A 57,671-nucleotide genomic window follows, 5' to 3' on the forward strand; every position below is an offset into this window, starting at 1 on the left:
ACTATACCCATCTTCTTGGGACTCTGGCATGGGATAATGTTCAACAATAGTGGCAGTATCGCCTTGTTTTAGGTGATATTGGGGCAAGTCTTCAGTGAGAGCAACTTGGGAAAAGAAAGGATGTTGAGTTTTAATTGATTTTCTCCTTTTTCCTAATCAGATATTTCAGCTAACCAAAGAACCGTTCATAATTATCATGGTTGCCGATCCAAAACCAGGTTACTGTGTCTTGGTCTTTGAATCCCAAGGCTCGATAATTGCGCGTTACTCGCACTGACCAAATCTCCTCTTCTGGGTTAATACACTTAAAATGAAGAGAGAGATGAAAGGGATTTTCTGACCATAATCGATAGGCCTTGCGGGCACGTTCGCGAACCTCCTGATTAAGCTGACGATACTGCTGCCAGAATGACGGCAGCACTTCAGATTTCATAGCTCGTCATAATCCATTTTTGTTGCATTTCCCGCAGCACGTTCTTGTTTCGCTTTTCGTGCGGCTGCAACTAAGGCTGATTGAGTGCGACGAAAGGACTCATCCCACCGTTGTTCATTCTGTAAATCGGCAATATACTCGCGCACATGAGCGACGATTTGCTGTTGGATTTCATCGGGTAAAGGTTCTACCATCTCTAGCAAATCTTTGATGGCTAATGACATGATATGCTCCTATTAGGGTTTAGTTTGATGATTTAGAAGGTTGCTTATCTGGATTTTGGCGATCGCCATTTCTAGGGTGAGGATAATCAGAGCATTTTCAGGAAAATGGAGTTAACGAGGTTGCTTCTGGCGCTCTTCAATGTCCTCTAATGTCCCTGTGGGAATGGCGGCAATCAGTTGACGGGTGTATTCTTGGGTGGGATGGTTGTAAATCTGCTCAGAGGGGCCAATTTCTTCTACTTTACCGCGATTCATGACCATGATGCGATCGCTCATAAACTTGACGACGCTCAAATCATGGGAAATGAAAATATAGGTCAGCTTAAACTCGTCTTGCAGCTCTTTCAATAGGTTCAACACTTGAGCTTGCACGGACACATCCAACGCAGACACGGACTCATCACAAATAATAAACTTAGGATTCAGAGCCAGAGCGCGGGCAATACAGACCCGTTGGCGCTGTCCTCCAGAAAACTCGTGGGGATAGCGACCCATCCAACTCGGATCGAGACCGACTCTTTCTAAAAGATAGCGCACGCGATCGCGTCGTTTAGACCCAGATTCTAACTCCTGATGAATGACCAACGGTTCCATCACCGCATCCCCGATGGACATTCTCGGATCTAAAGAACTATAGGGGTCTTGAAACACAATCTGCATCTGGCGGCGAAAGTAGCGCAAAGCCTTGACACTTAAGGATTGTAGTTGTTCGCCTTCAAAGGCCATCATCCCACCCATAGAAGGAACTAATTGCAGGAGCGTTCGCGCTAGGGTGGTTTTACCACAGCCTGATTCTCCCACTAATCCTAATGTTTCCCCTGGATAGACTTCAAAGGATACTCCATTCACAGCCATGGTGTAGCGCTGGGTTTGTCCCCAGATGCCTTTACTGGGAAAACCTACTTTCAGGTCTTTCACCACCATCAGCGGAGATTGTTCATAGAGCTTTTCTAGACGCTGCTCCACTTCCTGGGGATCGACTTCAGCGATTTTGGTCAGAGGAACAGCAGGCTCTTGCTCCAAAAAATCGGCCACTGTAGGCAAATATTTTAAGTGTAAATCGGGTTGGGGACGACAGGCTAACAGACCTTGGGTGTAGGGATGTTGGGGACGGGAAAAGATATCGAGAACGGAGCCAGATTCAACGATTTTACCTTGATACATGACCACAACGCTATCGGCAATTTCAGCAATCACGCCCAAGTCATGAGTAATAAAAATCAGGGACATGCCCCTGGCTTTTTGCAAATCGCGCAACAGATTGAGGATGGTCGCTTGCACGGTCACATCTAAGGCTGTGGTGGGTTCATCGGCAATCAGGAGGGTAGGATTGCAAGAAATGGCCATGGCAATCATGACCCGTTGAAGTTGGCCGCCAGAGAGTTCATGGGGATAGCGATCGAGGATGGCTTGTTTTTGACGATTGATCGAAGATTGCTGTTGGCGATCGCTCGTTACTTCCGGAAATTCCTGTGAGATCTGTTGTTGTAAAATTTCATCCTTGGGCAGTAATTGTACCTCTTGCAAGAGGGCGATCGCCTGTCGTCTGGCTTCTGACGGGGAAATCGATTGATGAAATCGTAGCGCTTCAACCAATTGAAAGCCAATGGTATACACCGGATTTAAGGAACTCATCGGTTCCTGAAAAATCATCGAGATTTGACTCCCCCGATACTGTTGCATCTGTTGCGGGGAAACTTGACGCAAATTAACCCGATCGCCTTCAGGGGGATGAAACCAAATTTCTCCACTGGCTATATTTCCTGGAGGTTGAGGAACCAGATCCATAATGGCCAGGGAAGTCACCGATTTTCCTGAGCCAGATTCTCCCACAATGCCTAGGGTTTGTCCTCGTTTCACCGAGAAAGTGATCCGATCAACCGCTTGAATCACTTTCTCATCCGTTTGGAATTGAACAGTGAGGTTACAAACATCTAATACCGAGTCATTCATGGAGATGGCGCTAAGAGGTAAGGGTGATTTTCCAGTAAAACCGTAAATTTACTGGCAAATACGGGCATTTTACCAAAATCCACAGAGATTAGCTGGGATGTATGGCCCGTTGATTGGCTTCGATCGCCTCTGCATAGCGACCTAATTTTTGCAGAGCGACCCCTTTGTTAATCCAAGCATCCTGAAAATCTGGTTGCAGATCGGTGACTTGGTTCCAACTCTCTAGAGCATCTTCCCATCGATTTAAGGCGGCTAAGACAATACCTCGATGAAACCAGGCTTGTACATCATCAGCTTGCAGTGCCAGGGTTTGGTCAAAACAAGTGAGCGCCTCTTCAAACCGATTGAGTTTGACCCCTAGAACGATGCCTTTATTATGCCAAGTTTCGAGATCTTTTGGATTGAGTTCTATTGCTCTGTCCCAATTGGCGATCGCTTGTTCATAGTCTTCGAGATCAAAGAATACATTACCGCGATTGGCCCAAGCTAGATCGGCATTCGGGTTTAATTCTAGGGCATGGTCATAGGCTAAAATTGCCTCTTGATGTTGACCCAGGTTCATCAATGCATTTCCGCGATTAATGGCAGCGCGATAATGATTAGGGTCAAGTTCCAAAGTGCGATCGAAAGCTTCTAAGGCTTTTTGATCCTCTTCATCGAGTAATTGTTTACCGCGATCGAACCAAACTTGAGGATTATCCTCATCTAAAGAAATGGGTGGGTGTAACTGTTCGCCAATCTCTTTCGCCACTTCTCCCAATTGACCACAACCGACTTCCCCTAACCGGATCAGGCGCTGTGCCAATTTTTCATTGGGTTCTGAATTTTGGGTGACCTTCTGGCCAAAGCGTTTTAACCAGGCTATCCATTGATCTTCTGAATATTCCTGTTGTAGGTTTTCCCAGTCTTTGAGCACCTGGGTTTTTCCCCGATCCACTCCCTCTAGAAAGGACATAAACCGCATTTCATAGTCGGTATCTGTTGGCCAAGTCGTCGCAGTATCCGCTGAGGAGCTAGGGGAGGAAGAGAATAGATCCTTGAACCATTGCCAAAATTGCTCCAACCAGCGCCGAAGTTTTCTGAACATATCCCCATACTCTCATCTTGTTGCTTTTGTCATGAATAATTATTCATTCTTCATTGTTAATTATTCATCAAAAAATGAATCTTCTAATCTAACCATATCCCACCTCAGAATTTGTTTAACTAGATTGGTATCCCAAGGGTTGTCAATTGCGATCGCTAAATTGCTCCAGTAACTCTTGCTGTGACTTTTGCAAAATCAAGGAAAACACTTCTTCAGTTGGCAAAGCTATCAATTTGGGTACGATCGCCTCTAATTCAGGGTCAATGGTCTGAAAACGTAACCTCATCAAGTTTTCCACCGTTTTTCGGCGCTCTTGTTCAATACCTTGTTCAATACCTTGTTGTAAAACGGTTTTTCTGGCCTGTTCGAGCATTTCTCGGTATAAAGGTGATGCTTCTAGTACCGACATATCCCACCTCAGAATTTGTTTAACTAGATTGGTGTCCAATACAAAATTAGCAAAAAAACCGAGCAACGTCTCGAAGTCTTGCAACTGTTCATCAGCTCTCAACCTTCGCACTGCTTCTTGCACCACGAGTTCTTGGTCGCCATTTTTGAGCAAAGGGACAAAGGGAATTAGGGGGCGAATGGGGGGATCGAGAATAGTTCGCGCTTCAATTTCCCAGAGATTGATAACTTTGTATTCTCGTAGTGCCTTCAGACCCCCAAATTCCGATTCGTAACGAGTGGGAATGGGTTGCTTTCCGTCGGGTTTGAGCAGATTGACTAATACAGGGTATACGGGAAGTTGGTATTTCTCTTCGGCAAGGGCGGCATAGGCTTGCATCCGCCTGGGCATTTGAGCGTTATAGTACAGTTGCAACTCGTTAACGACCAGAAATTCTCCCTGTTGAGGAGACCGGACTCTCAATAAAACATCGGTCTGGCGGCTCACCCATTCAAAACTGGTGGACTCCATGCCAATGTACTGGAGGTCGGGCATTTTAGTTACCCATTCTACCCAGCGATCGGGGTTTAATCCAATCAAACGTTTGCTGCCAATATCTGCGGGCTTGGCCATTTTTCTAACTAAATTAATTAATAATTGAATAACGTAAGCACCGGCAAAGGAGCTAAAGATCGGGCGATCGCCAGTTCCCTTACCGGTGCTTAGAAAATTATGATTCTAATCTGCTCTATAGCAATGCTGTTTGGGTCTTAACAGGGGTTGAACTTCCGATTACCCATTACCAGCGCTATTTAGAATAATCCCAAGGTCAGAGATTTATCGATGGGTAAAGCCGCTCCAATACCTAACCAGAGAGTAACCAGGGTTCCAAACAAGAAAACCGCAGTCGCGACGGGACGGCGGAAAGGATTTTGGAATTTGTTCACATTTTCGATAAAAGGAACCAGGATTAAGCCTAGGGGAATGGAAGCCATCATCAGAACGCCCAACAGTTTATTGGGAACTGTTCTCAGAATTTGGAATACAGGATAAAAGTACCACTCTGGCAGAATTTCCAGGGGAGTGGCAAAGGGATCGGCAGGTTCGCCAATAAAGGCAGGATCGAGTACCGCTAGGGCAACGATGCAGCCGAGGGTTCCCACAATTACGACTGGGAAAGTATACAACAGGTCATTGGGCCAGGCAGGTTCACCATAGTAATTATGGCCCATGCCTTGGGCGAGTTTTTCCCGGAGTTTGGGATCGGATAAGGCCGGTGGCTTTTGAATGGACATGGTTCAATCAATATAATGAATGGAACAATTATATAGAGGGAGTCGGCAGTGAAGCAGTCGGGATTTATCTCCCTATTCCCTAGCACTACGTGCTTTACAAGGGGCCAGAGATCCCTTGCTTACGAATCATTAAGAAGTGAGCCAACATGAAGACGGCGATCGACCAAGGAAGGACGAAGATGTGTAGGCTATAGAAGCGGGTTAAGGTGGCTTGACCTACACTTTCACCGCCTCGCATTAGTTCAACGACAAGGTCTCCAACCACAGGAACAGCAGCAGGAACGCCACTTACAATTTTAACGGCCCAATATCCGACCTGATCCCAAGGCAGAGAATACCCGGTAACTCCGAAGGTTACAGTGATGACCGCTAGAACAACTCCGGTAACCCAAGTTAGCTCGCGGGGTTTTTTGAAGCCTCCGGTAAGGTACACTCGGAAGATGTGCAGAATCATCATCAGCACCATCATACTGGCAGACCAACGGTGGATGGAGCGGATTAACCATCCAAAGCTGACTTCATTCATGATGTATTGAATAGAGGTGAAGGCTTCAGCTACCGTGGGTTTGTAGTAGAAGGTCATGGCGAATCCAGTCGCAAACTGGATGAGGAAGCACACGAGGGTAATTCCACCGAGACAGTAGAAGATATTAACGTGAGGAGGGACGTATTTACTGGTGATGTCGTCGGAGATGCCTTGGATCTCCAGACGTTCTTGAAACCATTGAAAGGTTTTTGACTCTCTTACCTGCTTGGTAAACATGCGGTTAACGATCCTATGAAAGATTAATGCGCTCTTATAGAAATGTAACATAGCCAAAGTAATGATAAAACAGGTGATGGTAAAGCGAATTTTTTGGGTGGCGTGTTTTTTGGTGTTGTATGTGGCGATCGCCCTTGGGGTTTGGATCTCTCCAGCCTATGCTCTGACACAAGAACAGAAGCTCTACAACGAGGTGTGGCGCATTGTGAATCGGTCCTATTTAGATGAGACCTTTAATCATCAAAATTGGTGGTTTGTGCGCCAGAAAGCCCTAAAAAAGCCGCTCAGGAGTCGTGAAGAGACCTATATGGCCATTGACCAAATGCTGAAGAGTTTGGGCGATCCTTTTACCCGATTTTTACCCCCTCAGTCCTATCGCAGCTTGCAGGTGACAACTTCAGGAGAATTGAGTGGGGTGGGGTTGCAGATTGCTTTAGATGCTCAAACCGGTCTGCTGACGGTGATTGCACCGATCGCCGGATCGCCAGCAGAAACCGCAGGACTTCAACCACGCGATCGCATTATGGCTATTGATGGTATTCCGACTCGCGAGTTAACCATTGAAGAGGCAGCTAACCGGATGCGGGGACCGACTGGAACAGTAGTCACCTTAACCATTGAACGAGACCGCACAGAACAGCACAGGGTGGAGATTACCCGCGATCATATTACGCTCAATCCTGTGATTTCGGATCTGCGATCGCTTGAATCTGACTCTGGCTCGGTTCCGATTGGCTATCTGCGGTTAACCCAATTTAATGCCTATGCCTCCCAAGAACTGAGCCAGGCGATCGCCCGTTTAGAAGAGCAAGGAGCCGCAGCATATATCCTCGATTTACGCAATAACCCAGGCGGATTATTAACCGCTGGCATTGAAATTGCTCGTCAATGGATTGATCGGGGTACGATTGTTTATGTGGTCAACCGTCAAGGGGTTTTGGAGAGCTTTGAGGCGACTGGAGCAGCACTAACCAACGATCCGCTGGTGGTTTTGGTCAATCATGGAACCGCCAGTGCTAGTGAAATTCTAGCGGGGGCACTCCAGGATAACGATCGCGCTCAATTACTGGGAGAAAGGACGTTTGGTAAGGGATTAATTCAATCCCTATTTGATTTATCGGATGGCTCTGGGCTAGCCGTAACCATTGCCAAGTATGAAACCCCCGATCATCATGATATTAATCAGTTAGGCATTGAACCCGATCGAGTCGTTCCTGCCCAGGCGATCTCCCGTAATCAAATCGCCACCGCTTCTGACTCCCAATATCAAGCTGCGCTAGAAGTGCTAGCCCAACAAACCCAAAGTTCAACTCTAAACTAGAGTTGATCGTGCGTACATCATCTGAAAAGTTCGGGTGCTTATCCATGGATAAACAAACCCTTTTAGACCTTTATCGTGGCGGGCAACGGGATTTTCGGGGTCTTGATTTAGCTGGGATTGATCTCAGTTACACCGATTTAAGTGGCATTGATTTAAGTCAGAGTAATCTGACCCGTGCGAATTTGTTTTATGTGAATCTTTCCCATGCTAATCTTAGCCAGACTAATCTTTCCTATGCGGATTTAAGTTGCGCTAATTTGTTTTTGGCGTTGCTCAGTGGCTCGAATTTAACGTTAGCTAATCTGAGTAGCGCTTCTTTATTTAATATTAATCTGAGCCATGCGGATTTAAGTGGGGCAAATCTGATTTTTGCTAATTTAGTGCAAGCAGATTTGAATGGAACATGTTTGCTTCAAGCTTCTTTAGCTCAGGCAAATTTAAGTGGGGCAAATTTAAGTGGCGCAGATTTAAGTCGAGCCAATGTGAGTGGGGCTAATCTCATTAAAGCCGATTTAAGTGACACGAACTTAAATCAGACCAATTTAGGGCGTTGTAATGCTGCCTATGCTATTTTTCGGGGTTCAGATTTGAGTGAAACGAATTTAACCGATACCCATTTGGTTCATGCAGAAGGTTTAGAGCAATCCTTGAATGAATCAGAAATCGGCCCCTATCAGTGGCAAGGATTACAGTTTTTTTCCCAAGTTGAATTAGACATTGCTCAAGCCCTACATCAACAAAATGCCTTATTTTATCCCCATGTGCGAACGATTTTAGAGGGAAAACTAGAGTCTCAACCTTATTTTCTGATCATTGATGGCGGTAAATGTGGCATTCTTCAAATTGAAGAACAATCGTGCACTCTCGATCTTAAGCGCGATCGCCTGCTACAGCAATCTGGGATTGTTCTCATTGACTCCTACGTTATCGAGCAATGCCAAAGTAACCCCCAAGAAGTTGTCCAAGACTTTCTTGAGCGTCTCAGAACTCTAGATTAACGGTGAGTCAGATCAGACCCCGATTAGAGTCTCAAGGTTCTATTGTGGTGACCCAAGTTCAGAGGTATGATTGACTCTTCAATCTGCTTTTTAATATGAACTTAACCTATGAAACGCCGTAAATTGTTAGCCTATACCACAACAGGAGCAGCTACTACCTTAGCCCTAGCAGCCTGTAGTGCCCAAACCACCACTTCACAAAACACTAGCACCAGTTCCACCAATAGTGCCCTCCCTAATATCCGCTGGAAAATGGCCACCAGTTGGCCAACCTCCCTCGATACCCTCTATGGGTCAGCGAAAATGGTTGCCGATAAAGTCGAATCCATGACCGATGGGCGATTTGTTATCGAAGTCTTTGCTGGTGGAGAAATTGTTCCTGGACTACAAGTCTTGGATGCCGTGCAAGCGGGAACCGTTGAATGTGGCCATAGTGCCAGTTATTACTACATCGGTAAAAATCCCGCCCTCGTATTTGGAACCACCGTTCCCTTTGGCCTCAATGCCCAACAGCAAAATGCTTGGCTCTACTATGGTGGTGGCCAAGAAATGATGAATCAGCTCTATGCCGATTTTAATGTCATTGCCTTTCCTGCGGGCAATAGTGGCGTACAAATGGGTGGCTGGTTTAAGCGTCAGGTGAATACCGTCGCCGACTTAAACGGTTTGAAAATGAGAATCCCTGGATTTGGGGGTAAAGTCCTAGCCAGTTTAGGCGTTAATGTACAGGTATTACCTGGAGGAGAAATCTTCCTCGCTTTAGAGCGAGGGGCTATTGATGCAGCCGAATGGGTTGGCCCCTATGATGATGAAAAATTGGGCTTGAATAAGGCTGCCCAATATTATTATTATCCCGGTTGGTGGGAACCCGGCTCGACCTTTGAGTTACAGGTGAATGTAGACCAGTGGAATCAATTGCCCAAAGAATATCAGGATGTTCTTAGGAGTGCGGCGGCTGATGCCAATATTCATTGTTTAGCTCGCTATGATACACTCAATCCCCAAGCTCTCAAACGGCTTAAAGATGGGGGAACCCAATTACAGCCCTTCAGCCCAGAAATTTTAACCGCTTGTCGCCAAGCAACCCAGGAGTTACTAGCACAACAAGCCAGTGAAGAGCCTTCTTTTAAGGAAATTTATGACTCTTGGAAACAGTTCCAAGCAGATATTTTTAGTTGGCACGCAGTGAGTGAGTTAGGTTACTCGAGTTTTGCCATTGGTCAGTCCTAATGAATAGACTTCTTGCATAAGTCAGGCAATAGGAAATAGACATGAGAATCCAGGATTTTTGGATTACAATTCATTGTCTACCCAACTATGCAAGAGTTCTAATACTTAGAGTAGATTTAAATCACCGTGAGAAAGGCGTTGTAGGGGCAAAAAAAATCACCCCTACAACAGACTCATTAGTCCTTACTCATATAATGTTGCCAGGCTAGTTTAGCTGCACCCACCATTCCCGCTTGATTACCTAATTCAGCGACTAAAACCTGGAGTCCTTCGCGAGACGTTGGTAGAACGCGCTGTTCAATTTCTGCTAGGGTAGCAGGGAGGAAGTAAGGGGCGCTTTGACTAATGCCACCCCCAAGAATAATTGCTTCTGGGGTTAAAATATAGATTAAATTGGCGATTCCTGCCCCTAAACGATGACCGTAGTTTTCCCAAAAATCTAAGGCTTGTCGGTTGCCACTTTCTGCGAGGTGGCCGAGTTCTTGGGGGTCGAGATGACCTTGACGGCGGATAGCAGGAATAGAAACCTGTTGTTCTAGGGAGCCTCGGTTGCCACTGTTGCAGGGATGACCGTAGAGGTCGATGGTGATCAGGCCGAGTTCTCCGGCTGCACCATGGCGACCAGTAAATAACTTGCCATTTATGATGATAGCTCCACCGACTCCGGTTCCGAGGGTGAGCAGGATCAGGTCTTGGAAGTTGCGGCCGGCTCCAATCCAGGATTCACCTAATCCAGCACAGTTTGCATCATTAGCGAGGACAGTGGGTTTACCCGTTTTGCCTTCTAACCACAAGGCTAAAGTTACATCTTGCCAGTCACATAGGTTTATGGCAACCCGCGAAATTTTACCACTTTCGTCTACGGGACCGGGGACTCCAACTCCCAGGGCTAAGGCGGTTTGCTCTGGATCAAGTTCGGCAAGAGTTGAGAGTAGGGCAGCAAGGACGGCTTCTGGCGTTGCGGGTTGGGGGGTAGCAATGGTAAGGGTGTTTTGGCAACTGCCATCTTTACGAAACCGGCCCAGTTTTATGCCGGTTCCGCCGATATCAATGCCGATGACTGTGGGTTGGTTCATAGTGGGGAATGGGGGGATGGGGGAATGGGGAGACGGGCACACACGGAGACGCGGGTAAATTGTCTCTTGCCTATTCCCTATTACCTGCCAGGATAGCGGAAGCCTCGGTTACGAAGTTGTTGCTGGACGTTGGGGCTAGGAGCGTAGCCATATCCCCAGTTTGCATCTTCTACATCTTGGATGATGTTGGGAGTAACCACAATCACCACTTCTGCACGCTCAGATCGGTTGTCAGTTCGGCGGAACATGCGGCCGATAATGGGTAGATCTCCAAGAATGGGTAGTTTAGAAACCGTTTCCCGTTCTTGGTCTTGAATGACTCCAGCAATCAAAAGCGTTTGACCATCACGCAGGCGAATTTTACCCGAACTTAACTCCCGTCTCGAAACCAATGCTACCTGTTGTTGCAGTCCATCTATAACGATATTAAAGGTACCTGTTGGGGTAGAGATACGAGGATTAATAGTCATGGTAATAAAGCCATTATCATCAATTCGATCTACGACAATTGGCATTAATAGACCTACATCTTCAAATTCAGTGTTAACTGTGGTGGTGGTAGTATTGGCATTAATAGTCGTTTCTTGTTCCACATTAACAGGGATGCGGTCTGTGAGGTTAATCGTTGAAGTTTCCCCTTCTTGAATGGTAAGAGTTGGGTCAGTAAGGATCTTAGCCGTTCCTTCTTCAATATTTGCTTCCAGTTGCGCTAGGAATTGGTTGGGATATTGGAAAACTTGCGGCAGTTGGTAGGTGAGTTGGGCGGCTTGGCCAATAATAGCAGGTAAGCCATTAAGAGCAGCACCTGTAGCAGCAGAAATAAGTTCTCCAGTGGGGTTAGTTAAGGCAGGAATGTTTCCGCCACCTGGGACAAGTTGACTCAATAAGCGGGGAACGCCATTAGCATCAAAGAATTGAGGAGCAATGGCTTGAGTCGCAGGGACTAAATCTTGGCCATTAATGAGGGGTTGAAATGTACCATCTAGAATTTGACTTAATAAGCGGGGGGTTCCTGCTGCATCAAAGAATTGAGGGGCAGATGCACCTTGGGTAACTTCGACTAAATCACTTTCTGGATCGAGAAGAGGTTGAAAGACTCCTCCTCCAATTGTCAGTTGATTAAAGTTCCTGGGAACACCATTCACATCAAAAAAGACTGGCGATTGGTCTCCTGCTAGAGTTAAGTTACCTGAAGCATCTCGCAACGGTTGTAAGGGGCCATTGGAAACACCAGGGACATTTAATTCACTCAACAGGCGAGGTGTACCTGTGGAATCTAAGAAGAACTGTGCCCCAACACCAGCCGTGACTACATTTCCGTCAGGACTGCGTAAGGGCTGAAATTGCCCTCCACCAATGGTCAGGTCATTAAAGAGTCTCGGTTGACCCGTGGCATCAAAGAACCGAGGTGCGGGATCTGCTCCGGTTCCAGCAGAAATGAGAGAACCGTTAGGAGTGGTGAGGGCTGGAATTTGCCCTCCACCAAGTTGCAGCTCGCTTAACAGCCTAGGTTGACCAGTATTATCAAAAAATCGAGGGGCTTGAGTGCCAGCAGTGGGAGCAGTAACCAGATTATTCGTTTGATCGACTAAGGGTTGAAAGCTTCCGCCGCCAACGGTGAGTTCGTTCAAACTGCGGGGAATACCATTGCGGTCATAGAAGAGAGGTGGGGTTCCCGAAGCAGGGGATACCTGACGACCAGCAGCACCAGGAATACCGGGGGCAGCCGCGTCAAATCCCGTAACTCCAGGAGTTGTGGGCGAGCCACCAGGGGAGAAAACAGAACCCGGTCGGTTTTGCCCTGAGGGAACCAGTTGGCCAGTGGCGGGGTCGCGCACCAGTTGGGTTCCATTGGGGTTAATAAAGGGAGTGTTGCCAGCAAGGGGGTTGTTGACAACGGGACGACCAAACTGATTAGCGCGGGCTTGATCGGCTGTAGGTGGTCTTAAGCGTCCAAAGTTGGCGATGCCTTGCCCCCCATCGACCACGAAGAAGGAATCCCCGGAACCAAAGGAAAAACTACTGTTAGAAAATTCTTCAGCATTGAGGTTAATGTCAATGACTTTGACATTGACCGATACTTGACGGCGGCGTAGGTCTTGTTGAGAGAGCAAGCCGGTGGCAATTTCTACTTTGCGAGGGTCCCCGACGAGGGTGATGGAGTTGAGGCGCTCGTCGGCAATGATGGATAGGCCGCGCAGTAGGAGGGGACCGTTTGCTTCTTGGACGGTGAAGTTTTCAATGCTAGTCGTTGTTTCTTCTGTTTCCCGTCGGTCTACCCCTTCACCTTCGACTACGCGTGTAGTATTGGTAACGACTCGTTGATAGTCGGCTCCTTGGGAAGCGAGTAGGGTGGCGGAGGCTTCAGCTTCAGCTTGGTTGAGGCGGAGGGTGCGGGTGATGACGGGACTTGATTCGAGAGGCAGGTTTGTACCGACAAAGATGGTGCGGCCAACGCGGTTGGCTTGCAAGCCGCTCAGTTGCAGGACGCTGTTAAAGACGTTTTGCACGGGTTCATTTTCGATGTCGAGAGAAATAGTTGACCCGGCAACGGCAGTAGAGGCTCCGGCTTGGCCTTCAGGAATAGATCCTGCACTGTCGGTAAAGGCGAGGTTCATACCGGCTACCCGTGCAAGGAGGGCGAGAACATCGCGCACTGGGGCATCCCGGAGAACGAGACGGGGGACGTTTTCGGAGGAGCCGAGGTTAATGGTGCGGCCGGATGCGTCGATGGTGGAGACGGAGATTTCACCGAGCGGTGGGGCGATCGCTCTTTGCCGGAAGGGAGGCGCGACACCGGTTCCGGGGGGTAGGCTGGGGATGCCGTTTTGCAAGCTCGGTAGCGGTACACCGTTGTTGGGAGCGCCCTGAGCGGTGGTTTGGGGCGGAGTTTGAGCCACAGGCTGGGGGGCAGGGGGTTGGGGTGCAGTGTTGGCGGTGGGTTTAGGGTCGTCTTGCTTGAGGGAGAGAATGAAGTTAGAGCCGTCTTGGATACTGATGCGGCCGCTGAGGCTGCCTTGGTTGCCGGTGACGGTAACGCGAACGCTGTTGCCATCTATGGAGTTGATACGAACGGCGGCAATGCCTGGAGCGGGGTTGGCTTGCATGAATTCGCCGCTGGGAATGTTGAGCTGCATGTTGGAGATGTTGGCAACCCATTCGTTGCCGTTGGGCACGGCAAATATTTGGGGGCGATCGCCTTCTTGAGTATCTAGGATGACTTCAATGCCGTCATTCTTAGGGTTTAGGGAGACGTTGGTGATTCGGGTCGGAGCCGCCCAAGCCGAAGCATTGGCTACCATCACGGCGGCACTACCGAGCAGCGCCCCACTTAGTCCAAATTGATACTTTTTCATTGCTCTCCTCACGCGATCGCTTTAGACACTGATAATTTGAAGATAAACTGTATGCAAACCCCGTTTAAATGAGGGTCTGGTTACTTAAGCATAGATTCTGGTTACTTATCATTCCCTAAGTGACCCTCAATCGTCAATAGTGTAAAGCAAATTTGTCAAGTGTGGGGGAATGGGGAGATGGGGGAGTGGGCAGATGAGGCAATAGGGGGATTTTCTATTCCCTATTGCCCTCAATTTATTGGATTACTATATATATCCGGACTTATACTATTTTTTTATTATCCCTAAATGTTATGCCTGGAAAATCATATCGTCGGTTGTTTTCGTCCAGTGTGTTGTTGGCGATCGCGGTGGGCTTGATGAGCTGTCGGTCTAATTTAGACTTAACTCAAGATACGCTAGTGCGTTCCGCCCATAGTAGTTGGGTTGAGGAGAGCTTTCAAACGGAAGTGGTTAATATTGGTTTAGCCGAATTGGGTTACCCCATTGAGAGTCCGAAAACGTTAGATTATCCAGCCATTTATCTATCTTTGGCGACTCAATCTCTCGATTATAGTGTGGTATCTTACGATGCGGGTCATGAATCTTTATTTAATCAGGCTAATGGCAATAATGAGTTAGAGAAAGTTGGCAAAGTAATACCGCCCGGTTCTCAAGGCTATCACATGGATAAAAAAACGGCTGATGAATATGGAATTTCTAATCTTGAACAGTTGAAAGATCCCCAAATTGCCAATCTCTTTGATACGGATGCCAATGGCAAAGCAAACTTAGTTGGATGTAATCCGGGTTGGGTTTGTGAATCGGTGATTAATCATCATCTCAAAGTTTATGGACTTGAGGATACGGTAGAACAAGAGCAGGGAAATTATACTTCCCTTTTGGCAGATACCATAGATCGTTACGAGCAAGGAAAGCCTATTTTCTATTACGCTTATAATCCACATTGGATATTTGCTGTTTTGAAACCTGATCGAGAGGTGATGGCTTTAGAAGTTCCTTTTACATCTTTACCTGAGCATATGGTAGGGATAACGGAAACGGATACGACGTTTGAGGGTAAAAATTTGGGATGGCCGGCTGTGGGACAACGTTTTGTGGTGAACCGAACGTTTGCATCCAGAAATTCGAGGGCTAAACGGTGGTTTGAATTGGTGAGTATTCCAGTAGCCGATATGAATGAAGTGAGCTTACAAATTAAAGAGGGAACTGATACTCCAGAGGATATTCGACGTTTGGCTCAGGAATGGGTGAGTGAGAATCAAGCACAGTTTGACGCTTGGTTGGCAGAAGCGAAAGAGGAATAGGAAATGGGAGAGGCAAAGACACAAAGATAGACTATGACCTGTTCGCTGTTCCCTATTTCCTTGACTATAATGATGAGAGAAATGAGGAAAACCTTCATTATTAATTGTTAATTGTGATCATGAGTCAAGTAAGTTTGGTGCGGGCGAATTCCTATGATCGAGAGGCGCTCAGAGCTTCTTTGGTGGAAGTTTTGGCTCCTTTGGGAGGTATGGAATCCATCGTTAAACGGGGCGATCGCGTCTTACTTAAACCTAATCTATTAACGGGGTCTCGACCAACTCATGAGTGTGTGACTCGTCCGGAGTTGGTGGTTGAGGTTGCACGGTTGGTTAAAGAAGCAGGAGGTGTGCCATTTTTGGGCGATAGTCCGGCGTTTGGGACTGTGGAAGGGGTTGCTCAGGCGAATGGGTATTTACCGTTTTTGCAGCAGGTGAATTTACCGATCGTAGAATTTCGGGGAAAACGATATCAAACGGAAGGCGATCGCTTTGGGCATTTGTTGCTGTCTAAGGAAGCAATGGATGCGGATGCAGTGATTAATTTACCGAAGATTAAGGCTCACCAGCAGTTGACGATGACGTTGGGAGTGAAAAATCTATTTGGCTGTGTGCCTGGAAAAATGAAGGCTTGGTGGCATATGCAAGCGGGGAAAAGTTCCCAGGAGTTTGGAGCGATGTTGGTGGAAACCGCTCGGACTATTGCGCCAAATTTAACGATTCTTGATGGTATTATTGCCCATGAAGGAAATGGGCCAATGAGGGGTAGTCCCCGGTTCCTGGGTATTTTAGGAGCATCTGAGGATGTGTTTGCTCTGGACTTAAGCGTTTTGGAACTATTGGGGGTTGATCCGATGGAGGTTCCCACCCATGTTGCAGCTTTGGCTGCGGGCTGTTATGCTCAGAAGCAGGTAGAGTTTCCGTTGTGTAATCCGCAGGAATTGGCGATCGCCAACTGGAAGTTACCGGATAAGATGCAACCCATTGATTTTGGGATGCCCAGGGTCATTAGATCTACGTTTAAACATCTATATATTCGGTTAATCAAAGAGCCGATGAGCGCCTATCAAACGGAGTAGGTAATGGATAATGAACAATAGAACCGCTATTCCCTATTCCCTTAAGCCAAAGCTTGCCGTTGCTCTCGGTATTGCTCAACTTTAAGTAAGTCACCGAGGGCACTACAGGCTACAATTAAATTCCCTAAGGTTTGGCCAGTTAAGCGTTTGTCTTTGAGGTGTAGGGCAATTTGTAGGCGCTGTTCATAATAGCGAGTCGCTTCGTGATAGTTTCCTAAAGCATCGTGAGCTACCCCTAAACTGCCTAGGGTTTGTTCTTTCATACGTTGGTCTTTCACTTTTTCAGCAAGCTGTAGTCGTTCTTCGTAATACGTAATGGCTTGGCTATAATCTCCCAGGGTGTGGAAGGTATTGCCTAAATTTCTCAATACTTTGGCAGTTAAACGTTGATTTTGGGTTTTACGAGCTAAGTCTAATAATTGTTGATAATAGTGAATGGTTTGCTCAGAGTTGCCTAGGGAATGGTGGGCATTAGCCAGGTTTCGTAGGATTTGGCTTTGCATCAGGGGGTTGTCTTGTTCCCGAATCAAGGTTAAACTTCGAGCTTGATATGCGATCGCTTTGGGTAAGTCGTTGAGAGCTTTGTAGACTAAGCCCAAATTGTTTAAGCCCACGGCTAATAAGCGGTTGTCTCCCATCTCTTGCGCCAGTTCAATACTGCGACTTTCAGCAGTAATGGCTTCTGTGTAGCTTCCTTGATGACGGTAAGCATTGCCCAAATTTCCCCAAGTTTGGGCTTCTAGGCGCACATTGCCCAATTGTTGGGCTAATTTTAATCGTTGTTTTTGATATTCGATAGCCTGATTATAGTCCCCTTGGGCATAATAGGAATGACTTAAATGGCCCAAAACTTGACTAATCTGTTGATGGTTTTCCAAGCTTTCGTAGAGGGGTAAACACTCTTGCCAGTAGGTTTGAGCCGCTTTAATGTTTCCTTGTTGCTGACAGGTACTGGCTTGTTCAAAGAGGCGATCGGCTTGATCCCCCAAAGTGATCGACGATAAACTCTCTACATTAAGCGCTCCTTCGTCACGGGGAATTAATGTATCTCGATGTACCCCTTCTCGATGAATACTAACCACGGTTTGCGCTTTTCCCTGTAAATGGGTTAATCTGGATTTCATTATTTTAGCTACTCCCTTCTAACTGGTTCACCCGGTTTACCCCCTTAGAATGCACCCGATTAATATAAAGAAGGGTATTCTTTCAGGATAACTGATGAGAGTGGACAAAAAATCAGTATCTTCACTTATTTTTCACCTATTCTTTAAAAAAGTGAGACTTATATCAATTAAAAGTTTTGCTATTGCTCATGAGAACTTAACCCGATTTTTGAGGCAATTTCTATCAATTTGACAAAAGTCCGATTTTTTTGTATTGTCATAGGGTAAATTGCCCTATTTGCGATCAAAATTAAACTAACCGCATTTTTCCTTGTCTATCCCCCTACATGAAGAACAGCTTTTATTCGACCCGGTATCCCCTGAAAGCACTGCTATTCCGGTAATTTTTGCCTTTCCTAACACCTACAGTATTGGTATCACCAGTTTAGGCTATCAAGTGATTTGGTCGCAGTTGCGTGAGCGATCGCAGGTGGCAGTGAGCCGTCTATTTACGGATGGACAGGAAAAACTCCCCAGACAGGTTGAACTGGTTGGTTTCTCGTTATCCTGGGAATTGGACTATGGCAATATTTTGGTGTTACTTGACCAACTCGGTATACCCAGGCGAAGTGAGCAGCGCCAACAGCATCATCCCCTAATTTTTGGGGGTGGGCCAGTATTAACAGCCAATCCTGAACCCTTTGCTGACTTTTTTGATGTGATTTTATTGGGGGATGGGGAACAGTTATTAGGCGAATTTATTGACCGATATCAAGAGGTTCGGGCGGCATCCAGGGGCGAGCAATTGAGATATCTGGCTCAGGGAGAAGGAATTTATGTACCCAGTTTATATGAGGTGACCTACGACAGTCCAACGGGAGCGATCGCTGCAATTACGCCCCTTGAAGATAGTATTCCTGAACGGCCAACGAAACAAACCTATCGCGGTAAAACCCTCCTCGCCTCTAGAGTCGTTACCCCACAAGCCGCGTGGGAAAACATTTATATGGTGGAAGTTGTGCGATCGTGTCCAGAACTCTGTCGATTTTGCCTTGCTAGTTATCTCACTTTACCCTTTCGCACCGCTAATCTTCAAGAAGGATTAATTCCTGCCATTGAACAAGGGTTAAAATTGACCAACCGACTCGGATTATTAGGCGCTTCAGTCACCCAACATCCTGAATTTAATGCCCTGCTCGATTATCTAAGCCAACCGCAATATGACCAGGTGCGTCTGAGTCTAGCTTCTGTTCGCACGAATACGGTTACCGAAAAACTCGCTCGTATTCTTAGTCAACGGGATAGCCGCTCCATTACCATTGCCATCGAAAGCGGATCGGAAAGGCTGCGGGCGATCGTCAATAAGAAACTGCAACAAGAGGAAATTATCCAAGCTGCGATTAATGCCAAAGCAGGAGGACTGAAAGGGATTAAATTTTATGGCATGGTGGGTATTCCTGGAGAAGAAATTGAGGATTTAGAACCCACTTTAGAGTTAATGCAAGAATTGAAAAAAGCCGCGCCCGGATTGCGATTAACCTTCGGATGTAGCACCTTTGTTCCTAAAGCCCATACTCCCTTTCAATGGTATGGAGTCAACCCACAAGCAAAGAAGCGATTAAAGCTCTTGCAAAAAGGTTTAGGAAAAATTGGTGTGGAGTTTCGCCCCGAGAGTTACAATTGGTCGGCGATCCAAGCCCTAATTTCCAGAGGCGATCGCCGTCTATCTCACATCCTAGAATTCACGCAAAATTCAGGGGATTCTCTAGGGAGTTATCGGCAAGCATTTAAGCATTTTCAAGGACAACTGCCCCCGCTAGAAGATTATGTGTATCAAAATTGGTCAACCGAAAAAGTTTTACCCTGGCAACATATCCAAGGGACTTTATCTGTAGAAACTCTCAAACAACATTTAGCCACCAGTCAGAAGATACAGCGAGAGGAGTAAACTTGATGTTCAATATCCCAATGTTGATAAATTATTTTGCCTAAATGTTGAGCATCTGCGCGTAAGTAAAACAAGTCATCCGTTCTACTTCCTCAACTTAAGAGTGGCGCTCTGCCAACCAAGACACTAAATCCTCAACTCCAGTAAAATCGATCAGTGCTTCCCCCAAATCTTCCAACACTTCCACAGACAAAGACTGAATCTGCGCTTCCAATTCTGGAGAGAGCGCCCCCACTCGTCGCGTCAATTGGCGAGTGATTAAAGAGACAGCTTCACCTTGCCGTCCTTCTAGAAGACCTTCTTCATGAATTTCTTGATAAATCACTGACTCGCGCATCGTCTCTTTCCTCAATAATTGTCTAATTAACTTTTTCTCAAATCTCAAACCCGCCAGCACTTGACTACAAGCCAGGACATCTGCTTGTTGTTTAGTCTCCTCGATTGTAGCAACCTGATTCGCCACTTGCTGGAGTAACTGGCGCGGTTCAGTAGTTTTTGATAAAGTCGCAAAGGGCAGTAAACCGGGAGAAGAGAGCAGTAAATTAGGGTCTTGTTCCCAAAGTCGAATCACTTGGTATCGGTGCTGGGTATTCGTATCCTCATGCTTGGAGACCAAAACTTCCTCGGAAGTAGTTTCTCGCAAGAACATGACCACTTGATGTACGGAGCAACCATATTGCCGTTTTAACCTCACATAGTAGTCGAGCATTCGGAAGGGTAGGGGTGGTTCAGAGTAGGGACGGGTTTCAAACTCGATGTGCAGAATTTGATTCCCCGCTTTTAAGAAGGTAACCGAATCAGCGCGAATGGGTTCTTGTATCAGTTCGGTTTTGAGGACTTCAACGGGGGTGGGTGGCACTAGGGGAAGCAACCACTCGATGAAGGACTCTGGAAATTTTTCCGCGAGGTATTTGCAGGTGTTGTCGTAGGCCAAGGGAGTTAGGGGAATCGGAAGGTATCGTTTATGTTAGAGGAAGTCTGATTAATTGGGGCGATCGCGCAGCGATGCCCAGCATTATCACCTCAGCGATGCCCAGCATTATCGCCCAACCAAGACACTAAATCCTCAACTGCCGTAAAATCGAGCAGAGCTTCTCCCAGATCTTCCAATGTTTCCACAGACAAAGACTGAATCTGTGCTTGCAATTCTGGAGAGAGTTTCCCCACTCGTCGCGTCAAGAGACGAATGACTAAAGATGCCTCCCGTTGTACACCTCGCTGAATTCCTTGCTGAATTCCTCGCTGAATTCCTTCTAGCAGACCTTCTTCATGAATTTCTTGATAAATCACTGACTCGCGCATCGTCTCTTTCCTCAATAGTTGTTTGATTAACGTTTTGTCAAATCTCAAACCTGCCAGTACTTGACTACAAGCGAGAATATTCACTTGTTGCTTCCTCTCCTCGATTGTAGCAACCCGATCGGCTACTTGCTGTAGTAACTGGCGCGGTTCGGTGGTTTTCGATAAGGTGGCCAAGGGTAATAAACCAGGAGACGATAGGAGTAAATTTGGGTCTTGTTCCCAAAGTCGAATCACCTGGTAGGGATGTTGGGTTTCTCCGTCCTCATACTGAGAGACCAAAACTTGTTCGGAAGTGGTTTCTCGTAAGAAAATCACCACTTGATGAACAGAGCCACCATATTGCCGTTTTAACCTCACATAGTAGTCGAGCATTCGGAAGGGTAGGGGAGGTTGAGAGTAGGGACGGGTTTCAAACTCGATGTGCAGAATTTGATTACCTGCTTTCAAGAAGGTAACCGAATCTGCACGGATGGGTTCTTGTATCAGTTCGGTTTTGAGGACTTCAACGGGGGTGGGTGGCACTAGGGGAAGCAACCATTGGATGAAGGACTCTGGAAATTTTTCGGCGAGGTATTTGCAGGTGTTGTCGTAGGCCAAGGCAGGGAGCTTAAAACATCAGTATTACGAGTTAATGCATGTATCCTAATTCAGGATTAGGTCAGTAGCCAAAATTTCTGTGGAAATTTCCCGGAAATTGAGTCACAAGAGCTGACGATCTGTTAAGGTCTATTAAGATTTTCGATAACGTCCAAATTCTTTAACGACTCCCACTAAGGATTAATTTTCTATGGCTTCTGTGTTCAGTATTTTCTTCATTCCCTTTAAGTCCCTATGGAAACCCCTGAAACCCCATTGGTGGCTGACGGCTGTGTTGTGGATGGTGATGGCTTCGTTGGCCAGTGCGGCGGCAGTGGAATTGCGGGTAGCCATTCAGGAAGATACGGATGAAGTAAAAATTGGTAGTTCTACAGCCGCTATTGTTAAGGATGCTAATGGTCAGGTGATTGGGGAGTTAAACCCGATGGATGGGTTTACAGCTCAGTCTGATTATTATGGGGTTTCTCTGGCCCAGTGGCGAGCGGGACAGTTGTGGATAGAGCCGGAAAATGATGGGTTGGTGTGGATTGGCGATCGCTGGTATCGAGGTAGACTATTAATTATGCCCACCGATGAAGGGATTACCGCGATTAATTATGTCGATATCGAACACTATCTCTACAGTGTGGTCGGCGGTGAAATGATTCCTTCTTGGCCCCTCGAAGCGCTGAAGGCTCAAGCGGTCTCTGCCCGCAGTTATGCCCTCTATCATCGGGAAAAGACAGCCGATAAAATTTATGATGTTGGCAATGATACCTTTTGGCAAGTCTATGGTGGGGTGCAAGATGAATATGTCAGCACTCAGCAAGCGGTAGATGCAACCGAAGGACAAATTTTGGCCTATGACGGTTCGATTATTGAAGCTGTCTTTCATTCCTCTTCTGGCGGTCATACGGAGAATGTAGAAGATATTTGGTCAGAGCCGCGTCCCTATCTTCGTGCTGTACCTGATTACGATCAGCAAGCTCCAGTTTATCAATGGACAGAAGTCTTTACCTTGGCTGATATTAGGGATTTAACGGAAGGAGTGGGCAATGTTTTGTCCATTGTACCTCAAGAAAAAACACCCCAAGGCCGGGTTCGGACACTGAAAATTACCGGCGATCGCGGAGAAAAGATGATTACAGGGAGGCAGTTGAGAAAAGCCTTAAGTTTGAGAAGTACCCTGTTTAGCCTTCAACCTCTAACCGCAGGGGATAAGGCAACAGGAGCAACGAGTTTCCAAGTTCAAGGCCGGGGATTTGGCCATGGTTTGGGAATGAGCCAGTATGGAGCCTATGCCATGGCTTCTCAAGGATCAACCTATCAGGATATTCTCCGCCATTATTATACAGATGCTTATCTAGCTAGGGTGCGGGTGGCTGAATAGGGCATGGAGAATGGGGAATAGGAAACCTCCATTCCCCCATTCCCTCACTCCCAAGAAATTCCTCGCCCATTTTGGTTGAATTCAACGACAGTTTGCTCGGAAAGGAGATGGGTGGTCATTTGTTGTAGAAGGTTGAGGGGTACCGTGATTACGTCTGCGCCTGCTTGTAGAGCAGATGCGGCTTCATCGGGGGATTTGAGGCTGGCGGCAAGGATTTGAGTGTTCGTACCTTGTAAGATTTTAGCCATGGATTGGACGAGAGCGAGACCATCCCCTAGGAGTCGGGTGGCGCGGTTGACGTAGGCGATCGCATATTTAGCTCCGGCTTCTTGGGCGATCGCCGCCTGCGCTGCACTATAGATCGCTGTAACCGAACAGTCCATCAGGCGCGATAAGTGGGCAGTAGCTTGAAATCCAATCGCCGTTGCTGGTATTTTTAAAACGGTTTTCTCCCCAATGATCTCATAAGCCCGTTCTGCTTCCGCAATCATGCCCTCATAGGTAGAGGCTGTGAGTTGATAGAATAATTCGTCGGGAGCGATCGCTGCTAGTTGCCTCAATGTTTCTTCTGGAGATTGATCGCTTTTAGACAACAGGGTTGGATTAGTCGTAATTCCTTTCACCCATCCCCATTCAATAGCAGTTTGTGCTTCAGAAATTAACGCAGAATCGAGATAAATTGCCATGGGTACTCTTTTCTTCTTGGCTCTATATTAATCCATATAGCACGTAAAGGCGATCGCCTAACAATCCAATCATCATTTCTGCGCTCTTCAAGCCTCTAAATCTTCCGAAATTTTCCAACAAGGAACAGTCGCTAATAAAGATCCCATAGTGACCCCATCTAAAGGTTTAGAAATAAAATATCCTTGTACTTCTTCGCATCCCATTTTAGACAACTGGGCTAATTGAAAATCTGTTTCCACCCCTTCAGCCGTTACCGAAATATTTAAATGGTGCGCCAAAGTAATAATTGCTTCTACGATCTCAGCATTTTCCCCGTCCTCTCCAATACGACTAATAAATGAGCGATCGATTTTCAATGTATCAATCGGAAAACGATGCAAATAACTCAAGGAAGAATAGCCTGTGCCAAAATCATCGATACTGAGTTGAATTTCCCGTTGCTTCAGCTTCTCCAGAGCATTCGTTGCCAATTCTGGATTATCCATAATGGCACTTTCAGTAATCTCTAATTTTATATTTTTACTATCACAATTAGTCTTTATTAATATGCAATCAATTTGATCGATTAAAGTAGATTGATTAAATTGCTTGACTGACAAATTAACACTCATTTTAATCTGATGATTAATCCAGCCTTGTTTACACCAATACTGAAATTGAGTACAAGCTTCTTGCAGTACCCATAAACCAATAGGGACAATTAATCCCGTTTCTTCAGCAATGGGAATAAATGCACCTGGTGAAATAAAGCCTTGTTGGGGATGTTGCCAACGAATCAAAGCTTCAAAACCAGAAATATAGCCAGTTTCTAGGGAAATGATGGGCTGATAATAAAGCACAAATTCTTTATTTTCAACCGCCAATCTTAAATCCGTTTCAATCTGAAATCTTTTTTGCGTGTTTTGACGCATAAAAGCATCAAAAATTTGATAGCTTTTATGGCTCCCTTTTGCCCGATACATAGCAATATCTGCATCCCGGAGCAGTTGCTCTGGTTCTTGATAGTCAGGTGTACTAAAAACAATACCAATACTAGCATTTAAGAAAATTTCTTGTCGATCCCAATGGAAGGGCCAAGTTAAAGAATTTTTGATTTTTTGAGCTAGATTAATGGCAATACTAACATCGTCCATTCGATCGATGAGAATTGCAAATTCATCGCCTCCAAACCGGGCTAAAACTTCACTCGATCGCAAGCAAGATTGTAAGCGACGGGCTACAGAAATTAGCACATGATCGCCAACCAAATGTCCTAAAGAATCATTGACCATTTTAAAGCGATCGCAATCCATGAACAGCACGGCAAATTTATATTTATCATTAGATTTAAAGCGTTCTAATGCCTGAATCAAGCAATCCATAAACCAGACTCGATTAGGCAAACCAGTTAGAGCATCATGGGAAGCCATATGCAACAACTTTTTCTGGATTTTTTGGCGCTCTAAAATCTCAGATTCTAGCCTTTTATTCGTACTCATGAGTTGTTGATTCATGTTTTGCAGTTGCTGTGTTCGCACCTGCACACGGTGTTCTAACTCGCTATTAAGTTTGGTTATTTCTGCCTTAGCTTGGGTGAGTGCTAACTGATTTTCTATGCGGGCAATTACTTCTTCCAAATGAAAGGGTTTAGTAATATAATCTATACCCCCCACTTGAAAAGCTTTAACCTTATCAAGGACATCATCTAAAGCACTCAAGAAAATAACGGGAATATCTTTAGTCTGAGTATTCAACTTGAGGTGCTTACAGACTTCATAGCCATCCATATCCGGCATTTTGATATCTAACAAAATCAAATCTGGGGGAATGGTCTTAGCCGCAGTGATTGCCATTGGACCATTGGTCACCCCTCGCACCTTATAGCCTTCTTCTATCAAGCTATTGGATAACAGCCGTAAATTATTCAAAGTATCATCAACAATTAATAAATTTCCCTTAGAGGACATTTGACCCGGGTTATTCATGATTCAAATCACACTGAGCTATTTTCATAATTCGATCAAAACAAAATTGATCCACTAAACTAGCGATCGCCTTCTTTGCATTCCCATAGTCTTCTGACAATTGCTCTAAGAGTTTATAAATCCCATCTGCATCGGCTCCCGCAGCACAATGATACAGTTTGATGACCCAATCTTCAGCAATTCCCTCAAGATCGCTGGCCTCCAACCAATCATCCAGTACAGTTGGGGTACCATCAAGAATTGTGGTTAAACTGTCCATTGGCCCATAAAGATAACGAACTCCGAGATACTTCGCTATTGTCTCAAAAATTGCGCTCTCTTGGAATGGCTTGATCATACAATCATCACATTCGCAACAGCGATCGCAAATTGGCTCACTGAGGGGATGGTCAGTTAAGCCAATAATTATAGTGGCCTGGCCCTGCAAAGACTTACGGATTGTTTGGGTGGCTGCATATCCATTCATCACTGGCATTTGCATATCCATCCAAATCAAATGAGGTTGCCAAGACTTCCACACTTCGATGGTCTCTTGACCGTTACTCGCCTCGCGCACCTCAAAGCCAACAGCACGGAGTAACTTCACTAATAATTGCCGAATTTCCCACACATCCTCAGCGACCAAAATACGATAAGTCGGTTGACCAGGAGCTAGGCTAATGACGCGTAACGGCTTATGGGATAGGGGGACTTGCGTCGGATCGGCTTGCTCAAACGGTATATCAAACCAAAAGCAAGTACCGCCAGCAGCCGGACAAGTGAAGTGAACTTCTCCCCCCATCAATTGAACAAATCTCTGAGTAATGGATAATCCCAAGCCTGTTCCTTCTCCTGACTGACGACCTACACTCGTCTGTACAAAGGGTTCAAAAATCCTGTCTTGTTCTAGCATGGGAATCCCCGGGCCGGTATCTTGAACTTCAAACTGTAATCGATCAGGGTTTGAGGGTTTACTGACGTTCAAGATTACTTCACCTTGGGATGTAAACTTAATGGCATTACTTAAGAGATTAATTAAAATTTGACGTAATTTACTTTCATCTCCTTTCACCCATTGAGGGACATTGTCTTCACATTTTATCTGGAAATGCAAACTTTTTTTATAGGCTTTAAGGATAAACATATCTTTAGTTTTATCCAGCATTTTATACAGATCAAATCCAGAAATGTTCAGAGACAATTTACCCGATTCTATTTTTGATAAATCCAGAATATCATTAATCAATGACAATAGATGATAAGCTGAATTGTTAATGATCTTTAAAAAATCTTTCTGCTCGGTCACTACAACAGATCTGGACAGCAACTGAGTAAAGCCTAAAATAGCATTGAGGGGCGTGCGTAGTTCATGACTCATGTTTGCTAAAAACTCACTTTTGGCCTGATTTGCTGCATCGGCTGCTTCTTTGGCTTGTTTCATCTGAGACTTGGCTTTTAAGGCTTGAATGATCTGTTGGGATTTTTTCTCGATTTCTTTAACTGATTCCGCTTGTTTTATGGCAATCCCCAGTTGTTTTCCGAAGCGTACCATTGCCTTGATTTCCCAAGGCTTCCACGAGCGAGGATTTCCTGTCTGATAGGCAGCTAATAATCCCCAAAATTGCTCTCCCTGTAAAATGGGGGCAATTAAATAGGCTCGAATCTGTTGTTGCTGGAAGAATTCCAAATAGCAAGCAGGGAATCCGCGAGTGAAAACATCATTCGCTACATAACTCTCTGATACCTTACCTTGGGAAACCTGGGCTTGAAAAAAGCAATGGCTCAGTTGTTCGGTTAACTTTTGATAGGTATGGGGTAGTTTAACCAAAGATCGCTGATTTGGGCCTAAAGATTCTGCTACAAATTGACCCGTCCAATCCGGATTAAAACGATAGACGAGAGTGCGATCGCACTTCAACAACTGTCTGGCCTCATAGGTTACCGTCGTAAAAATCGTCTCTACATCTAAAAATGCCCGGGTTTTATCGACCACCATATCTACAGCCCGCTCAGTCTCTGCTTGCTGCTGCAACTGTCGTTGAATTTCCTTTTCCCTTTCTTGGGTTGCCTGTTGCAGCGCCACTTCCATCTGCTTGCGCTCATGGATATCCGAAACCACCCCAATTAACCGAGTGGGTTCCCCTATCCAATCCCGTACAATTGACACAGCGATATACACCCATTGCACCTTTCCATCTTTGCGGAGATAACGCTTTTCTAGGCTATAGGTCTGACCAATACCACTTAAGAGGTCTTCAACATAGGCTTCCTCAACCTTACGATCCTCTGGATGAGTCAATTGACGAAAGGTCATGTTAAGTAGCTCGGCCTCGCTATATCCCAACAATTGACAAAATCGTTGATTGACCTGTACTAATTGTCCACAAGGAAGAGTCAATGCAATCCCTACTGCTGCTTGATCGAAAATGGCCTGTAATCGTTCTTCTCGCTCCCATAAACTTAACTGAGCCTGTCGCCGCTCACTAATATCACGCAAACAGACAACTAAGGCTTCTTCCCGATCCCATTGCACTGGAGCTACACTAATTTCGCTCACGCCTAATACTTCTCCCTCACGAGTAATTTCAATCTCTGCGGTTTGTCCAACGACCATGGGCAATCCCAAAGGATAATCGATTAATTCAGAGAGGGGTTTATGGAGAATGTTCTTGGCTGCTGGGTTCGCAAATAAGACGGTTCCTTGCTGGTCTATAATCATTATTCCATCGGAGGTACTGTTAACCAGCGTTTGCCATCGAGCTTCAACTTTCCGTAGTTGCTCAGTCGTCTTTTGGTAGGGAGTCAGCACTTGAGCCAACATGATAAGGCCACCGACTTTTCGAGCATCAGTATACCAAGGGTAAATTTGCCAACTGATCCAGTCAACAGAACCATCGGCCTGATAAAAAGGATCTTCATTACACTGTTTAACCTCACCTGCTAAACAGTGTTGATGAATCTCTTTGCAGCTTTGAGGAAGGTCTGGAAAGACTTCATAGTGAGATTTGCCGATGATGTTCACTTCTTGTAAGTTATACATATTCAGCCATTGCTCGGAGACATACAGATAGCACATCTGACGATCAAAAATGGCGATCGCCCCTGGAGAATGCAATACGGATAACTTTAATAACTCCTCTTGTACCTTTAACTTCTGCTGTTGCCGTCGTACATAGCTATACCCAATCAGGAAATTGGCCCCAATTGCCCCAATTCCAGCAATCCAAGTCAGGGCGAACAATGTTTCGCTCCTACTTGAAGGGGCAGACTTAACCCGATCTCTTGAATCTAGAGAAGATGGATTAATCGCTAACCCTGATACTGGAACTCCAATTGCTAATATCAACAGGAGTCCAAGTAATATCCAATCCTTAGATGTTTGCCACAGATGATGGACGCGGGGACGCGGAGATAGCCTCTTGCCTATAGCCTCTTGCCTATAGCCTCTTGTCTTTTGCCTTTTGCCTAGCGCAAAGCGCTCTCTTCCCCACTCCATCATCCCCTACCTAAGTTCTCGATACTTGATTATTGAGCCTCAAGGCTTCTTGAGAGACTGCTACCAGGTCTTCAAACTGAAACCGATTGACCCAAGTGGCGATTGTCTGACGTAACTGAACCTGTTCTTCCGACAGATGCTCAAGAAGCTGTACAATTTGCTCACCATCGGCTCCTGTGGCAAAATACTCTAATTGTTCAAGCCATTCACGGGGCATCATGGCTAACTGGAAAGGATAAATTTCTCCTAGATCTCCAGAACTATGGCTTAAATCTTCAAGAATCTCATAGACATAATCAATCCCAAGATAGTACTTCATTTTCTCCAAGATCGCTGACTCTCGGAAAGGTTTACGCACAAAATCATCACATCCAGAAGAGAGAACTAAAACTTTTTCTTCCTCGAATACGCTCGCAGTCAAGGCAATAATGACCGTGGCTTGGCCGTGAAGATGTTGTTTAATGTACTCAGTAGCAGTATAACCATCCATGACTGGCATTCGCATATCCATCCAAATTAAATGCGGTTGCCAGTCTTCCCACACTTCAATAGCCTGTTGACCATTTTCGGCTTCTTGCACCTCAAATCCCAAGGGTCCCAGGAGTTGCAGCAAAAGTTGCCGATTGCTCCAGCGATCGTCAACCACTAAAATACGATAGGTTGGTTGACCTGGAACTAAACCGATCACCCTCTGATTGTGGGCAGACTGAAGACTGAGACTCTCTGCTAATTCTATGGTAATCTCAAATTCAAATCGGCTGCCCAGGGGAGAGTAAGCCACAGCAACCCGTTCAGAAGTGAGGTCTTTGGTCATGGTATCCGAGGAAGTCGGAGTAAATTGATATCCACGACTGATCGCCCGAATCTCTCCCCCCATCAATTCTATAAATTTGTGGGTCACACTTAGACCCAATCCAGTCCCCTGTTGGGAAATCTGTCCAGAACGGCTTTGGATAAACGGGATAAAGAGGCTAGAGAGTTCTTCTGGCTCAATGCCGATACCGGTATCTTCAACTTCAAAGTGGAGGTGATGGGGAGAAGTTCCCCGACTGACTCGTAAAACTACCCTCCCTTCAAAAGTGAATTTAAGGGCATTGCTCAGGAGATTAACCAGGACTTGGCGTAGCTTACCTTCATCGGTGCGGATATAGGCAGGCAGATCTCGATCGAGGTTGACTTCTAGGGTAATGCCTTTAACTTGGGCTTTGAAGGCAAATAATTCTTGTACAGTTTCGAGCAGATGTTTGAGGTCAAAGGTATTGCTATTCAGATGTAGATGACCGGCTTCTATTTTAGACATTTCCAGGACTTCGTTAATCAGTCCGAGGAGGTATTCGCTAGCTCGATGAATGATGTTGAGATGTTCGCGTTGTTGGGAGTTTTGCCCACAATGACGCAACATCAGTTGGGTAAAGCCAAGAATAGCATTGAGGGGAGTTCTGAGTTCATGACTCATGTTAGCTAGGAATTGACTTTTGGCTTGATTGGCTTCTTCGGCTGCTTGTTTGGCGTTTTCCAGTTCTAAGGTGCGCTCTTTTACTCGGTCTTCTAGACTATTGAAGGAATCTTGGAGTTGTCGAGCCATTTGGTTAAAGGAGTGGGAGAGCCATTCTAGTTCTCGAATCCCTGCCATTTTAATGGCGGATACTCCAATGGAGTTCAGTTTTCCTGGGGGGTTTGCGTCAGTAGTGCGGAGCGTTATTGCCTCACTGGCTGCGGCTAGGCTTAAAATGGGGCGGGTAATCCAATGGGCAGTGATAATACCCATACCAATGGCTACGATCAGAGAAATGACACATAAGACTATGGTATTGCGGGCATTCGTTTCTATCGCTTCCATAAAGTCGGCTTCAGAAACCACCACCACGATTAACCAATCGAGACCATAGCGATCTTGATAGGGCATCACTTGTACGAAGTGATGTTCTTTCTGGAGATAAAAGTCGAGGTGTTGGATGTTTTGAATTTGATCGAGCGATCCTAGAGATTTTAATAAGTGAGAAGTGGTTGCTTGAATGATTGGATCTTGGCTTTCGCTGGCATGAATGCGTTGGGCAACTCCGTTTTCAATAACAAAGGGTTGAGGCAAGCTGGAACTGGCGACTAAGTTCCCGGAGCGCTCCAAAATAAAGGTTTGCCCCGATTTCCCGATTTTGAGGGTAGCCAGAAATTCACTAATTTGGGTGAGAAAAAAGTTATTGCCTAAGACTCCAATCAAGTTCCCGGCTTCGTCACGAATGGCGACACTGGCAGGGATAGCCATACGAGGATAGGCATGGTAAGTAAAGATGGGTCCCCAAACTTCTTGTTCGCTTTCGACGGCAACTTTATACCAGGGGCGATCGCGGATCGGAAAATTGGGGGCTTCGTTAATGAGTTCAATCGGACGATTGTGCTCATTGAGCCAATGAAATTGAATGCTGCCTCCCGTTGCTTTACCTGCTCTCATCAGTTGCAGTCGATCGTCGCGTCCATGGGCAATACCGATAAACTCGTTTGTCTCACTGCCAAAGAATACGGAGTCAATGCGATCGAAGCGTTTTATTTGTTTAATAAAATGGTTTTGCAATTTGGGAAAATCTTCTATTTGCAAATATCCTAATTCCAAAGTATCTAGAGTGACCTGATTAACTTGATGGGGAATACTCAGGTATTCCGAGAGTTTTTGATCGATCCGTTGACTAACTTCATAGCGCAATTGCGTCGCCACTTCATTGACTGCTTTTTTTCCATAGCGGACAGAAAACCATCCGGTTAAACCAACTGCTATCACGATCTGGAGAACAAACGGGATAATCAGCAATAATTTCAAGGGGATCTTGGCACTCAGATTCCAGCTATTTTGATGATTTAAAACAGCCATATAGGTTGGTCAACCATTTAAAAATAGAACTTTTTTTTAAGTTATCTTAAAAAAAATTTTCGGGAAACCCACAAGGGATCGATTGAGATTGAGGGGAAAGGGATTGAGATCTGAGTTTATTGACCTAAGAGCCAATAGGTAAACATTTCTCCTTTACCCTTAACGTCTATTTTACCCCGTTCGTGAAAATGATAGTTATTTCTTAACAATTCATAAGTTTGATGGGTAACCTGAATCTGGCCCGGTTTCCCTTGGGACTCCATCCGAGAAGCGACATTAACCGCATCTCCCCAGAGATCGTAAATGAATTTGCGCGTCCCAATTACTCCAGCAACAACGGGGCCAGTATTAATACCAATACGAATTTGGAAGGGTTGATTAAAGGGGGTTTGAAACTGACGGATAATATTTTGCATCTCTAGGGCCATATTGGCGATCGCCTCGGCATGATCTCGACGAGGTAGGGGGAGTCCTCCCGCCACCATATAGGCATCACCAATGGTTTTAATTTTCTCTAAATTATATTTTTCACAAAGATGGTCAAATTGAGAAAAGATGCGATTGAGTAATTCAACCAATTCATGAGCCTGTAGATTGCTCGATAGGGGAGTAAATCCGACGAGATCGGCAAATAAGATGGTGACGGACTGAAATTGTTCGGCAATGACGACCCCAACTTGGCGATCGCTCAGGTCGTTCTGTTTGAGTTTGTCGGCGATCGGTTGAGGTAAAATATTTAAGAGTAATTTCTCTGATTTAGCTTGTTCAAGTCGGAGCGCATCTTCTGCATTTTTGCGTAAGGTAATATCATCAATTACGCCTAATAAGCCAATGACTTTCTGATTGGCATCATGAATGGGAATCTTACTAATGTCAAGCCAAATGGGTTCACCATCTTTTCCGGGTTTAACTTTTTTGGCAATCATGTGCAATTGAGGGGTATCGGTTGCCATAATTTCCTGGTCTTTGGCTCGAAATTGATCGGCCAAATGACGCGGTAATAGGTCATAGTCTGTTTTGCCGATGACGATTTCTGGACTCTCTAATCCGGCGGCTTCTGACCAATTGGAATTACAGCCTAAAAAGACGCAATCGGTATCTTTCCAAAAGACTTGTTGGGGAATATTATCTAAAATCAGGCGTAAATAGTGTTGTTGTTCGCGCAGAGCGGCTTCACTATGCTGTAGGGCTAACCATGCTTTGTGGCGATCGCTAATATCATAGGCAGCATAGAGCAGACAAGGATGCCGATTCCATTGAATTTTTTCAGCAGATAATAAGAGGGTTTTGATCTCTCCAGAGGCGCTTTGTAGTTCGACTTGTTGATGGCGTAAGGTTCCTTCGTTTTCTACAGCTTCGACTAAGCGCTGGTGTTCTTGAGGATTAACCCAGAATTGAAGTTCGGTTTCTTGATGGTGAATGAGGGTTTCTGGGGAATATCCCAAGATTTCACAAAAGCTATCATTAACTTCTAATAAGCGACCATCGGCGATCGCACTAATAAAAAGCGGATGGGGACTTAAGCGAAAGGCGGTTTGAAAATGCTCTTGGGCTTCTTTTAAGGCTTGGGTGCGTTCATGAACCTGAGTTTCTAAGTTTTGATTCATTTCTTCCCAAGCTTGGAAGGAGATATTGAGTTGATAGACCATCTGATTAAATCCTTGGGCAAGTAGATTTAATTCCTCAATCCGTCCCCCATAGATTTTGGGAGCAATTTCTCCTTTGGCAATTGCCTTTACCCCGTCGCTGAGTTGGGAAATGGGACGAGAAAGCCAGCGACAGATGAGTAAACCCAATCCTAAAGCACCGATTAAGGCTATTGCACAGAGGGCGATCGTTGTCCGGGTATTGGCATGAATCTGAGCCATAAAATCGGCTTCGGGAATAATCACCACAACGACCCAATCAAGCCCCTTTAAATACTCTTCTGAGGAGTCTAGATTATGGCCGACGGTAGTCACATCAAGAAAATAGCGTTTTCGTTGCCAAGTCATCATCAGGTCTTGATGATCTTGGAGGGAAGCTAAGGCGGTGATATGGCTGGCAGCGTTCTGAATTAAAGGATTTTGACTTTGAGAAGCTTTAATTCGTTGACGACCTTCTGGAGTGTCAATAAAGGGCAATTCCGGGGCAGAACTAGCCACCAGTTTACCGGAGCGTTCCATAATAAAGGCTTCTCCAGTGGCGCTAATCTCTAAACTGGCTAAAAAGTCACTAATTTGGGTGAGAGTATAGTCTACACCTAGGACTCCTTGGAGATTTCCTTGGTTGTCATAGAGGGGTAAAACGGGGGTAATTCCTAAATCCTCGGAAGCAGCAAAGAGGTAAATGGGTGACCAAGTGGCGGTTTTCGCTTGGACTGCGGCTCGGTACCAGGGACGGGTACGCGGATCGTATTGGGTGCTGCGGATAAGGTCATCGGTGGGATTTCCTTGCTCGTCTAAGGGATAGATGTTGCGGAATGGGGCACTATTGCGATCAAGGCGATAAACGCGGGGGGCGGGGTCGCGGTTGACCATGATAAAGTCGCCTTGGGTGTTGCTATAGTAGAGCGATCGCACCCAGGGATGGATTTGCACTTGTTGCCAAAAGTAGGGTAGAGCCAGATCGAAGTTGTCGGGGTCAAAGTGTTCAGTGGCGATCGCCGCTTCATTCATCTTCAGAAATAAATGGGGCGTATCGGCAAACCGTTTCAGATGTTCTTGAATGCGATAGGTGACTTCCCAACTCAAACGAGTCGCCAACTGATTGACCGATTGTTGACCATTGTGAAACGACAGATAGCCAATCAATCCCACCACTAAACATAATTCCAATACAAAGGGAACCACCAACAGGAAGCGCAATGACAAGGTTGAATTACCTTTTAAGGAAAGAGAAATCGGTTGTTTGGTGGACATTATTGATCGGCCCAAGGACTATTGATCATGATACTCATCCTTTTGGGAGACTCCACTGACTTCTATCACTGGCTCAAAAAGGGTCTAAGACAGTTCAATTTCGAGCTTCCGTAAAATCCCGTAATCAGCTTCTCGCTAATTCAGTAATTCTACAGAACTCTATTCCCAGTGTATCGAACAATCTTCATGGAAGGTTTACAATATAAATCCTTAAATTGCCCTAGCCTATATAGAGAGCTTCTAAAAAATAGCAGTATCTCCAATCATGCTTACGTCTTCCTCAACTTCTCCCGAATTTAATTCCTCCGCCGAAGAATTTTCATTCCTGGAGCGTTGCCGAGATTTGATGGCGCTTCTTGAACTAGACGAGACCGATAAACTCGAAGGGAATTATTCCCTTGAGGATTTCTTGTATCTACAACAAGCTATTCGTGAAAAGTTGGCTCAATAGAGATAGCGCAGCGCTTCGCGCTAGGCAATAGGCAATAGGCAGTAGGGACAAGTTGGCTACGTCTTAATTTTTAAATTTATAGGGCTGCGCGCTGTTGATTGCTGGTTCGATATCAAAGGTGTAGCAAAGTGCTTTACGGATTTTCCTCAATGATTCCCTATTCCCCATTCCCCATTCCCTATTCCCTATTCCCTATCCCTTATCCCCTACTTTTGCCAATAAAGGGCTGCGGCATAAGCTAAGGTAACCACACCAACAGCAATAGCGCTTTCATCGACTTCAAATTTAGGATGATGAAGGGGATAATTGGTCTTATGAGCATGGCCAACTCCCAAACGGAACATACTACCAGGAGCATGATCTAAATAGAGGGAGAAATCTTCAGCACCGAGAGACGGTTCAAGCAGATTAATGACGCGATCGCCCCCCAACGCTTCTTTCGCAGCCGTTTCGATTAATTGAGTCACGTTTCCATCATTTTGTACCGAAGGAACCAGGCGACGATAGCGAAACTCATAGGTCGCACCATAACACTCGCAAACACTCTTAACAATCCCTTCAATCCACTGGGGTAACTGGGCGCTGGTTTCTGGATGGAGCGATCGCACTGTTCCCGTTAACTGCACCTGATCGGCAATCACATTATGGGCCCGACCCCCACTAATTTGGCCAAACGACAATACCACCGGACGCAAGGGATTTTGAGTGCGACTAATAGCCTGTTGCAAGCTAGTAATAATCTGAGCCGCAATCCAAATTGCGTCTTTAGCCTCATGGGGCCTAGCCCCATGGCCCGATTCCCCCATAATTACCAATTCCAGCTCATCAGCCGCCGCCGTCAGTGCGCCATAGCGCACGCCAACTGAGCCAGCAGGAATGGTTGGATAGACATGAACCCCTAAAATGGCCTCCACATCTTCCATTGCCCCTCCCTCGACCATCCAGCCCGCTCCTTGGGCGACTTCTTCCGCTGGTTGAAAAATAAACCGTACCGTACCGGGTAGGGATAGGCCCAACTCAGATAAAACCATAGCTGTGCCTAACCCTAACGTAGTATGCACATCATGGCCACAGGCGTGCATAACCCCAGTTTGGCGAGAGGCAAATTCTAAATTCGTACATTCATTAATCGGCAGCGCATCCATGTCAGTACGAATGGCTAAACATCTAGCCCCCGTTTCTACCCCTGGCAATTCACCAATCACTCCCGTTTTGCCCACATCCTCTTTAACATGCAATCCAGCCGAAGATAGTACCCCCGCAACGTAGGCAGCGGTTTGCCGTTCTTGGCCGCTCAGTTCAGGATGAGCATGGATATGGCGACGAATTTCAATCAGTCGGGGGGCGATGCGAGCAGTGAGGTCTTGGATTTCAGAGAGCATGGTCAAAGACAAACGGGCGTTAGACAATTTGCTTAAACTATAACAAGATGTTAGAGATTAGAGTATCCGGATAACGTTTCGACATAACAGGATTTCCTGACTTTATAAATACCCTCTTAGGGATGAGAGTGAAGTTGGAGGCGATCGCCCTGAAATTGAACCCTTTGCTCACCCACTCGCACGACTGAATTTAAGCCACGTCCCTCAACTTTAATTGGTGGTGCATTCCCCTTCTGCACCGTCATCACGACAAAAAACTGGTTATACCCCGATGCTTTAATTTTACCCCCCGTTTCCGTGGTTTCATAGGTTAACTTCACCGCTTCCGGCAGAATAAACCGACCGTTTAGAGTGGCTCCCGAATCGGATGTAATCGTAAATCCCTGGCTTTCTAGGGTTACCTTTCCTGCGGTATGCATCACCCAGAGCGTCGGGACTAAACTCTGTTCAAACCGGTCTACCACTGCAAATAATCCAGGGACACCCGATCGCCCCGTATAATCAACCGCAAAAGACCTAAGCCAGTTTTTATAGCCCAAAGTCACTATCCCCGATCCACTGCGATCGGACTCAAAAAAGAGGAGTTTCGAGCCATGATTTCCCTTAACATTGGGCACAACTACCACATTTTCATCTTCTCTTCGTCCTTCACTAGGGCCGGCGATCGCCCATTGTTCTCCTAATCCCCAAATCCGAAAACTCCCGGCATCTGGAAATGACCAAGACCCCGTGTTTCTCGATTCACCTTTTAAATAAATACTGGTAATAAAATCATTTTTATCTTGCCATTGATTCCGAAACACATAAAACTGCTTTTGCTCATCCACAAACACTCGGTCAAAAATCTCTACAGGGTTCTGCTCTGCCACATCATCTGGATATCCCACTAAGGCATAAATCGCATCATGGGGAGTATGCTCATGAATGCCAAAAGTGCGATCGCCCTCCAACCCCCAATGACGATCAAAAAACCAGACCAGCGCCGGAAGGAAGCGATCGGAAGTCACCGGAAAACCCAAAGTAAACAATGACCCATCTGGCCCTAATCGGTGTCGGCCATATGTCGGAACTTTAACCCCATTGTCCTGATTAACCATCCGCATTAGATAATGAGGTAAAATCCATTTCATCTTTCCTTCACTGACCCAATCTTTACCCAAAACTCTCTCATAGGCTTGCAGGGCTGGCAAGAGCTGATACAACGATTCACGAGTATACAAATCTCCTTCTGTACCAAAAGTGCGATCTCCCAGAGCAAATTGTATATAGCGCTCGATATTTCGCTCGGCAACCTTTAACCAATACCATAAATCTTCAGAATCCTGATAAAACTGATTATTGGGAAAAAATTCCTGGGGTTCTTGCCAAATTGCTAAAGCGGCCAACAGCGCTGCCGAACGCGCTCTAGCATTCCAATTACTCGCAGCATTGCTATTCCATCCCTTACTCGGTGAATCTCCATTCACCAAATGAACAATCTGCATCGCTAACCAATGGGTTACTTGCTGACGCTGTTCTTGTGTCCAACTCGAGTAACATAAATCATAGGCTAAAGCAATACCTGTGACTGCATTGGAGCGTTCGAGTAGCCGAGGTGGAGGGTTCTCCATCGTCTTCTGAACCAATTCCCATCCTTGAATAGCACTTTCTTGATTTTCATTCAATATGGATAAGAAACAATGACCTGCCCCATGGTATCCACTATTGGGGCCATAACCCTCATAGTAAATCGTTCCTTGAAGCACCCGATTGAGTTGGGTAAGGATAGCTTCACCATAGGGAGTTTTCGCTTTTTGACGTAATTGGGGTAGTTGGTCTCTAGAAAACACTAACCGGGGGTGTTCTTGGGGAGTAATGGGTTGGTAACTAGGGATAGGATTTGGCCATTGAGAGGTTAATGTTCCCTGTACTGATCCCAACAGCAATTTATCCTTAAATTTTCCTGTATAGCTTCCCACCAGTTTCCCTTCGTGGGGAAATAATTGGATTTCATACTCTGCCGTATTCATTTCAGATCTCCAAGGATGAGACTTAACCTGAAGTTTCAAGTGTAATCGCCACACCGAATCAACAGACAGATCTTGGACTACACCCTGATGGTCTACTTCTTTATTAAACCGAGGAGAATATCCCCACACCTCTGGTTGACACTCGCCTCTATCGCACGTTAAATCTAAAGTAATATCTTGATAAACTGGTTTTTCTTCCCAGAGTTTCCAGACTCCATGTTTGAGACGAATGTGTAAATTTCCGGAGAGAACAGTTGGATCGATTGGTCGTAACTGTACGCCCTGCGATCCCCCTATGAAAAATAACATGCTGGTTACTAAAAGTAAGTTAAGTTTCATAGAAGTAATGGAAATCGAAAAATCTAGACAATCTGGTCATACCATTTCTCTATATAGCACTTTTTACTCAGCAATAGGCAACAGCTTAAAGTTTTGGAACCTAAGCCATACAAGCTATTGCAAAGCAAGCCTATTCTCTATTCCCTAGCGCGAAGTGCTATATAACCCTTGTTGACCAGTTTATCACTTCCCTTTATCACTGCCTAGTCAAAGAGTGACAGCCGTTTATTCTATTCTCGAGTAGAGTCTAATTTTTATGCGCCCATGTACCACAACCTCTTCCCTAACGCGAAGCGCTATAATAGCTTTCACTGACCTGTTGTAGTTTTCTAAGTTCCCGATGGACACTAATGCCAATTTCTAAGGTTTCATTAATTAAGCGCCCATAATGACTTTCTTGACCTTGGATATCAAAATCAATTAAATCAGACAAATTACGATCCAATTGATCGAATAAATCATCGGGTAATTTGACTTGGTGATACTCGCGCACTAATCGTTCTGCTTTTAGGGCATGGATAAAGCTATCTTTAGTAATTCTTAGCGCTTCAACCATTTGATGACGATTCCCACTATCTTGCTCCATGTACCCATCTGTAATTAATTGATCTATACGGTAAAATATGGTGACTATGCGTTCATAGTTATCCAATTCATTTAAAAGAGTAAGTAAGTAGATTAAAGGTTTGGAATTCAAATAAACGTAGAGATTGATAATCAGAAACAAAAAAGCAGATAACCCCAAACTGGAGACGATGGGTATCCAGTAATTGGGATTAGTGCTATTCCAGGAGTTTTTGATGGTCAGTAAAGTAGTACCGGAAGCAATCACCAAAGTTAGGAAAAATAAGCCTAACTCGAGTCCTGAAAATCTCAACAGAGCCGCATTTCGTTTTTCATCGTTGGATTCCTGATGACTGACTTTCGCCCAAACTCGATAGTATTCTCCAAGAAAACTATCATGGATGGAAATTCCACTAATGTTTTGCAGGGTTTCATCGGATATTCGCAGGTCTTCTAAGTCTGAATTCATAAATATTCTGACGCAAAATAAATAAAATCAGTTAAACAAGGCAAGAAAAGATCTAAAAACTGCACTATAGAAATTACTTTCTAAGGGACGGAAGAGTTCAAAGGCTTTGCCTGGAGTTCCCATGAACGGTCGTAGTGTCCAACCCAGTTGACTACCAATAATACCATATAAGAATAACCAGCCTAAGAGGATTCTATGGCGAATTTTATAGCCAATGTCATCGGCTTTCATCAATTGTTTCATCCCTTCATAAAAGAACTGAATACCGAAAAATCCAGTGACTCCTAAAATGAGGACGTTGAGAAGCAGATAAAAGTGGTAGTCGGGGATACTTAACAGGAAGAAAACGGTGATGGGAGCAAAGCCACAAAGTAAAATACTAATCAATCCCATGGCACTCATGAGTAAACAGAGGTACTGTTCGGGATTACATTTAGAGCCAAATAAGACATTAAATAGATAGAGCGTAGGGAAACAAATAATTAAGGTGAGTAGATATAGAGCAGGTAGTTTGATGGCTGAAACTAAGGACTGATACCAATGACCATAGGCTCCCATGATCAATCCATAAAAAGCAAAAAATATGGAGCTAGAAATGAATAAGCCAGTAATTTTAGATTTGATTTTAATGCCTTTGTAAATTTCCTCCATGAATGAGTTTCGCTCCCGTAGCATCTGCATGACGATGGCAAAATAATTCATGACTATTGACTCCTGAAGTGATATATTATAATAGAATGACTTCAAAAGTAATCCTTAAGTTCCCATTTTCCATTTTAAGCTGAATTTTGGGGATTCATATTCAAGTTATGAAATATTTAATCTTATTTAAGATCTTAGGGATAGTGGGTATCTGTGCGCTAGAGCAAGGTTCAGGAAGAATATTAGGTACAGATGGGGCGATCGCGTTTGAGCCAGCGGACATCGAAGCGATGGGTCGCCTTATTGCCCAACCCGTACAGCCTCTGCGTAGTGTTCCCCCAGGAATTCCACCGACTCAACAATTATCAGAACATACCAGAGCAGTGAAAGCCGTTGCGGTCAGTGCCAATGGTCGCCTCATTGCCAGTGCTGGGGAAGAGAATCAAATTTATCTGTGGGATTTGTGGGAAAACCGGTCTAGTGGACTGCTCAGAGGTCATACGGAAGCGGTGTTAGCGTTGGCCATGAGTCCACGGGGTAAGTTAATGGTTAGTGCAGGTTTAGACCGCACCATTAAAGTGTGGAATACTCAAACTAGGCAAGAAATTACCACGTTTAGGGGACATCGCAATGGTATTTTAGCCCTAGCGGTGAGTCCCGATGGACGAATTTTAGCCAGTGGTGGCTTAGATCGGACTATTCATTTATGGAATCTGGAAACGGGAAAGGCGATCGGAATTTTAGAGGGTCATGAAGATTGGGTACAAGCGTTAACATTTACTCCTGATGGCCATACGTTAATTAGTGGCAGTGCGGATGCAACCATTCGGTTTTGGAATCTGTACACGGGTGAGGAAAAACAGGTTTTGGAGTCTCCAACAGGTGGGGTTTTAGCATTAGCTCTGAGTGAAGATGGAAGGATTTTGGCTAGTAGTGGCTTTGAAGAGGCGATCGCCGTTTGGAATGTGCCTAGGGGAGTAGTGGAAACCCTATTAACCGGTCATCGCATGGGGGTTTTGTCCCTCAAGTTTAGTCCCACAGGGAATATTTTAGCCAGTGGTAGTGATGATGGGACGGTGAAGTTGTGGAATATGGATACTGGATCTCAAATGCAGACCTTTTCGGGTCATAAAACGGGAGTAAGCGCGATCGCCTTTACCCCAGATCGTCGCTCCTTAATTACTGGGGGAGACGATAGCTTAGTCAATCTGTGGAATCTCGATACTCGCCTATTTCCCGACAATTTTACCCCCCATGACGATACGATTTCTGCTCTCGGATTTACGGGGACAGGAGATTTATTAATTAGTGGCAGTTTAGATCAAAGTGTGAAGATTTGGCCCGTTACTGAACAGGATAATTCTTCTCCTCTACATACCGTTTCGAGTCATGAAACTTCGGTTTGGTCTTTAGCCATCAGTCCTATTCAACCGGTGATTGCCAGTGGTAGTTTTGATGGCAAAATCAAGCTGTGGAATTTAGTTACGGGACGGTTAATTGAGACCCTCACGGCCCATCAGGGAGGAGTGTATGGGATGGCTATTAGTGCCGATAGTCAACTGTTGGTCAGTGGAGGAGACGATCGCACCGTCAAATTATGGGATCTGCAAACAGGAGCATTGTTGAAAACCCTAGGCGGCCCCAGACAAACGATTTATACGGTAACGTTAAGTGGCGATCGCCGTTGGTTAGCCTGTGGTAGTGCCGATGGTATGGTTCACTTGTGGGATTTAAGTCGCTTAGAATTAGTCTCCAGTTTTCCAGCTCATCGGGGTGCAGTATACGGGTTAGCACTGACCAGAGATGGTAAATTGTTAGCATCAGGAGGAGAGGATGGTCAGGTGCGGGTGTGGGATTTGCGACTAGTGGAACAGGAAAAGCGAGAGATTCCCACCAGTCGTCGTCTACAAAAAAATGGCTCTCAGGTGCGATCGCTCGCTATTACTCAAGATGCCCGATATCTGATTACCGGGTCAAGTACCGGAGAGGTCAAGGTTTGGAACCTGGTGAACGGTGAGTTACTGCATACCTTAAGGGGTCATACTGGAGGCGTTTCAGCACTCTCTATTCACCCAAATAATCGCACTGTAGCAACGGGCAGCACCGATCAAACCATTCGCCTATGGGACTTGATCGCGGGTAAATCCCAGCAAGTTTGGCGTTAGGGGATCATAATAGAGGTTAGGTTTATTTTTACTGAGGAGTGTGCGATCGTGAACAGTCAATCTTTAGCTCACTATATTGAAGCCACCGATGGCATCTCAAAACCCTGGTTACTGCTCCAGTTGCGGTTAAAAAAGTTGCAAGAGCGTCGCCAAGAACTTGCACCGGAAGAATACATGCAACAATTGACCGAAATTCACCAAGATTTAATGAAACTTGGCGAGTGGTGGAAAGGAATCGAAGATCAAGTTTTTTAGCGTTGAGGGAAACCCTGACCCTGCTCGAAGAGAGAATCAAATCTCAATTATGAATGACCCTCCTTCATCCTAATGATCCTCATAATTTCCTCTGAAAATCTCTGGGAGGCTCCTGTAGGACCGATTCGATTTTGACCGTTTTCAAGACAAGTTTGCAAATAAGACTCATCCCTAAGAATATGCAGAATTTTTGCGGCTGCTTCTGCTAAAATAGCAGGAGTCGCTGGCCCCGTCCCCACGGTTGTAATAGATGGCCCTAAAAGCCGCATTTGGGCTTCCGCAAATCGATAGGTAAATTGGGGGCCTTTACCGGCAATTTGGACAATAGGTTTACCTAATCCGACCGCTTGTTCTACGGCGGTTCCTGCCATGCCAATCACCAGATTACACTGATGGAGAATGTCGGGGAAAGCATCGAAATGATAGTGAACTGTGGTCTGGTTTTTGGTAAGTTTTCCGGGTGTATAGTCCCAGCCTTCTTGAGTTGCTAGTGCTTGTAATTGCGTCTGGTGAATATGGGGAACTAAGGCCGCTTGAAATTGTAGGGGTTGCTGGGATGAGAGTATTTCACACAAGCGCAATTGTAGGGTAAAGTTTTCTAAGGCTTCGGGAAGACGACTGCCAGGGAAAAGGGCAATCATGGGTTGATTGGGGTGTAGATTTAAGGGTTTTCCGGTTGGCGTGAGAGTGTCCATAAACGGACAACCAATAAATGTGGTTTTGGGGAATCCTTGTTGCTGTAAATCCCTGGCAGTAAAGGCATCGCGGGTATAAATTTTTTGGCATTGCGGCGATCGCAAACACTGCGCCGTCAACCATGGTAACTTAACCTTACCCTCATAGTAACTGGAGGTCGAGACCACAAACGCTAGATAAGGACGACCCGTTAACTGAGCTAAACCAATGGGAACAATATCCCCAACCGCCACTAACAGGTCACACTGCCGACTATAGCGCTTCAGCGCCCGAATTTGCCGCCAGGTTAACCCAATCAAACCTGAAAATAGGTCTTTAATTAGATAAAGCGGATTCATATACCATATTCCGCCAGAAGGAAGGGTGCGCGTCGGGCCAATAATGGGCACACCTAAACCGCGATAGGCTCCCCCTGCACCCACGAAAGGCATTGCCCCAACCTTCATCTGGGGATAAGACTCTTGCAAAGCCTTGACTATTAAACTGCCATTGAGGTCTTCCCCATGACCATTACTGAGGAACAGTAGGGATGAGTGATGCATAATATAAGGCTTCGCGCTAGAACAAGGCTTTCATTTTAGCACTCGGCGATCGGGTATAATCTCCTTGTCAAAACGCAACGAGAAAGGGAGATCATGCCTAGCCAAAATCAATTAACCCGCGACCAAATTCAACGGCCTCAACTGAATCTCTTGGCAAGAATGGAAGTAGAGGGAAAAGAGATCGCTGATATCAAAGATGACGACCTTTACGATGCGATTGAAAATATCGCCCGCAATGAGCCTGTTCACACTTTACTGGAAATTGGATCTTTTACGGGGCAAGGCAGTACGAAAGCCTTCGTTACGGGGCTGCTAGAAAATCCTTGTAAGCCCCATCTATTTTGCATTGAAGCAGTTGACAATCTGTTTTTTGAGTTAGACAAACGCTACAGAGACTATCCACAAGTTCACTGTTACCATGGGTCTACGGTTGCAGCAGAGGATTTCCCTTCTCCCGATAGAGTAAGCATTTTTTATGAGAATTATCCTCAAGCTTTGGAACAGCCCTCAGTTGAAATACTCTTAGAATGGTTAGAGCAAGATCGGAATTACATTAAGGTTAACGATATTACTCCCCACATTATTTCTATAATCCAACAAGAATACAAAATCGAACATTTTGATGTGGTTTTAATTGATGGCTCTGAATTTACTGGCGAGATAGAGCTAAAACAAGTTTACGGTGCTAAGATCATTATTTTGGATGACATCAACACTTTTAAAAACCATAATAACTATCATCGTTTAACAACAGATCCAGGCTATTTTGCCATGACTTATAATCCCTCTCTAAGAAATGGTTATGCTATTTTTTATCGAATGGACAATGTATCTTCATAAAAGCTAGAAATATCGATAATGTTCTGCCCTACCCTAGGATAAACTTACATTTTACAAGATGCACCAGATTTGCGATTCAACCTAGACAGCTTCTACGTGCAGCCGACTATCGTTTAGGATTAATTTAAAAACGAGATGTTCTGATGAGAGCATTTGCCTCCTTAAGTCATCTGGAATATAATCCATTGTTTTTAATCGTGCCTTTAAATCTAGGAAACTGTGACAACCCACTGTGGCAAATTCTCTGCTTTCGATAGCATCCTTGGCAAGTCGAAGAGTAAAATCATTTTCTGAGTGATCGTGAATAAAATCGCAGCTTTTTAAATGTCTGGATATAACTCGTTCGGGATGAAATTTCATAGCAAAGTGATAGTAAATCACATATTCAGAAGCCGCATTCCACTTCTCAAACTTTACATTGTCTATAAATACTTGCCAAAATTCTTTTTGATGAGTGTTTTCAACCCTAAAAAAGAGTTTCTTGACAATATCTCGGTTCAGTAAAACATGATGGTGCATACCACTAAATGGGTTAACTGGATGCCAACCCGGAATCAACCGTTTGGCAAAATCAATATGACTGTGTTGATATTCTTCTGGATAATTCTGGGTGTTGAGTAACCACTGAAAAGGATATCCATAAGAAAAAATTGCCTGATTACGATCAGTTAAAAACATCAAATCTTGACTCACAAAGAAGTCAGAATCTAAAATTAAAGTATGGGGTTGTAAGTCAGGAATAACTTCAAAGACATAGAATTTCAAGAGCTGCTGATAGTACCAAGAACTATTGTTGTATTGACTTTTTTGATATTGTAAACGCTCTTTAATATCGTCAAGACTAAATGGATAAGTTGCTTCATCAATCCAGTGAATAGAGTGATGGACTAGAATGTTTTTTTTGCAGTTCTCTTGGCAGGCAATAATATAAATCCTATCGATTGGGGTTAGGGAATGGGCTAAAACTCCTTCTATACATATCGGAAGTTTTACCCTATCTTTCGCAGCAACAGGAATAACAACATCAATTTTTGATAGCATAAGCTAAAAAACCTGAGTTCGGGATCAGCAAAGAAGGATGGAGTAAGCTGAACTCAGAGAGTGACAACAGGTTTGAATCTAAGGTTAAGCTTGACTTTGAGAATTTAAGCTAGCAAAAAAAAATCAGCGGTTTTTTGGGCAAGTAATCCTCTAACCTGATATTATCGTGATGCGATCGCGAAGCGAAACGGAGTTTTATCGCGACCTTTCAGTTGATGTTTTCAGCAAAATACCATCGAAAAAAGTTGCTATAGCGACCTTTGAGCTGCCTTGTCACCCCTTGAGATAGAGTCTAGCTAATTATCTCACACTAATTTATGGATTCTGTACAATTTATGGATTCTGTACCGGGTTTTCCCTTGTCCCTTTTGCTTGCCCCTCGCCTACAACCTTAACTTGTTACCGATTACCAATTACCTATCACCAGCGCGTAGCGCCATAAAAAGGGCGGGTATTGCCTAAAGCCTTCCCGCCACCTGGTCACCAAGGAGAAACCATACAGTCATGACGAGTGACTTAGACCGCAAGTTCCCAACTGGGACAAAAATCTGTCTGAAGAGCGTTAAGTGTTAATAATCATTTGCCTAGGAAATGCGAATCTATATCAATTCTTCACGGGCAGTGCTAGCGTAAAAGTAGTTCCTTCTCCGAGTTGAGAGGTAAATTTCAGGGTTCCTTGATGTTTATCTTCAATAATTTGCCGGGAAATTGCCAATCCTAGTCCTGTACCTTTATTAATCCCTTTAGTTGTAAACAAATAATCAAAGACTTTCTGTTGAATTTCGGGTTTCATGCCGGCTCCATTATCTTGGATGTCAATTGTGACTTGATGGTTATTGGCATCACAACTTGTAGTAATCAGAATTTCATTCGGCTGATTTTGAATTTCCTCATAAGTTTTCCCTTGATTAGAATCTTCTAGGGCATCAATCGCATTCGCTAACAGATTCATAAACACTTGATTCAATTGGCCGGGATAGCAAGCAATAAAGGGTAACTCTCCATAGCTTTTAGTAATTTTAATTTCGGGTCGATAATCTTTCGCTTTCAGGCGATGCCTGAGAATCATAAGGGTACTATCAATTCCATCATGACAGTTAAAAGAGACTTTTTGATCGCTATCGGCACGGGAAAAGGTACGCATGGACTGACTAATAGAAGTAATGCGATTGGTTCCTTCTTCCATCGATTTAAGTAATTTGGGAAAATCTTCCTGTAAATAGTCAAATTCAATTGCATCTAATTCATCAAGAATTTCATCACCGGGTTCAGGATATTTTTCTTGATATAGTTGAATGAGTTGAATTAAGTCTTGGGCATAACTTTTGGCTTCCGCAATATTGCCCGCAATAAAACCGACTGGATTATTGATTTCATGGACAATGCCGGCTACCAGTTGACCCAAAGACGACATTTTTTCTGTCAAGACTAATTGAGATTGAGCTTTTTTGAGTTCTGCGGTTCGCTCTTCCACTTTTTGTTCCAATGATGCATTTACACTGGCCAGTTCTTGAGTGAGAGATTGTAACTGCAAATGAAGATTGATTCTCGCTAAAACTTCTTCTTGTTGAAATGGCTTTGTGATGTAATCAACGGCCCCAGAACTGAGTCCTTTGACTTTATTATTTGCATCTGCCAGGGCGGTCATAAAAATAATTGGAATGGTATTAAGATTGGGGTCTTTTTTGATGCGATGACAAGTTTCAAAGCCATCGATTCCAGGCATCATAATATCAAGTAAAATTAAATCAGGCTGGATAGAAGCAAGTTTTTCTAAGGCATTTAAGCCATCTTTGGCGACCAATACCTTAAATCCTTCTTCTTTAAGAAAGTTAAATAAAACTTTGATATTAGTAGGATTGTCATCAACAACCAGCAGGGTTTTTTGAGCGCTAGAAGAAGTGTTCATAGGTCAATTAATCCTATAATTTTCGATAAATTGAGTGGCTGATTCAGAGTTTAGAGGTTTTGCAAACAAAAATCCTTGGCCACATTCGCACCCTATGTCTTTGACGATTTTGAGTTGTTCTTCGGTTTCGATGCCTTCGGCAACCAGATCCATACCAAGATGGTGAGCTAAAGAAATGATGGTTTGAATAATTGCCAAACCTTCTGCACTATCCAGACGAGAAATAAAACATCGATCAATTTTTAGCGTGTTTACAGGAAAAGAATGGAGACGACTTAAGGATGAGTATCCTATGCCGAAATCATCAATACAAATTTTAATGCCTTGATGATGAATTTCTTGTAAAATTTTTGTGGGCATTCCTTCATTTTCTAAAAAGGCGCTTTCGGTAACTTCTAGTTTGAGTTGATGGGGTAAAATCTCATGTTGACGACAGATGGTAATAATAGTGGTGAGAAGATGGAAGTTTTGTAATTGCAAGGGGGAGAGATTGACATTAATGACCAAATTTTGGGTCTGTGGAAATTGTTTGTGCCACTGTTGGAGTTGTTGACAGGCTAAGGTAAGCGCAATAAATCCTAATTCTTCAATACATCCTGTTTCTTCAGCTAAGTCAATAAAGTATCCGGGGGAAATGAGTCCTCGTTGAGGATGTTGCCAACGAATTAAGGCTTCAAAACCGACGAGTTGATGATTATCGAGGGCAATAATCGGTTGATAATGTAACTCAAATTGATGATTTTGGATGGCTAGCGGTAATTCAGCTTCCAGTTGAATGCGTTCTAAGGCACGAGATTGGAGATGGGGATTGAGGATGCAATAACCGCTTTTCCCGGCTCGTTTGGCTTCTGACATGACAATATCTGCATCGCGCAGAATGTCGGTCATTTGTCGATAGCCAAGGATGGATGGAATAATTCCTATGCGAGCATGGAGGGAAATGGGATAGTGGCCGATGGTAATGGGTAATTGCAAATGCTCTAAGATCCGATTAGCGATCGCCTCTTTGTCCGTATTTTCACATATTTCTAGTATTAATAAGAACTTGTCACCCCCTAAGCGTGCTACCTGTCCTTGTCCCCGCCAACATCCAAGCAATCGCTCTGCCACCTCTTTCAACACTTGATCCCCAATGCGATGTCCCAAATGATCGTTAACTCGCTTAAAATGCCCTAAATCTAGGAAAAAAATTCCATAGTTGATCTGAGAATGACTAGAAACATCATCTAACAATGTCGATAAATATTGAGTGACCCATAACCGGTTATATAATCCCGTTAGATGATCGTGAGAAGCTTCATAACTGAGTTGTTCTTCCCTGGCTTGTAATTTCTCTAAGGCTGATGAGAGTTGCTCAGTACGCTCTAATACACGGTTTTCTAAATCTTCATTCAGATGTTTTAATTTCGTTTCAGCTAATAGTCTGGCTTGGACTTCTTTATGAAGTTGCTTATTTTTTTCTCGTAAGTTTTGAGTTAAAGAGCGCAACTTAAGATGTAATTGAATTCGGCTTAAGACTTCTTCTTGATAGAAAGGTTTGGTAATGTAGTCCACAGCACCAAGTTTTAATCCCTTCACTTTATCTTCATTTTCGGATAGAGCAGTCATAAAAATAACTGGTATCTCCTGGGTGTTGGGATTCGCTTGAAGCTGACGACAGACCTCAAAACCACTTAATTCTGGCATCATCACATCCAGTAAGATTAAATCTGGATAGGTTTGATTCACCTTGTCTAAGGCATTTTTGCCATCTGTCGCCACTAATACCCTAAACCCTGATTTTTTCAGTAAGTTGAATAGCACCCTAAGATTGTTGGTATTATCATCAACAATGAGAATCAGTCCAGATTGGGTTGTCTTAATTAGGTTGACCATATCTGTGTATTGTGATCCAATCGCTTGTATACCTGACTGGTTGCTCCATCAATCTGTACATCTTCTTTGTAAACTGAAGGGATTGAGATCACCTCTCAAGCCTAGATGATTAAGACCCCCTAGATTGACCCATACACTGATCCAGCAACTGACGAACAGATGTAAATTAGCATAGCGCTTTTGAGGTTGAAGGAAAAGACTCTTTAATTGATATACTCCACTGGGCTAAAGCGGAGTACATTCTCCAAACATTACTGCGACTGGATTTCTGATTCAACGAGTTCGCTTAAATTAAATGCCTTGCGGTATTTAAACCAGAGACTCTCTCTCCTCAGACGTTTCCTCTATTTCAGAACCCTGTTCCCGAATGCCCTTCGGTACAGTTAACCCCTAAAATCCTTAGTTCCTCTTGTACTTGATGGTTAAAGTTTTTCTTCTCAAGCCTTCCTGAGAAGAACGGCATAACTTCGGTTTTCAAGGTGTGTCGCCTTTGAGCTACTGTTTGTTTCGGTGGTTGATTACCCTTTCTATGTTTATAATTGTAACATAAAAGCCGCTCTGGAAGGAAGTTGATCTAAACCCAATTTCCCTGACAAATCTATATTTTTACCATAACTGAAAACCTAAAAAGAAGTAACTCGCCTTGATTGTAGCACTATTGTTTGTCGTTGACTCGAAAGTTCTCCAGTTGGCTAGACTCTTAACACCGTTTGTGGGACCCAATGAAATTCATATTAAATTAACGTTAAACTTTTATCCAAAAACCAGCCATGAGCTATTACCCATCCGTTGGTCTATCCCTCATCTCTGGAGGGCTATTAACCCTTTATAGTATCGGTTTGAGCGTTGTTTTGCCTGCACAAGCGACTCCCTTAGAGGCTCAAACTGTTCAGTTTGAACAGAGAACAGAATCCGTCCCCTTGTCCTTGGCAATCACCGATGTTGTCCAACTGGTAGTTGAAAATAACACAGAAGTCAAAAATGCCTATCTCGATCGCATTGCTCAACGTCAAGATCTGGCCGTTGCTGAAGATAAATTTAACCCCAATCTTACCCCTCGTATTTTACTCAATGCTCGTCGAGGATCGACTGGCCCCATTATCACTCAAAGTGAAGGGTTAGATATCGGTGCCTCCCTGAATACTCAGCTTCCCATCGGTACGGAAATCACCCTTGACTGGAGAACTGTGCGCCGTTTAGAGCGACAATTTGCTTCCACTACTCCGTTGGATCAAAGGGCATTAAATCATCAGGTTGAATTACAATTGAGACAGCCCTTATTACGACGCTCAGGAGTCGCAGTTAATCAAGCTTCGGTTGAGCGTGCCCGATTAACGAATCGAGTGCAGATTTTACAAGTGAAATCTACATTAATCGATCGAGTGACTGATTCTATTTTGCGTTACCGTACACTCTTTCAACGTCAACAACAACTGGAAATTGCCCAATTAACCCTAGCGAACTCTCGTCGTCGTCTGGAAGTGACAGAAGCTTTAATTGAGGCAGGAAAACTCCCCCCAGTAGAACGGATTCAAGGAGCGGCAGATGTAGCGAATCAAGAATTGAGTGTTTTAAATGCTAAAAATGCCCTGGACGAAGCTCGATTAGACTTATTGAATTTATTAGAACTCGATCAAGATTTAGCGATCGCGGCTCAAGCTCCCACCCTCCAAGATCAACCGATATTAGAAGCGGAACAGTTAGTGTCCATAGCCCTAGAAAACAATCCCACTTACTTACAAGCTCAATTGACTCAGAAAATTGCCAACTATACTTTAATTGAAGCCGCCGACGATCGTCGTTGGGATTTGGATTTAGAAGCGGATTATAATTTTCAACCCAGTAATTTGGTTGAGACTCGATCTGATCTAACTCTAGGGTTAACTTTGAGTAAAACCTGGGGAGATTTGCAGCCCGAACAGCGCTTTCAACAAAGCCAAGTGAATGTGACCAAAGCTGAAAACACCCTAGGTCAAATCTATTCAAGCTTGAATATTGACTTGAATAATCTGATCCGTGAAATTCAACTGACCTGGAAAGAGGTGCAGCAATCTCGATCCAGGACTCAATTGGTGGCAGAGCAATTAGCAGCGGAAGAAGAGAAGCTCAGTCTGGGTCTTGACAATACTTCGCTAACTGATATTATTAATTTTCAAAATCAATTAGCTCAAGCCCAACAAAATGAATTGGGGGTTTTAATAGAGTACCTCAATGCCTTAACTCAGTTAGATCAGAGTCTGGGAATAACCCTAGAGAAGTGGAATTTAAACCTGGAAATTGAGTAATCTCTCATAGGATTTCAGGGCAAATCTTTCCCCTCTCTCTGAATAGGAGTCATAAAGTTTCAAGCTAAGTCTGTGCGATTGTCAATCCCAGGGAGAAGTGATAGGATAAACACACAGACAAGAATCTAGACTTTACCCTATTCTCAATTACGGAACTGTCTAGTTCCACCCGTCATGTCCACTGAAGTGCAAGTTAATAAAAATCAATCATCAGATTCCGTCGAAAAGTTCTGAAGTGTAAGCCTAATTTAGGAAAAGAGGGATTTCAGAATGGAGAGATGGGAGAGGGAGAACCAGCGATGAATCGTCTATTCAATCAGATTATAAGCCTGAAATTTAAAGCCAGTTATTTGATCATTAATGATCGCTTCTTAATAACGGGTGCTGATGATAATATGGCGGATATTCTTCCTCAAATGACTCTAGCTCTCGGTGTCGATGTGAGAGAAATATTCCCGTTTTTAAGCTCTGTTCATTTAGGAGAATTGATCGAGAATCAATCGGTAGAGAGAGAAGGAAATTTAGAAGGAGTTGACCTAAAGGTAACGCTGAGGGCTAATTGGGAAGAAGAACGCCCAACGTCTCAATACTTAGTGTTGATTGAAGATCGGACTCAATTCTATAAGGAGCAGGAAGAACGGCAGAAACAAGCCGAAGGCGATCGCCTCTTGCGAGCAATGATTGAGATTATTCGCCAATCTGTCGCCCTAGAAGAAATTCTGCAATCGACAGTTGATCGAGTGCAAACCCTATTGGGCATAGACCGAGCCTTCATCTACTATTTTAATCCAGATTGGAGCGGTACAGTCGTCGTCGAAGCACTCCATTCTAGCTGTCATTCTATCCTGGATCAGCCCATTGAACAGTCTTACACCAAAGATCAAGTCACCTTCTATCAACAAGGAAAATTCAGCCAAATTGACAATTTAGAAACGGCTGAACTTCGAGATAAAGACCGCAAATACCTGAGTCAACTTCAGGTGCGATCGCAACTAGTCTTTCCCATTCAACTGGGAATCCCCTTAACTATCCCGATCCAAAATACCCCCTTTCCATCCAATCAGTCTAATTTACCGATCGCCTCCCATCACTACCACCTGTGCGATACCTATCTCTGGGGACTCCTAATCGTCCATCAATGCCATCAGCCTCGAAACTGGCAACCCTGGGAAACCCAACTGCTCAAAGACATGAGCAGCCAACTGAGCATCGCCATTCAACAGTCCCAGCTCTACGAACAACTCAAAGAAGCCAATCAAGAACTCAAACAACTGTCTGCTTCCGATAGCCTCACCCAACTCTTCAACCGTCGCCGTTTCGACCAAGTGCTACAAAAAGAATGGCGAAGACTCGCCAGGGAGCGATCGCCTCTCGGTCTAATTCTTTGTGATATTGACTACTTTAGACTCTACAACGAAGCCTATGGTTACCTCAGTGGTGACTTTTGCTTACAACTGCTTGCTGATGCTGTGCGCCAAGCTCTCAAACGTCCCGCTGATTTAGTCGCTCGGTATGGGCCAGAAGAATTTGCCGTCCTTCTCCCCCATACCGACCTATCGGGAAGTTTTCATGTCGCCCATATGATTCAAAACAACGTCATCAACCTAGACCTAGAACACAAAACCTCTCCCGTTGCTTCCACCGTTACCCTCAGTATCGGAGTTGCCGCTCTAGTTCCCCATGTTGATACCCAACCCCAATTTCTACTCGAACTCACTCGTTATGTTCTTGACCAAGCCAAACGCAACGGTCATAACCAAATTGTGGTCGCCAATTCCTCCGTCCTGCTCGACTTTTAACCATAACCGGTAAACTAGAATAAAGATTGACTTAACTTCTGAAAATCTCCCTATGCTCAAGCGCTCTTCCGTAGACAGCCAAGAATTAATTTGTCGTGCTGAGGAACTCATTAATGCCGCATCCAACCGCTATCGCATTACCGTACAAGTAGCCCATCGTGCCCAACGTCGTCGCTACGAAGAATTTGATAGCCTTGACGATCCCAAAATGAAACCCGTCATTCGAGCGGTAATTGAAATGTCTGATGAGTTAACCCAACCCGAAATCATTGGTGAATGAAACAAAGGCGTTTTTTTCTCATTGGTTTAAGTTCACTAGGGCTGATGGCTTTATCCTTCATGCCCTTAAAGTCAGTTTCTCCACCCGTGGCTCTTGCCCAGTCTCGCATTCGCCCCAGGGATCTGTGGCGTTTAGTGTATGAACAACTCCCAGACTTTCCCCTAGAAAATCATTACGTTAGCCAACTTCAGGGAGAAGCCAAGCCTGATAATACCTTAGTTGAGAGATTGATTCGTTATCATCTCTATGTCAAAGGTCGCACCCCCCAATATCGCCTAGATTGGAAGTTAACCCTAGCTGATTATTTGGGAGCTAATGAGGTGATGTACGAAGGAGTTTATCCCGGTTCAGATTTGCTCAGAGATAATCCATTAGAGGGAGACCGCCAAGCGATCCAAAATTTGACGCGATCGCAACGAAACGCTTTAATTGATGTCCTAGTTGGCATTTATAATCCCCAAAACAACCGTGATTAAACAAGGCTCTCAATGGCGAGTCGGCTGGAAACCCGAACAGATCGAGTATCCCGCCTTGCTTGGTGGTGCAGATTGGGCGATCGAACTAAAGGCTACAGAACTGCAAGAATTCCAGCGCCTCCTACAACAATTAATCCATAGCCTAGAGCAAATCGCCCCCGAACTCATGGAAGAAGAAAAAATCACCTGTGAGGCCGAAGGGAACTTTTTGTGGATGGAAGTTGAAGGATATTCCCACAGCTTTAGCCTCCATTTCATCCTCAATACCGGTCGTCGAGCCGAAGGAACCTGGCCGGCTGTGGTGACTCCAGAAGTCATTCAAGCTTTAAATACGTTAGAGGGGTTTTAATTTTCAAAATCCTGTGTTATGATAGAAATATGTGACCGGGGCGTAGCGCAGCTTGGTAGCGCACCACTTTGGGGTAGTGGGGGTCGTGGGTTCAAATCCCGCCGCTCCGATTGTATTGAAACGAATAATGGACGGGCTTTTCGCCCACGACCCCCACTACCCCAAAGTGGTGGGGCTGCCTAAAATCTGCCTAAAACCACCATAACACCTCCAAAAGTAAGGGGCAAGAAATAGGTCAAATGGGTTAGATAGTAATTAGAGTTTTCTATAGAATCCATAGAGAAATCCAAGGGCATTCCCAAGAGGAAGCTGGGGTTCCCTGAGGGAAACTAAAAACCCTCCCAAAACCCCTAAAAATATCCTCTTAATTTCAGACGCAACTGCTATCACACGGTGAATCACCGGGTGTTCAGAGATAAGAGGGTAGGTTCACCCCTCGAAGCTACCCTCAATCACGGTGACACTGACTATGCATATAATGAATGTCAAAGTGAGAGAAGCAAAGAAATCAGTTGACCGCCTAGCGAGTGATAAAGCGCACTCAAAGAGTTGGACGCTTCAAGGGCTTTACTTTGCCCTACCTTCTGCACTTAATTGCTTTGTCGCTGGTATCCTTATAAGGATACCAAATTCGCCTCGTGTTCTCTTGAGCTTATTCTAGGTACAAAAAAGTTCCCGCAAAATCTCAGTAAGAGTGACCAGAAGCCATTCTTACTGGTATCAATTGTTAAACTAGATCAGTCAACGATTGGGATGAGATTATCTGGATGTTCCCTGCTGCTGTAGGCAAAGTGTTCCCAGAAGACTCCCCACTTTCCATCCTCTCCTGGAGGAAGGGTCAAGACACCCTCATTAAATAGTTCCATGTCAAGGCTTTTGTTCTTGACTCTCATCCCCAAGCGAAGGTCTGGAGGCGAAACATTGGAGGCATTTTCCTGTTGGAGAAAAAGTCCAGAGTCATCACCACTATCACCACTTTCTTGATATACGGTCGTTTCATCCTCTTTTTTCGCCACTTCTTCCACCACGGGTGGTGATGTTTTCACCACTGATGCCCCACTCTCTGATACTGGCTCATCGCTGGCTGCTTCCTCAGTGGTGATGTTTTCACCACCCGTGGTGATGTTGTGGTGATAAGTGTGAGGGTTAGAACCGTTATCCTGATTGGGTTGTGGTGGGGTTAGTGGTGATAGTGGTGATGTTTTCGCACAATTTTCTAAACTCTCTTCTGCTTGGGATTTGAGTCTTTGGGTTGTGGTAGGAGCATCGGCATTTTCGGTATTCTTCCTCAGTGCCACACCGATTAACATCTTGCCTCGGTTGCAGTCTTTCCTTTCCAGAGTCAATCCCACTTGAGTAGTCGCCACCTCTAATTCCTTGCCAAACCTTCTGTTAGAAACGGGCTTGCTTAGTCCATTGGCATAACAATAGTCTTGATAGGCTCGGAATGCCTCACTCTGGAGTAGCTCATGCCCTGGCACGGGTACTAATTTCTCATCTAGGAACGCGGCTACCGAGTTGTTCTCGCATTGCAACTCCCACTTCTGGATAGCCAGGGATGGGGTGTCCATATCCCCTGAAATCCCCGCATCTACTAGCTCTGTCGGGATGGAAAATAGGACACTAGCCAACCTCCCCATCTCTCTCATCATGGCTATCTCCTTTGCCCTAGAGCGCTTCTTAAAAGGATGGGGGAATAGGATTAAATCGGCTCGTCTGTTAAGGGCTTCATCTGAGCTAAAGCAGAAGCTGTTAAACACAATGACCAGCGTTCCCCAGAACTTGGACTCACCAGGGTCTTTATGCTTGCGGTCAAAGGGGATGTCATCGTGCCCTGTCATTTTCAAAAGCAGGCTAATATCCTTGACCCATGTCCTCTCATCAGGGTTCAAGCACATCTTCTTGCCTAACCATCTAGCCCGTTCAAATTTTCCGCCGATATCAGAAAGGGATGTAGTTGCGACGTTCTCCTGACCCAAAAGCGCTATCATCATTCGGGTGAATGTCCCCTTCCCTGTCCCTGGCTTGCCATGAATGAGGGGAAAGCGTTGACACCAGTTGTAACGTGCCAACAGGACACCTGCCAGACAGTAGAGGTACTTTTTCAACTGGGCATCATCGCCATTAGATGCATAAGAAAGGAATTCATAGACCAGTGGGCAATAGCGCTCTAGGTTGGCTACACACTCTCCCAGGTCTTCAGGAAGTGGGGCGTAATCCCGGTCAATATAGTGAGTGTTCAGGTTTTCCCTTTGGTGAGGCAAAAACTGCCTATCCTCAAGTCTTAACGCTCCATTGCGGAAGTACGTATACTCGTGGTTTTTGCCAAATACTGGATAATCTTCATCCTGCTTGTTTAGTTTCCTCAGCTTGGCTCTGAGAAGCTTCTCGGCTTGTTCTACGAAACTATGGGACGGAATTTGTCCCCCTCCAACTTCAATCAAGTAGTCAGTGACTTTCTCTGGCTCTAAAGTTTTCCAATGCTTGCCGTCCCACTGTCTCCAGACTTTGAAGGCATTGTCAAACCTCCAGGTAGGCTCCTTAATCTCTGCCACTTGAGTAGCCAAGCTGAATGGGGTGAATCTTTC

Annotated in this window: 43 protein-coding genes, 1 tRNA gene and 1 pseudogene (2 of these 45 cut by a window edge); 17 read left to right on the plus strand and 28 right to left on the minus strand. The window is 44.8% G+C overall.

Annotation, left to right across the window (positions count from 1 at the left end):
* The 8 genes from PN466_RS22645 to petB form a co-directional block, all read right to left on the minus strand.
* A protein-coding gene (locus PN466_RS22645) for a DUF4926 domain-containing protein (RefSeq protein ID WP_271944335.1) crosses the window boundary here: on the minus strand, positions 1 to 135 show its 5' portion. Its footprint begins 189 nt before the window's first position; the window shows 135 of its 324 coding nt (coding positions 1-135); the start codon lies at positions 133 to 135; the stop codon falls past the left edge of the window.
* Positions 136 to 169: 34 nt separating this feature from the next.
* On the minus strand, positions 170 to 433 hold the full coding sequence (locus PN466_RS22650) for a type II toxin-antitoxin system RelE family toxin (protein ID WP_271944258.1): 264 nt from the start codon (positions 431 to 433) through the stop codon (positions 170 to 172).
* The gene (locus tag PN466_RS22655; RefSeq protein WP_271944260.1) at positions 430 to 657 is read right to left on the minus strand and encodes a hypothetical protein; all 228 of its coding nucleotides are present in this window, start codon (positions 655 to 657) and stop codon (positions 430 to 432) included. Before PN466_RS22655 ends, PN466_RS22650 begins: the two co-directional genes overlap by 4 nt.
* 111 nt (positions 658 to 768) lie before the next feature.
* A complete protein-coding gene (locus PN466_RS22660; protein ID WP_271944262.1) occupies positions 769 to 2,610 on the minus strand; it encodes an ABC transporter ATP-binding protein in 1,842 nt (613 codons plus the stop codon).
* A gap of 88 nt (positions 2,611 to 2,698) precedes the next feature.
* Positions 2,699 to 3,697: a tetratricopeptide repeat protein gene (locus PN466_RS22665; protein WP_271944264.1), complete on the minus strand. Its 999-nt coding sequence runs from the start codon at positions 3,695 to 3,697 to the stop codon at positions 2,699 to 2,701.
* 142 nt (positions 3,698 to 3,839) lie between these two features.
* Positions 3,840 to 4,718 (minus strand): hypothetical protein, encoded by an 879-nt coding sequence (locus PN466_RS22670; protein WP_271944265.1) that lies wholly within the window; start codon positions 4,716 to 4,718, stop codon positions 3,840 to 3,842.
* A gap of 179 nt (positions 4,719 to 4,897) precedes the next feature.
* Entirely contained in the window at positions 4,898 to 5,380 is a 483-nt protein-coding gene (gene petD, locus PN466_RS22675; RefSeq protein ID WP_271944267.1) for a cytochrome b6-f complex subunit IV, read from the minus strand.
* Positions 5,381 to 5,474: 94 nt separating this feature from the next.
* Entirely contained in the window at positions 5,475 to 6,143 is a 669-nt protein-coding gene (gene petB / locus PN466_RS22680) for a cytochrome b6 (protein ID WP_271944269.1), read from the minus strand.
* Between the two features lie 76 nt (positions 6,144 to 6,219).
* Between petB and ctpA the strand changes: the two genes are divergently transcribed.
* From ctpA to PN466_RS22695, 3 genes are all read left to right on the plus strand, one after another.
* Entirely contained in the window at positions 6,220 to 7,464 is a 1,245-nt protein-coding gene (ctpA, locus tag PN466_RS22685) for a carboxyl-terminal processing protease CtpA (protein ID WP_271944271.1), read from the plus strand.
* Positions 7,465 to 7,508: 44 nt separating this feature from the next.
* Positions 7,509 to 8,462 (plus strand): pentapeptide repeat-containing protein, encoded by a 954-nt coding sequence (locus PN466_RS22690; RefSeq protein WP_271944272.1) that lies wholly within the window; start codon positions 7,509 to 7,511, stop codon positions 8,460 to 8,462.
* A 108-nt stretch (positions 8,463 to 8,570) separates the two neighbouring features.
* Positions 8,571 to 9,692, plus strand: coding sequence for a TRAP transporter substrate-binding protein (locus PN466_RS22695; protein ID WP_271944274.1), 1,122 nt, complete (start codon positions 8,571 to 8,573; stop codon positions 9,690 to 9,692).
* A gap of 176 nt (positions 9,693 to 9,868) precedes the next feature.
* Here PN466_RS22695 and PN466_RS22700 read toward each other — a convergent pair whose 3' ends face one another.
* Together PN466_RS22700 and PN466_RS22705 are read right to left on the minus strand one after the other, a co-directional pair.
* The gene (locus PN466_RS22700; RefSeq protein ID WP_271944276.1) at positions 9,869 to 10,768 is read right to left on the minus strand and encodes an ROK family protein; all 900 of its coding nucleotides are present in this window, start codon (positions 10,766 to 10,768) and stop codon (positions 9,869 to 9,871) included.
* An 80-nt stretch (positions 10,769 to 10,848) separates the two neighbouring features.
* On the minus strand, positions 10,849 to 14,124 hold the full coding sequence (locus tag PN466_RS22705; protein ID WP_271944278.1) for an AMIN domain-containing protein: 3,276 nt from the start codon (positions 14,122 to 14,124) through the stop codon (positions 10,849 to 10,851).
* A 293-nt stretch (positions 14,125 to 14,417) separates the two neighbouring features.
* Here PN466_RS22705 and proX point away from each other — a divergent pair, with 293 nt between their 5' ends.
* Positions 14,418 to 15,431 (plus strand): glycine betaine/L-proline ABC transporter substrate-binding protein ProX, encoded by a 1,014-nt coding sequence (proX, locus tag PN466_RS22710; RefSeq protein WP_271944280.1) that lies wholly within the window; start codon positions 14,418 to 14,420, stop codon positions 15,429 to 15,431.
* Positions 15,432 to 15,550: 119 nt separating this feature from the next.
* Positions 15,551 to 16,507: a DUF362 domain-containing protein gene (locus PN466_RS22715; protein ID WP_271944282.1), complete on the plus strand. Its 957-nt coding sequence runs from the start codon at positions 15,551 to 15,553 to the stop codon at positions 16,505 to 16,507.
* A 41-nt stretch (positions 16,508 to 16,548) separates the two neighbouring features.
* Here the strand turns inward: PN466_RS22715 and PN466_RS22720 are convergent, their stop codons facing one another.
* On the minus strand, positions 16,549 to 17,631 hold the full coding sequence (locus PN466_RS22720; RefSeq protein ID WP_271944283.1) for a tetratricopeptide repeat protein: 1,083 nt from the start codon (positions 17,629 to 17,631) through the stop codon (positions 16,549 to 16,551).
* Between the two features lie 310 nt (positions 17,632 to 17,941).
* Here PN466_RS22720 and PN466_RS22725 point away from each other — a divergent pair, with 310 nt between their 5' ends.
* Positions 17,942 to 19,558: a B12-binding domain-containing radical SAM protein gene (locus PN466_RS22725; protein WP_271944285.1), complete on the plus strand. Its 1,617-nt coding sequence runs from the start codon at positions 17,942 to 17,944 to the stop codon at positions 19,556 to 19,558.
* Positions 19,559 to 19,655: 97 nt separating this feature from the next.
* On the opposite strand, the gene PN466_RS22730 is transcribed toward PN466_RS22725, so the two are convergent.
* Together PN466_RS22730 and PN466_RS22735 are read right to left on the minus strand one after the other, a co-directional pair.
* A complete protein-coding gene (locus PN466_RS22730) occupies positions 19,656 to 20,492 on the minus strand; it encodes an Rpn family recombination-promoting nuclease/putative transposase (RefSeq protein ID WP_271944286.1) in 837 nt (278 codons plus the stop codon).
* Positions 20,493 to 20,581: 89 nt separating this feature from the next.
* Complete coding sequence (locus tag PN466_RS22735) at positions 20,582 to 21,457, minus strand: Rpn family recombination-promoting nuclease/putative transposase (protein WP_271944288.1); 876 nt, start codon at positions 21,455 to 21,457, stop codon at positions 20,582 to 20,584.
* Positions 21,458 to 21,647: 190 nt separating this feature from the next.
* Between PN466_RS22735 and PN466_RS22740 the strand changes: the two genes are divergently transcribed.
* Positions 21,648 to 22,826 (plus strand): SpoIID/LytB domain-containing protein, encoded by a 1,179-nt coding sequence (locus PN466_RS22740; protein WP_271944290.1) that lies wholly within the window; start codon positions 21,648 to 21,650, stop codon positions 22,824 to 22,826.
* A 44-nt stretch (positions 22,827 to 22,870) separates the two neighbouring features.
* On the opposite strand, the gene PN466_RS22745 is transcribed toward PN466_RS22740, so the two are convergent.
* The 6 genes and pseudogenes from PN466_RS22745 to PN466_RS26670 all read right to left on the minus strand — a co-directional run.
* The gene (locus PN466_RS22745) at positions 22,871 to 23,512 is read right to left on the minus strand and encodes a transaldolase family protein (protein ID WP_271944292.1); all 642 of its coding nucleotides are present in this window, start codon (positions 23,510 to 23,512) and stop codon (positions 22,871 to 22,873) included.
* Positions 23,513 to 23,599: 87 nt separating this feature from the next.
* The gene (locus PN466_RS22750; protein ID WP_271944294.1) at positions 23,600 to 25,477 is read right to left on the minus strand and encodes a two-component system response regulator; all 1,878 of its coding nucleotides are present in this window, start codon (positions 25,475 to 25,477) and stop codon (positions 23,600 to 23,602) included.
* Positions 25,470 to 28,697, minus strand: a complete 3,228-nt coding sequence (locus PN466_RS22755; RefSeq protein WP_271944296.1) for a PAS domain S-box protein — start codon at positions 28,695 to 28,697, stop codon at positions 25,470 to 25,472. The genes PN466_RS22750 and PN466_RS22755 overlap by 8 nt, the downstream gene beginning before the upstream one ends.
* Positions 28,698 to 28,962: 265 nt before the next feature.
* Positions 28,963 to 31,815: an ATP-binding protein gene (locus tag PN466_RS22760; RefSeq protein ID WP_271944298.1), complete on the minus strand. Its 2,853-nt coding sequence runs from the start codon at positions 31,813 to 31,815 to the stop codon at positions 28,963 to 28,965.
* A 116-nt stretch (positions 31,816 to 31,931) separates the two neighbouring features.
* Positions 31,932 to 33,032, minus strand: coding sequence for an adenylate/guanylate cyclase domain-containing protein (locus PN466_RS26665; RefSeq protein WP_449314331.1), 1,101 nt, complete (start codon positions 33,030 to 33,032; stop codon positions 31,932 to 31,934).
* Positions 33,024 to 34,715: pseudogene (locus PN466_RS26670) on the minus strand (cache domain-containing protein); the annotation flags it as partial. The gene PN466_RS26665 and the pseudogene PN466_RS26670, both read right to left, overlap by 9 nt.
* A gap of 265 nt (positions 34,716 to 34,980) precedes the next feature.
* On the opposite strand from PN466_RS26670, the gene PN466_RS22770 reads away from it, so the two are divergent.
* Positions 34,981 to 35,166 carry a hypothetical protein gene (locus tag PN466_RS22770; protein ID WP_271944301.1) on the plus strand — a complete coding sequence of 62 codons (186 nt, stop codon included), beginning with the start codon at positions 34,981 to 34,983 and terminating at the stop codon, positions 35,164 to 35,166.
* A gap of 206 nt (positions 35,167 to 35,372) precedes the next feature.
* Here the strand turns inward: PN466_RS22770 and PN466_RS22775 are convergent, their stop codons facing one another.
* The 4 genes from PN466_RS22775 to PN466_RS22790 all read right to left on the minus strand — a co-directional run bounded on the left by PN466_RS22775 (position 35,373) and on the right by PN466_RS22790 (position 40,631).
* Positions 35,373 to 36,548, minus strand: coding sequence for a M20 family metallopeptidase (locus PN466_RS22775; RefSeq protein ID WP_271944337.1), 1,176 nt, complete (start codon positions 36,546 to 36,548; stop codon positions 35,373 to 35,375).
* Positions 36,549 to 36,664: 116 nt separating this feature from the next.
* The gene (locus PN466_RS22780) at positions 36,665 to 38,866 is read right to left on the minus strand and encodes a hypothetical protein (RefSeq protein WP_271944303.1); all 2,202 of its coding nucleotides are present in this window, start codon (positions 38,864 to 38,866) and stop codon (positions 36,665 to 36,667) included.
* 313 nt (positions 38,867 to 39,179) lie between these two features.
* Complete coding sequence (locus PN466_RS22785; RefSeq protein ID WP_271944305.1) at positions 39,180 to 39,929, minus strand: hypothetical protein; 750 nt, start codon at positions 39,927 to 39,929, stop codon at positions 39,180 to 39,182.
* Positions 39,930 to 39,956: 27 nt separating this feature from the next.
* Entirely contained in the window at positions 39,957 to 40,631 is a 675-nt protein-coding gene (locus tag PN466_RS22790; protein ID WP_271944307.1) for an actin-binding WH2 domain-containing protein, read from the minus strand.
* Between the two features lie 107 nt (positions 40,632 to 40,738).
* On the opposite strand from PN466_RS22790, the gene PN466_RS22795 reads away from it, so the two are divergent.
* Positions 40,739 to 42,736 carry a WD40 repeat domain-containing protein gene (locus PN466_RS22795; protein WP_271944309.1) on the plus strand — a complete coding sequence of 666 codons (1,998 nt, stop codon included), beginning with the start codon at positions 40,739 to 40,741 and terminating at the stop codon, positions 42,734 to 42,736.
* Between the two features lie 48 nt (positions 42,737 to 42,784).
* The gene (locus tag PN466_RS22800; protein WP_271944310.1) at positions 42,785 to 42,991 is read left to right on the plus strand and encodes a hypothetical protein; all 207 of its coding nucleotides are present in this window, start codon (positions 42,785 to 42,787) and stop codon (positions 42,989 to 42,991) included.
* Positions 42,992 to 43,038: 47 nt separating this feature from the next.
* On the opposite strand, the gene PN466_RS22805 is transcribed toward PN466_RS22800, so the two are convergent.
* A complete protein-coding gene (locus PN466_RS22805) occupies positions 43,039 to 44,229 on the minus strand; it encodes a lipid-A-disaccharide synthase-related protein (RefSeq protein ID WP_271944312.1) in 1,191 nt (396 codons plus the stop codon).
* Positions 44,230 to 44,322: 93 nt separating this feature from the next.
* On the opposite strand from PN466_RS22805, the gene PN466_RS22810 reads away from it, so the two are divergent.
* Positions 44,323 to 45,069 (plus strand): hypothetical protein, encoded by a 747-nt coding sequence (locus PN466_RS22810; RefSeq protein ID WP_271944314.1) that lies wholly within the window; start codon positions 44,323 to 44,325, stop codon positions 45,067 to 45,069.
* An 81-nt stretch (positions 45,070 to 45,150) separates the two neighbouring features.
* On the opposite strand, the gene PN466_RS22815 is transcribed toward PN466_RS22810, so the two are convergent.
* The 3 genes from PN466_RS22815 to PN466_RS22825 form a co-directional block, all read right to left on the minus strand.
* Entirely contained in the window at positions 45,151 to 46,110 is a 960-nt protein-coding gene (locus PN466_RS22815) for a DUF6492 family protein (RefSeq protein WP_271944316.1), read from the minus strand.
* A gap of 604 nt (positions 46,111 to 46,714) precedes the next feature.
* On the minus strand, positions 46,715 to 48,019 hold the full coding sequence (locus tag PN466_RS22820; RefSeq protein ID WP_271944318.1) for a hybrid sensor histidine kinase/response regulator: 1,305 nt from the start codon (positions 48,017 to 48,019) through the stop codon (positions 46,715 to 46,717).
* A gap of 3 nt (positions 48,020 to 48,022) precedes the next feature.
* On the minus strand, positions 48,023 to 49,894 hold the full coding sequence (locus tag PN466_RS22825; RefSeq protein WP_271944320.1) for a two-component system response regulator: 1,872 nt from the start codon (positions 49,892 to 49,894) through the stop codon (positions 48,023 to 48,025).
* Positions 49,895 to 50,664: 770 nt separating this feature from the next.
* On the opposite strand from PN466_RS22825, the gene PN466_RS22830 reads away from it, so the two are divergent.
* From PN466_RS22830 to PN466_RS22855, 6 genes are all read left to right on the plus strand, one after another.
* Positions 50,665 to 52,179: a TolC family protein gene (locus tag PN466_RS22830; protein WP_271944322.1), complete on the plus strand. Its 1,515-nt coding sequence runs from the start codon at positions 50,665 to 50,667 to the stop codon at positions 52,177 to 52,179.
* Positions 52,180 to 52,478: 299 nt separating this feature from the next.
* Positions 52,479 to 53,978: a sensor domain-containing diguanylate cyclase gene (locus tag PN466_RS22835; protein WP_271944323.1), complete on the plus strand. Its 1,500-nt coding sequence runs from the start codon at positions 52,479 to 52,481 to the stop codon at positions 53,976 to 53,978.
* A gap of 52 nt (positions 53,979 to 54,030) precedes the next feature.
* Complete coding sequence (locus PN466_RS22840; protein ID WP_271944325.1) at positions 54,031 to 54,258, plus strand: DNA-directed RNA polymerase subunit omega; 228 nt, start codon at positions 54,031 to 54,033, stop codon at positions 54,256 to 54,258.
* A 44-nt stretch (positions 54,259 to 54,302) separates the two neighbouring features.
* A complete protein-coding gene (locus tag PN466_RS22845) occupies positions 54,303 to 54,734 on the plus strand; it encodes a hypothetical protein (RefSeq protein ID WP_278003195.1) in 432 nt (143 codons plus the stop codon).
* Entirely contained in the window at positions 54,727 to 55,083 is a 357-nt protein-coding gene (locus PN466_RS22850; protein ID WP_271944327.1) for a DUF1818 family protein, read from the plus strand. The genes PN466_RS22845 and PN466_RS22850 overlap by 8 nt, the downstream gene beginning before the upstream one ends.
* A 36-nt stretch (positions 55,084 to 55,119) precedes the next feature.
* Positions 55,120 to 55,193 (plus strand) — tRNA-Pro (locus tag PN466_RS22855).
* A gap of 627 nt (positions 55,194 to 55,820) precedes the next feature.
* Here PN466_RS22855 and PN466_RS22860 read toward each other — a convergent pair.
* Positions 55,821 to 57,671: the 3' portion of a DUF3854 domain-containing protein gene (locus PN466_RS22860; RefSeq protein WP_271944329.1), read on the minus strand. It continues 906 nt past the right edge of the window; only the last 1,851 of its 2,757 coding nucleotides appear in the window; the start codon falls outside the window, past its right edge; the stop codon is at positions 55,821 to 55,823.

Origin of the sequence: Roseofilum reptotaenium CS-1145 (assembly GCF_028330985.1) — a bacterium.
In the GTDB taxonomy this organism is placed as follows: Bacteria; Cyanobacteriota; Cyanobacteriia; order Cyanobacteriales; family Desertifilaceae; genus Roseofilum; species Roseofilum reptotaenium.

Excerpts from the sequence above, each read along its gene's own strand:
- PN466_RS22665 (WP_271944264.1), bottom strand. The coding sequence starts at position 3,697 with ATGTTCAGAAAACTTCGGCGCTGGTTGGAGCAATTTTGGCAATGGTTC.
- PN466_RS22690 (WP_271944272.1), top strand. The coding sequence starts at position 7,509 with ATGGATAAACAAACCCTTTTAGACCTTTATCGTGGCGGGCAACGGGAT.
- PN466_RS22815 (WP_271944316.1), bottom strand. The coding sequence starts at position 46,110 with ATGCTATCAAAAATTGATGTTGTTATTCCTGTTGCTGCGAAAGATAGG.
- PN466_RS22720 (WP_271944283.1), bottom strand. The coding sequence starts at position 17,631 with ATGAAATCCAGATTAACCCATTTACAGGGAAAAGCGCAAACCGTGGTT.
- PN466_RS22695 (WP_271944274.1), top strand. The coding sequence starts at position 8,571 with ATGAAACGCCGTAAATTGTTAGCCTATACCACAACAGGAGCAGCTACT.
- PN466_RS22660 (WP_271944262.1), bottom strand. The coding sequence starts at position 2,610 with ATGAATGACTCGGTATTAGATGTTTGTAACCTCACTGTTCAATTCCAA.
- proX (WP_271944280.1), top strand. The coding sequence starts at position 14,418 with ATGCCTGGAAAATCATATCGTCGGTTGTTTTCGTCCAGTGTGTTGTTG.
- PN466_RS22715 (WP_271944282.1), top strand. The coding sequence starts at position 15,551 with ATGAGTCAAGTAAGTTTGGTGCGGGCGAATTCCTATGATCGAGAGGCG.
- PN466_RS22835 (WP_271944323.1), top strand. The coding sequence starts at position 52,479 with ATGAATCGTCTATTCAATCAGATTATAAGCCTGAAATTTAAAGCCAGT.
- PN466_RS22775 (WP_271944337.1), bottom strand. The coding sequence starts at position 36,548 with ATGCTCTCTGAAATCCAAGACCTCACTGCTCGCATCGCCCCCCGACTG.
- PN466_RS22805 (WP_271944312.1), bottom strand. The coding sequence starts at position 44,229 with ATGCATCACTCATCCCTACTGTTCCTCAGTAATGGTCATGGGGAAGAC.
- PN466_RS22670 (WP_271944265.1), bottom strand. The coding sequence starts at position 4,718 with ATGGCCAAGCCCGCAGATATTGGCAGCAAACGTTTGATTGGATTAAAC.
- petB (WP_271944269.1), bottom strand. The coding sequence starts at position 6,143 with ATGTTTACCAAGCAGGTAAGAGAGTCAAAAACCTTTCAATGGTTTCAA.
- PN466_RS22825 (WP_271944320.1), bottom strand. The coding sequence starts at position 49,894 with ATGGTCAACCTAATTAAGACAACCCAATCTGGACTGATTCTCATTGTT.
- PN466_RS22785 (WP_271944305.1), bottom strand. The coding sequence starts at position 39,929 with ATGAATTCAGACTTAGAAGACCTGCGAATATCCGATGAAACCCTGCAA.
- PN466_RS22705 (WP_271944278.1), bottom strand. The coding sequence starts at position 14,124 with ATGAAAAAGTATCAATTTGGACTAAGTGGGGCGCTGCTCGGTAGTGCC.
- PN466_RS22745 (WP_271944292.1), bottom strand. The coding sequence starts at position 23,512 with ATGGCAATTTATCTCGATTCTGCGTTAATTTCTGAAGCACAAACTGCT.
- PN466_RS22770 (WP_271944301.1), top strand. The coding sequence starts at position 34,981 with ATGCTTACGTCTTCCTCAACTTCTCCCGAATTTAATTCCTCCGCCGAA.
- PN466_RS22700 (WP_271944276.1), bottom strand. The coding sequence starts at position 10,768 with ATGAACCAACCCACAGTCATCGGCATTGATATCGGCGGAACCGGCATA.
- PN466_RS22740 (WP_271944290.1), top strand. The coding sequence starts at position 21,648 with ATGGCTTCTGTGTTCAGTATTTTCTTCATTCCCTTTAAGTCCCTATGG.
- PN466_RS22760 (WP_271944298.1), bottom strand. The coding sequence starts at position 31,815 with ATGGCTGTTTTAAATCATCAAAATAGCTGGAATCTGAGTGCCAAGATC.
- petD (WP_271944267.1), bottom strand. The coding sequence starts at position 5,380 with ATGTCCATTCAAAAGCCACCGGCCTTATCCGATCCCAAACTCCGGGAA.
- ctpA (WP_271944271.1), top strand. The coding sequence starts at position 6,220 with ATGGTAAAGCGAATTTTTTGGGTGGCGTGTTTTTTGGTGTTGTATGTG.
- PN466_RS22820 (WP_271944318.1), bottom strand. The coding sequence starts at position 48,019 with ATGAACACTTCTTCTAGCGCTCAAAAAACCCTGCTGGTTGTTGATGAC.
- PN466_RS22790 (WP_271944307.1), bottom strand. The coding sequence starts at position 40,631 with ATGAATTATTTTGCCATCGTCATGCAGATGCTACGGGAGCGAAACTCA.
- PN466_RS22655 (WP_271944260.1), bottom strand. The coding sequence starts at position 657 with ATGTCATTAGCCATCAAAGATTTGCTAGAGATGGTAGAACCTTTACCC.
- PN466_RS22840 (WP_271944325.1), top strand. The coding sequence starts at position 54,031 with ATGCTCAAGCGCTCTTCCGTAGACAGCCAAGAATTAATTTGTCGTGCT.
- PN466_RS22830 (WP_271944322.1), top strand. The coding sequence starts at position 50,665 with ATGAGCTATTACCCATCCGTTGGTCTATCCCTCATCTCTGGAGGGCTA.
- PN466_RS22795 (WP_271944309.1), top strand. The coding sequence starts at position 40,739 with ATGAAATATTTAATCTTATTTAAGATCTTAGGGATAGTGGGTATCTGT.
- PN466_RS22845 (WP_278003195.1), top strand. The coding sequence starts at position 54,303 with ATGGCTTTATCCTTCATGCCCTTAAAGTCAGTTTCTCCACCCGTGGCT.
- PN466_RS22810 (WP_271944314.1), top strand. The coding sequence starts at position 44,323 with ATGCCTAGCCAAAATCAATTAACCCGCGACCAAATTCAACGGCCTCAA.
- PN466_RS22650 (WP_271944258.1), bottom strand. The coding sequence starts at position 433 with ATGAAATCTGAAGTGCTGCCGTCATTCTGGCAGCAGTATCGTCAGCTT.
- PN466_RS22750 (WP_271944294.1), bottom strand. The coding sequence starts at position 25,477 with ATGAATAACCCGGGTCAAATGTCCTCTAAGGGAAATTTATTAATTGTT.
- PN466_RS22780 (WP_271944303.1), bottom strand. The coding sequence starts at position 38,866 with ATGTTATTTTTCATAGGGGGATCGCAGGGCGTACAGTTACGACCAATC.